The sequence below is a fragment of the Sphingobacterium sp. SYP-B4668 genome (genome assembly GCF_027627455.1).
In the GTDB taxonomy this organism is placed as follows: Bacteria; Bacteroidota; Bacteroidia; order Sphingobacteriales; family Sphingobacteriaceae; genus Sphingobacterium.
Window position 1 is genome coordinate 5,075,088 of sequence record NZ_CP115483.1, and the last position, 57,671, is coordinate 5,132,758.

The window sequence follows — 57,671 nt, forward strand, 5'->3', positions numbered from 1 at the left end:
CCAAGTTCACAGAGTTGACGGGCAAATTGCTGGAAACAAAGATCAGCAGCATCTCTTCCGTCCAATTCAACCACTCCAAAGCAGACAGCATCTTGCGCGAAGCGGATTTGATTGCGTACGATGATGCGCTCAAGTCTGCTCAAAAGCTAGCCAACAGAGCAGAGGTCAAAATCGGTAAGTTGCTCTATATCGCCAATGACGGAAGTGCATTCAACGCATCTGCAGGTTATCAACCCGGAGTACAGCTAGAGACTTTCAATAAGGCATACGGTGGCGCGGGGTTTAAAATCGCTCCCGAAGTGCTCGAATTTACACGGAATATCCACGCCGAATTTGAGATTGACTAAAATTCCGACTTCCTCAATCCAACTTTCCAAGATATACAGCATCTGACAGCTCGTCCCTAAAGTTGTCTACGAAACCGATATAGACATGTACCCCCTGATTTCGGTGGGCAAGTAAGGCAGACTGTACCTGATAATGGCCGGTATTTGCAGGTACAATTGCAGCCTTTACATCGGCTTGCGTCTCCACCTCGACTAATACCACGTTGAGCTTGATCCAATCGTTCCAATGATCTGCTATAGGCGTCCAAGTAATGTGTAAGACCTCCCCTACTACTTCCATTTGCGCATTTTCAGGCATAAACAATTTCCCTCTAAAAGGTTTGAATAATTCGGGGCGCACATAAGGCTCCTGGTTTTCATCAAGAGCAATACATTCTTTCCGGACATGGGACTGAGCCAAATTAGCCGCATTTTTTGTAGGATGATCGACAAGTAGGTTCTTATATCCGTACTTGACGATCGGGAATAGATATCGTAGAAAATTATTGGTCACTTTTGTAATCTTACGATTCAATAGCTCTGCTGCACTAGGAGAAGAAGTACGAGGCCTACGGCGTCCACGCACGATATTTTGGCCATTTAATACATAGGCATATACACTACCGAATTTGCCCCGAAGAGGGCCGTTGGGCCCATCATTTAGAATTGCCATAGCTTCATTAATAGGTTTTTGATTAAATACAAGTCAACACTTAGTTATTAACAACTTTTACGTTAAGATGTTTTTAAATTAGTTTTAACATAGTCTTTGTATAGCTATTGGCTATGGTAAGGCTATGTTAAGGCTATGGTAACCCTAGGTTAAGGCTAATTTAATATCTAATTTGGTCACAATTTAATACCCATTTAGCTTTCCGAAATTCTGTCCTTGTATCAGCATAGCAGATATGCAAGAACAGGAGTGTAAAAAGCAGTTACAATTCCTCCCTGCGAAAGAGAAACTTCATGCATCTACATCATCACTTAAGCTATTAACAAGATTTATAGGCACAGTTTACCCCTCTAGACCGTCTTATACAGAAGTACGTAAGGGCGGATGTTTCCCAGATAATTGAAAAATACAGTTGCCAAAACAACTTACAACCTGTGGTTATAGGAATTATCAATAAAAGAAAAATATGTCACCATTTTTAAAAAGACGGAAATGTAAATTGCAATTAAAAAAGATATGAAAAGAACGACAATCTGCTTGGCAGCCCTGTTGGGCCTGACATTCGTTGCGTGCAAGAAGGACAACGAAAAACAACCTGAGCAAACTCAAAAAATAGATATGATTTCCATTAAGGGAATCGACTATCCCAAAGATTCCATTCTGGCAGAATTCGCAAAGGGATTAGGATGGGATACTTCAACATTTTACTTTGATCAAACCCATGAAGTCTTCATACTAAAAGGCTACGACGGGTCCCTTCTCCCTGAAAAATACCTAATACTTAAGGACAAATAAACAAACTTATAAGAATGGAAAGAATAATATTATTAGTTGTTTCAATCTTCTGGTTGAACTCACTATTTGCCCAAACAACTCACCATGAGGCAGTAACGGGCACTGCTGCATTGTATCAAAGTGGAACGTTAACCCATGATGTTCCAGGAAGCCCCATTCCAAGAGGATATTATATTTTGTTAGACGATGGTAAGGATAAAATTCTAGATGCGAGCATTGGAATTGTTAGAACGACGGCCGCAATCAATAAGCAATTGGAATTCCAAGTATTTATCAATTTCATTGATGATAACGGAATTATTCAGGCTAGTTCTGATATAAAAACATTTACCGAGTCGGATTTCAGCGCACCTAATGGGACTAGCACTAGTTCGGGACTAAAGACATCCTATTTAAGAATTTCCAACACTATTAACCGAGCAGGGCGTCTAGTTGTTACCTATCGTGTCCGCAACTCAGCGGGAACTTGGTCAGATGACTTTTACAACGAAGCAGATGCCATTCAGGTCGTTGTTAAGAAGGTAACACAATTTTCCGGTCCAGACAAAATCTGCACGGAAGGAACGTATACCATCATCAATCCAGGGACAGTTACTATTGAAAATGCGACTAATATCGCTACTTTGACCAAAATCAATGACAATACATATAAGATAACCCGAATAGGCGGAACCTCCAATTACGGTGTGGTTACATTAAAATCTGTAATTAACGGAATCACTTATTCTAAATCCATTACGATTGGTGAACGATATTACATCAATGGATATGACGCAATAGGATATGATGGTCTTACTTACTCTTTTTATGTAGTATCAGGCCAGCACGGCACAACATACTCTTGGAATATATCCGGACTACCAGTAGATGCTACTATTGAAGATGCCGACCAACCACTCGTCAAAATCAAAATGCCAATATGGCGACGAGGTAATCCTACTGGAGGCACCATTATTATGAACCTCTCCATAAACGGTCCATGTGGTACATATGGGGTAAGCAAACAAATCACTTACGGAACTGTTAGTGGCGGTGGTGGTGGAGGCGGTGGTGGAGGCGGGCCTATTATTAAACAACCTGACCTACCGTAATTTAAATAAAAATGGCATAGTGGCTCTTATTTAGAAGAGATGCCCTAATAAGTGCATCTCTTTTTTAATGTTGAGTTCAGCAACTTATTTTGTCATGACACATAAAATATTCAAACCCAACTTTATCTAGCTAACAAAAAAAGGGCTGTTCCAATTTTAGCAAGAACAGCCCTTCCTTATATATCAACGTTATTGCGGATTATTTGGAAGTATATCCGGATTAGAGTCAACTTCAGCTTGGGGAATCATAAACAAAAATCTACTATCACCTACAGGAATATCGAACTTACCATAGGTTGGATGATTTGATCCAGCATAATTTCTCACCACACCTTTGCTTAACCGCTTCAAATCAAACCAAGCAAAACCTTCACCCCACAGTTCAATTCTCTTCTGCGTAATTATCTCCTCAATCAATGCTGCTCCAGTCTTTGTTGATTTAACATACTGAGGATCCCGCTTACTTGTGATTTCAAATAGTACATCTCTAGCACCGCTCTCATTGTTAGATTTAGCTAATGCCTCAGCTTCGATATAATACAACAAAGAAGACCTTAGATATATGTAGTCACCCTGCGTTCTATCGCTTGTCATATCCCTAAACTTCAAACTGATATAAGGTCCATACTCTGTACCACTAAATACTCCACCCTCGCTACCCAAAAAAGCGGACTTTCGGTAATCTGTTGATGACATCGCATCGTACAATCTTCTATCTATGGATATATTTCCTCCCTCAGCATAGCCGGTATTTGTATTATCAAAAATAGAAAAGAAACTTGCAACAAAAGTCGTTAACTCAGCATTGATATCAGCACCCCACATCGTCTCAGCTTGATTCATATCATAGAAACCATTCTTCCAATCTGCTTCACTAAGAAGAGTATAAGATTGCCTAGCAGCGTTAGCCTGCTCTGCAGCTTCCGGATACTTTCCCATTTCCAAGTAAACATCAGCCAGAAAAGCCTGAGCAACACTCTGATCAACCATCTCTTTACTAGGTCTAGTATATCCTTCCAAAGCAGCAACAGCTTCAACTAAATCTTTCTCGATTTGAGCATATACCTCACCAACTGTACTTCTATTTGGTAATGCCGTATCTGCATTAATAGGAATGGATAAATCTGATGTATGTCCAACAAATGTAGGTCCAAAAATACGTGCTAGCATGAAGTGAAAATACCCTCTAAGTGCTAAAGCCTGTCCTCTAATACCTCTTAACTCTGCATCATCAGTATTAGCATCTACGCTATTAATGATTGTATTTACATTTTTTATCTGAGTGTAGTAAGTAAACCAAGGGAAATGTGTTCTAGAATTTGTAGATACTCTACCAGTATAATTATAGTTGAACCCCCCCCAATTCAGGTTTTCCATTATGACGTCATTACCCATCAAATCGATGACCGACAAGACGCCTTTGTGTCCATAGTCTTCATGCCCCGCATATCCAGTCGTTGTAGCAGACCGTAATGTCGCAAAAACACCTCGCAAAGTGCCTAAAGTAGCTGCTGATGAAGATCCCAACTGATCCGGATTGATCGTCGACTGCGGGTCGACGGTTAGGTAGTCTTTACTACAAGAAGAAAATAAAGCCCCTGCAAGTAGTATATATATAATATTTTTCTTATTCATTTCTTTAAAATTTTACTGTTAAACCTAGAGAAACACTTCTTAATAAAGAATAACTATTAAGGGTTTGACCGTTGTTAAGTTCCCCTCCAAGTTGCATCATCCTTGGATCCATACCTTGACGTTTTGACCACATAAACAAGTTATTTCCAATAACACTTAATCGAGCATTTTTAATTCCCATCTTATCAAATGTATTGTTAGATAAGTCGTACGACACTCCAAAATTTTCCAAGCTTAGATAGCTTGCAGAAACCAAGTATAAATCAGAATTACTAAATTGAGTGTTATCCACACTTGATAGTATTGGAAGAGATGCATTCTTGTTCTCAGGGGTCCAAGTATTATAAATATCTTTATGATAATTAGCACCACTACTTCCCATTCCAGTACCTTCTCCGAACAGTCCCTGATACACATTATCATATACATATCCTCCTATTTGGTATGCAAAACCAACATTAAAGGACAGCTTTTTATAGCGTAAATCAAGTCCAAACCCACCATACAAATCTGGGTGAGCAGTTTTCTCGCTTAAGTACTGAGTAGCTGCGGAATGCGTTCCGGTGGTAGTTTTTGCGCCGATTGACTTCCCGGTAATAGGGTCAACTTCCCCTTGATTCCATTTACCAAACCCAGTTTCAGCATCAACTCCAGCAAATTCTCTAAGGTAATAGGTGTAAGCACTTTCTCCTTCAACAAAACGGAATACTGTCCCAGAGACAAAAGGCTGAGGTAGTCTTGTAATCTTATTTTTGTAGTGAGTTGCATTGGCCCATAGGTTTAAATTCAAATCCTCGGTGCGGACAACATCCCCATTGATAGCTATCTCGACACCAGTATTCTTCATATCACCGATATTTTGGGATTTGGCAGGGATTCCCAAAGAAGGTCTCTGTGGAAAATTATACAACATATCTGAAACAGCTCGTGTAAAGAACTCAAAATCTACATTTAACCTATTTGCAAAAAGACCCAATTCAAAGCCCGTATTGAAATTACGAGAGACTTCCCATTTCAAATCCTTTGTACCTGTATACACTTGCTTGATTGAAGGATTACCTTCTGCGTCAGCAGTAATTTCAAATTGGTCAACATAAGGGTAATAATTTCTACTAAATCCAAAATGAGACCTATGATCCATTGTTACATAAGACGGATAATACAAATTGTCATTCCCCTGCTCACCATAACTAATTTTCAACTTCAAATTAGAAATGCTATTGATATCCTTCAAAAATTCTTCATTCGAGACAACCCATGCTCCACCTAAACCATAAAAGTTACCCCATCTATTGTCAGGATGAAAAACTGAAGAACCATCTCTTCTGTAAGACGCATTCAAGTAATATTTGTTTGAATAACTATAGTTTAATTTAGATAAATATCCTTCTACTTTATAAAGATCATTGTATCCATTCAGCGCACTAAATTTACTTGCATTAGACAAGAAATCCTCATTAGGGATGACAATCATCGTCTTACTTCCAGACAAAAGCTTATTTGAATAATCAGAAGTCTCATGACCTATCATTACGTTTAACTTATGCTCTCCAAAGGTTTTATCAAAACTTAACAATTGCTGATTTGTCAATGTTTGCTCCATTGTTATAGCATTTGTAATAGAACCTCCGTATGGAGCAGAATCTCCCCCTTCTTCGTTTGAATAGCGGAATCTATTACCACCCAAATAGTCATAACCTAAATTATAGGTAAAATTGAAATACTTCAAGAAATCAAAGGAAGCATAAGCTCTTAGCCCCAAGTTTGTATTGTTGTTGGTTTGCTTATCCAATAACGTAGAGGCATAAGGATTCATATTTGTAATATATGGTCGAGTAGACGCACTTCCATCTGGATTGATGGTTTCACCCTTTCCCCAATCGTACAATTCTCGCCCTGATGCATTATACATTTTCTCTCCTTTTGCATTACGGGCGAAAATTGGATAAATAGGAGCCATATTCCTAGACCAAGAGAACAAATTGGAATAAGTTGCTGAACCTTTTCCAGCTTGAGGATCCTTAGCTTTAGTACTTGCAAAATTCACATTCGTACCCAACTTAACAAATTCATATGGTCTAAACTCGAGATTTGCGCGGCTTGAAATTCGGTCAAAGCCAGAATTAACAACGTAGCCCTCATCTTTCAGATATCCCCCGGATAAAAAAGCAGAAATCTTATCAGTAGCATATGACATATTCAAAGAATGTTCGTGTCGAATACTATTATCAAACAGATAATCATTCCAATCATCGTGATAGAGCAAAGATGCATCTGGATTTATTTTCCCAGTCAATGGGTCTATAATTTTATTGTTCGCAACATTGAAAATATTATATCCTAAATCCTGCACAAGACTATTAGTGGCTATTGACCTAGCATCCGCGTCAGTTTCATCTTCGACTAAGGCGCCTAATCTTAACCTCTGCCATCTTAACTCGTAGTATTCCTTTGGATCAGTTATATAGTTATAATCTTTTATTGCTCTAGAATTCACGCCAACTCTAGTATCAAAATTAATATCAACTTTACCCGTTTGCTTACCTTTTTTAGTTGTTATAATAATAACACCATTTGCTCCGCGGCTTCCATAAAGGGCATTGGCAGATGCATCCTTTAAGAAAGACATCTCCTCTATATCTTGAGATGAGATTGCCGCAACATCACCATTATATGGCACACCATCGATAACATACAATGGATCGTTAGAAGACGATATAGAGCCCAAGCCTCTAAACCTAACCGTAGCAGCAGCACCTGGTTGTCCAGACGTAGAACGTATTTGGACACCACCAACTTTTCCCGCTAACGACTGGATAACATTCGCCGTCTGAACCTGTTCCAAATCTTTGGATTTTAAAGTCGAAATCGATCCTGCAATCGACTCCTTTGTTTGCGTCCCATATGCAGTAACTACAACCTCCTCCAAAGACGTCTCATCGCTGGCCAACTGAACATTCACTGTAGAACGATCACCAACAGCCACCGTTTGGCGTTGGTATCCTACATACGAGAATACTAACGTAGCGTTGCCCGCTACATTAATGGAATAATTTCCGGAACCATCGGTCTGTGTGGCTGAAGTAGTTCCCTGAACTGCCACAGATACACCTTGTACAGGTGTACCGTCAGAAGCTGAGGTCACTTTACCAGTCACCTGACGATTCTGTGCATACGTCACCCCAACCAAGAGTGTACACACCAGAAAAAAACTGAGTAATTTTTGTTTCATATGTTTATGTTTATTAATAAAAGTGCCTCCCGAAAGAGACGTGAGTAAGCAACGAAATAGTTTACGAAAAAACGGTTTCAGAACTGCAAGTAGTAATAACTGGTATTGGCAAGTAGCATATAACAACATTTTGTTAAAAAATGTTAAAACAAAAATAATAGTTAATCCAAAAAAAACAAACGATTGCATAAAAAACCATTGCACGTTTATGTATGAAAAATGTTAAAAAATAGATAATTATACATTAAAACAACAATGCGCGCATAACAAATATTTTTTATTATCAATATTTTACAGCTTCAATTGTAACAAAGAATTCAAAAAGGTTTCCATAGTCATGGACCTGCTTTTGCTCAATTATGCATGTATCAATTGCTAATTTGACATTACAATAAAGAGTTTATAAACAAATCCTAAAAGATAAGCTCTTATTTAAACAATAATTCTAAAAATTTACAGCCAAAAGCAAAATCTGTGCGATGTATATCGGCGACCACAACTATTTGCATAGCCAACTACAAAAATGAAACTATAATTATCTACGAATAACACCACAGAAGCTATCTCGCAATGCCACCACACGACACAAAAATCAATCTAGATAGTCCCAAAAAAAACGGTTATCTCTTTCGAGACAACCGTTCCTATTGCTACAATTTGTATTATTTAACTAATCTATCTTGTTCCACCGGCCCACCAAACATTTTCAGAATAGACGTAAGTACCATTTCCATAAGCTGCTTCAACGTTAGGGTTGGTTGTGGTTTCAGAATTACCATAAGGCAAACGTAACGGGAATTTATTTGGATTCTTCAATTCGACCAAATTTTCACCTAAGCCTTTCCATCTGCGAATATCATTGTACATCTCAGTAGATTCTCCCGAAGCGCCAAAGAAAGCAAGATATTTTTGAATTACAATCTCCTTTAAAGGGTTTGCTTGGAACAACGGTTTAACTTCGTCAGCAAAATATGCGTCAATATCGGTTTGGGCTATCGCTGCGGAAGTTTCCGTTAGCCCACCATTTGCATTGACTGTAGGAGCATCGAATGCTGCTTTAACAGACTTTTCCGAGTTGACAATAGCTGCAGCAATTGCGGCTTTTAACACTGGCTCTATCTGTGCGGTTGACCTGCCCAATCGTTGCATCGCTTCTGCTTTCAAGAACTGCAATTCATGGTAACTCAACAACTGTGTAGATGCAGTTTGTGAGTACACGAAAGTAGATGTCAAATAACTATACTGTATTTGATCATTCTCGCCATTGGGAGCCAAAGCATCATAAGATGCTGCACCCACATTCATGTCATCTATCTGCGTCCAATCTGCATCTGTAAAATTTCTATTGCGACGTGGATCATTTCTTTCAATCATCTTGTCTGCAATGCTTTTACTTGCGGCTAAGCCATCTCTTGACCATTGAAAGTCAAATAAAGGGTTCAGATTCTGTGCATCGTACACATTGAATGCAGCTTCTTCTGAAGCCCCAGCAAACGACTTATCAACGAAGGCAACGACATCTTCCAAGGCTTTTGTCTTGTTGGCCGTAACTTTTAATAAACGCATGGTATACCTTGCCTTGAGACCATAAGCGAATTTAATCCATTTTGCATTATTGCCCGAAAACAACAGGTCATGCGTTGCGTAACCACCTGTTACATGCGTATCTCCTTTGGGTATGTTCTCGATAGCAGCATCTAACAACTCAATGATTTGAGTATAGATGACTTCTTGCTTATCAAGATTAGGTGTCTTATTGCCAAATGGATTGAAAGCCTCCGAGAAAGGCACGTCACCAAACATATCTGTCAACAATGCCGTGTTGTAAGCTACTAATATCTGTCCCACACCTAATGTCGAGTAATTACCGGCTTGTGAACCTCCGTCTGAACATTTGGCAACAATAATACGTGCATTTTTTACTACATTATAAATACTGTTCCAGCTGTTATTAAATGTAGTTGCTGACTGCGGCTCACCTTCACGATGCTCCGCATTCCACAATTGATTATGTGTACCTACTTCATGCTCTACGTATGTTGAAAGATAAGTATTTAAATCTCCTCCAACTCCCCTTACGGCTGTTTCTGTGATAACATCCGCTAAGATGAACTTAGCTTCGACATCCGTCGGGTTATTGGGATTTTTGTTGATTTCATCCATCCTGTCTTCCGAGCAAGATGAAAGTGCAATTGGTGTAGCAATTAGCCCCAATGCTAAAAGTTTGACTATACTATATTTGAATTTCATTATTTTAGAATTTAATGTTTACTCCTAAACCATAGCTAGAAGTTCCTGGAAGTGAAAATCTCTCGAAAGCTCCAGACATATTGGTATTCCCTTGGGAAACTTCAGGGTCAAAACCTTTCAACTCTGACCATAAGATAATGTTACGCGCAAAAGCATTGACATCAACTGCAAATCTAGCAGTCGAGTACACAGGGTAGCCAATAGCCACTTCTCTTAATTTTACAAAGGAAGTGCCAAATACCGAAGATTCCGAAATGCTGTTCTTTCTGTTGAAGTAATCATAAGCGTTGGCCGGGTTAATCAAGATATCGTTCTTTTCGTACACGCCAGGGGAAACTTCCTTCACGGCTTCTTCTTCAAACAAGAAAGGAGCACCACTTCTAAAGTCGGCTGATTTTTGAGTAACACCGTAGAAATCTAAAATCCCAGCAGTTCCGGACAACATCTGTCCCCCACTCTTCCAATCGAATACGGCAGATAATCTGACTTTCTTATATTCCAGTTTGGTATTGAAGCCCAAAAGAAAATCAGGTGATACAGAACCTATTACCTGCTGCTTACCTGCCTGTGGCAAGCCTTTAGCATCGACAACGATTTGTCCAGCATCATTTCTCAAATAAGAAGTACCGTATATAACCGGGAATTTTTGATCGATACCTGCACGCACTTGGGGTTCTACGAAACCACCTAAAAAGATACTTTGTACACCTTCTGCCAGCTCGTCCACATAGTTATCAATTTTGGTAAAATTGAAAGCCATGTCCCAACGGAAATCACCCTCGCGGAACGGAGAAATATTCAATGTCACTTCATGTGAGTTGGTATGTACCTTTCCTCCATTGGTAACCAAGCTATTGTATCCGCTTGACCCTCCTAACGGTACTTCGAAAATTTGATCTTTCACATTTTGGCGGGAAAAGGTATAACTCAAATCAAAAAGGCCTCTATAGAATGTCAGGTCTGTACCGAATTCGTAAGCTTTAGTATTTTGCGGCTTTAATGCTGGATCATATAAAATCTCGTAAGGTGTAAAAGCCACTGTAGAATTGATTGGATAAATAATAGGGGTACCAGAGGAGAATCCACCACTATATGTTGGTGTAGCATAATAAGATTCGTAGTAATTTCCAGCCTGGCCCACCTCAGCATAAGATGCACGCAACTTACCAAAAGTCAGGACGTCACTCTTAAGTCCTTCCAATTCCGTAAAAATAAAGGAACCAGAAACAGATGGGTAAAAGAACGAGCGGTTGTTACGAGGCATGTTAGACACCATATCATTCCGCCCAGTCACGTTCAAATAGAACATATTTTTGTATGCCAAATTTAAGTTTCCAAATACGCCAAAAGTACGCTTATCTCTCAATGTCTGCTCCCCAGAGTATGTAGAGGCATTATTCATATGGTTCCAGCCGGAGAAGTTGAAATTACCTCCATATACATAGTCTCTTCTCTGACTTCTATCTACGATTTCATTACCTACTAAGGCGTCTAAAGTCCATGTGTCATTGATATCCCATTTGTAAGCGGCAGTTGCCAAAGAATTCAATTCTGTAACCGAAAAGTGATAATTTTCGACCTGTCCTCGTGTGACACCAGCCTTACCATACCCCCAAAGGTCTGTATAATTGGAAGTATAGGAATCAACACCTAGTTGGTATTTCAAGGTCAACTTCTGGTTTTCGGCTAATTGAGTCACAAATTGAGCAAAACCATTTCCGAAGAAACGCTGTGTAGCTTCAGTAAATTGATTATGTTCTGTTGCCCAATATGGATTGTCAAAACCACCACCCCTGTAGTTATTCTGCGAATAAGGATTATCTTTTATATGATTTGGAATGCCCTTAAGGTCATACGATGCTGGAGCACCATAGATGGTTGCAATAAGACCGTTATTGGCACCCGTTTGTTTTGAGATTTTAGAATTGACATAATTTCCTGAAAACCCTGTAGACCATTTATCTGAAAGATTAAGTTGAGTGGCCAATTTGGCATTGTAGCGATCTAAACCAGTAGAGGGGACAATACCATTCGCATTGGTAGCACCTAAAGACATCGCGTAATGTCCTTTTTCGAAACCTTGCATAATATTTAAGGAATTGTTGTAGGTCGTCCCTATGTCAAAGAAATCTTTCGCATTGTTATAAGCTTGCGGGGTAGCCCAAGGGTCCAATCCTGCTGCAGCACGTTGAGGTACATAGAACTTTCCAGGTTGCTTACCAAATTTTTGTGTATAGGCATTATCTGTATTTCCCCCGTAAGTAGCATCATCAGCCAATTCCAAAATTTTAGGTCCCCATGAACCAGAAGCTGTAGGATTGTGTATCATCGCCCCGTCAGCTTTTCTTATTTCGCCCTGTGCATAAGTTGTTTGAAAATTTGGCAATACAGAAACTTTATCAAAAGATACGTTAGAATTGAAACTTATTTGTGCACGACCTTTTCCAGCACCTTTTCCACTTTTTGTGGTAATAATGATTGCACCATTTGAGGCGCGCATACCATAAAGAGCAGATGCGGCCTGTCCTTTTAGGATATTAATGCTTTCGATATCATTAGGATCTATATCCAATCCTCTAGAGGAGTAGTCTGAACCCGAAACAGAATTTAATGTTGAGACGTCGGAAGTCGATGTAATAGGCATTCCGTCGATTACATAAAGAGGCGTATTATCTTCCGTAAAAGAACGAGAACCGCGAATGGTTATTTTTGCGGATGCTCCGGGCATTCCTGAAGAAGGAGTAACTTGGACTCCCGACACTTTACCTTGGATTGCTGTTGCTAGGTTACTGTTTGCCGCTTGCGTCAACATTTCGCCTTTAACCTCTTGTGTAGAGGTCGCTAGCGCACGCTTTTCTCTTGAGATGCCCATGGCCGTCACGACGACCTCTTCCAAAGAAGTTTCATCACTAGCTAATTGTACATTAATAGCGGTGCGGTTTGCAACAGAGACCGTTTGGCGTTGATATCCCACATAGGAGAATACAAGCGTTGCATTGGACGCTACACTAATTGAATAATTTCCTGAACCATCTGTCTGTGTAGCTGAGGTAGTTCCTTGAACTGCAATTGAAGCTCCCTGTATCGGGGATCCATCTACAGCTGAAGTAACTTTGCCACTCACTTGAAGGTCTTGCGCATACGTAGCTCCAACCAAGAGCGTATACACTAGAAAAAAACTGAGTAATTTTTGTTTCATGTGTTTATGTTTATTAATAATATGCCTCATAAGAGAGACGTGAGTAAACGCACTTAGTTACGTTAAAAAAATACCCTTTTTCTGATTGGATTAAAATAGATGGCATGCAAAAATTCAATTAAAGCATTTGCAAGACAAATTCTTTATGAATATTTATGCTGTTTCGAACACAGTTGGAGTTAAATCTTTAATACTCGTACCCGCGGATATCACCAACAAAATAATATTGCGCACAGAAAAGTTAATTTTTGTTAAAACGCTGTGCAAATATAGAAATGAGAGGTTGCTATTGCAAGTATTTTAACACTTCTGTTTCAAAATTTCATTTTTCATATATTTATGGTTTAAAAAATGAAATTCATATAAAGAATATTATTTCGAATAAATACATGAAAACAGAATTTAATATAAAAAACATACACACATTCAAAACATACATCTAAAAATATTTTTCAAAGAATGTATTAAATAAATGAAAAACAATACGTTTCGACTGATATTGCATAGGCAATTTCAGTTAATCGACTACAAACTAACCATTTAACTACAAAACATCAAATTACAGAAAATTATAAAAAAATAAAGCGAGCTGTCCTTTGGGACAGCTCGCTTTATGAATAGAAAATCGATATCAACTAATACTCAAGCACTTTCACTTCCGTACGGCGATTAGCTTGGTGCTCCTGTATCGTACAGGACACCCCATCAGCACAATGGTTGACAAGCTTGGTCTCGCCATAGCCTTTGGCTACGATGCGGTCACGTGCTATACCACGACTAATGATATATTCAACGGCTGATTCGGCACGCCTTTGTGAAAGGGTCATATTATATTTATTGGAGCCGCGGCTGTCGGTATGGCTCGACAATTCAATTTTTAGGGTTGGATTGTCACGCATAGTTGCAACCAACTGATTCAAGATAGGCCGCGCATCTGCACGAATATCATATTTATCGAAGTTATAATAGATATTTTCCAAGACAAAGGTTGCCCCCTTTTCAAAAATAGGTTCCAATCGCAATGTCAGGCTAATAGTGGTATCCTTGGTCGGGTAGATGGCAGCAATATTAACCGAATCGCCATGGAACTTCACCTTCTCTCCGACAACCCGATAGTCCAACCCTGCTTCTATAGGAAAGGTAAACGCTCCTTTGACATCGCTCAACCTTCTGGATACAGTCTGACCATTGCCATCCAATAGACTTAGTTGTACATCTTCCAATAATGCATCTGTTTTCTTATTATAGGTAAGACCGTTCAATAGAATCGTAATCTTCGGCTTTGCGAAGGAGAATGAGTAGATATCATCAAGCCCCTTTCCGCCAATACGATCAGACGACAGGTACCCGTAACGAGCATCTTTACCATCGGCCATGATGATATAACCAAAATCATCGGACGCTGAATTGACGGGAAAACGCAAGTTGGTCCGGTTCTTAAAAAACGCCTTGCTTCCATCTGCGCTGAAAATATCTAAACCGCCCATTCCTGCAAAACCGTTGCTGGAATAATAGAGTTTATTTCCGGCAACAGAGGGGAACATTTCATCTCCCGAGGAATTGATTTCTGCTCCTGCATTCTGTGGCGCCCCCCAAGTACCATCGACATTGCGTTCGCTATACCAGATGTCCACCCCACCTTTTCCTCCTGGCATATCGGATGCAAAATACAACACTTGCTCATCGTCGCTCAAAGCCGCGTGACCTACAGAATAACGCTTAACATCATTATACGGGAAAGCACTTTCTTTCCATCCATCGCCATCTTTGGTATAAATCATCAATTCCAGATTGTGCTTTTTAAAAGTATACCTACCCGATTTATTCTTCTCGGTATCTTTTCCTGGATAGGTACGTGTAATATATAAGATGTCCTCATTCTTGTTAGCTATCACAGGACCGACGTGATAGGTACTTTCATTAAAGATATCTTGAAGGACATTGGGATATTGCAAAGTAAGACCATCTGTTTCCTTGGTGCTGGAATATATACGCAAGAACGTCCGACCTGTCATTCCAGAGACGTCACCATTCCAATTATCCGGTTCGCCTGTATACAACACGCTTCCTTGTAGCGGAAATGTACCGAATTGACTGTAACGGGTATTAATCAAGTCTTCATTCTTTAACTTGTGAACCGTCGGATTGGCCATCCACACCACTGCAGAGTCTGCTCCTTGAATGGCAAGGCGCACATCATCTGGTTTTCCAGTACGCTGTGCATACGCCTCAAATTGTTTCTTAGCTTCAGCATATTTACCCATTTTCTTGAGTACGTCAGCATAATTTAGCTGAGCCTGATCGCTGAATTCGCCACTATTGATGACTCTAGAATACCAGTTCTCCGCCAAGGAGTAGTCATTGATACGATAGTAACACTCTGCCAAACGCTCCATATCCTGAGGCTTCGGTTTCTTTCTGTCGACCAGCTTCTGGTAAACACCCGCAGCAGTATGGTATTCAAACTGTTGATACAGCTTATCGGCTGTTGTTCTCAAGCTGACCTGCTCTTGCGCCATTACAGAAACAGAGCTACCGATCAGCAAAAGCCCTGTGAAGATTAGTCTATATATATTGTACACACCCATGTTTGTATTGTTATCTTGTTAGTAGATGTTCGTATTTAGATATGCGTAGTGCGAACTGCGATGTCTTTTATCCTTATTTCTAAAACTCTTTGTTCCTTAATTAGATGTTAGCATTTAGATATGCGTAGTGCGAACTGCAATGTCTTTTATCTCTATTCGTTGATCCTTTCTTATTCCTTTATCACTCGTCAAGCCATCACTGATGACTAGTTCATTAACCTGTTCACTTTTTCTTCTCGATTAAAAGAACCTTGGACTTAAGTACTGGCTAGCAGCACGACGTCCAAAGGTAAATCCAAGCGTAATCTCGTGTGAACCATTCTGCAACCCACTCATTTTGTTGATCATGGCATCGTACGAATAACCAATACGTAGTCTCTCTGTAGCATAGAACTGCGCAATACCAGTGATAGCATTTGATGCGCTCAACTTATCGACGGTACGGTCTTGGTATTCTCTATTAAAAATCTTGGCTCTAGTTCGGTAACCAGCGCCGACCCAAAACTTGCCATTGAACACAAACATGGCATTAACATCTAATGAAGTCGGCCCCTTAAAATCTTCTTTTATCAACATACTAGGGCGTAGATGCACCCCTCTATCCAATTCAAACAATGCTCCAGCGATAAAATATCCACTGATGGTCCGATAGAGATTTTCGGTCGTATTCTGGTTGAAGCGATAATCCGACCCCGAATTGGTCCCGTTAAAAAGATCTTGGACGGATACACCGGCATACCATTTAGGATTGTAGTAATACACCCCTAAGCGAATGTCCGGAGCCCAATCCGATATCTTACCATTCGGAATGACTTGATCGCCATAATCATTGGGATCGAGCCTGTTTCCGTCAAGACTGTACTGGGACACACCGCCGGCAATACCCAAACTCAGGCGTTGGGTATCTTCAGCATCCAACTGTAACCTAAATGCATAGTTTGCATAGATAGAAGTTGCAGACTGAGCGCCAAGCTTATCGGCAGTCACATTCAGCCCCACACCGTGTCTTTTGGCAACAGGATCCAACACACCATCAAGTGATGCCGTTCCTGTTTTAGGAGCGCCATCCCACCCAGTCCATTGACTCCGTAAGCCAACTTGGGCGAACCACTCTTCTTTGTACCCTGCATAAGCTGGATTGACACTCATCGAGTTGAATATATACTGTGTAAACTGGATGCTCTGTTGAGCTCCAACTTTCGCTAGCCCCAATAATCCAATGACCAGTGCGGTCGCATATTTTCCGTATCTCATCTTGTATATGATCTATTTTTAGCGTCTGCTTTATGTATGGTCAAAAGAACCTTCTGCCTGTCTTCACCTTTACGATGGGTGACATTTGACGAAGGTCTTTTGACCTATTTCAAGTTAATGGCTCTGCTTTATATCCTACTTAGTTTCTCTTAATCAAAACATCACCTTTGTAGAGCGTCGTTTGACTGCCTTTGATTGCCTCTATGATATAGAAGTAAGTTCCAGCATTCAAGCCATCGCCAGCCCATGAGTTATCATAATCTGTGCTGCGATATACTTCGTTGCCCCATCTATTCACAATGGTAATATTGATTCGGTCGTAATTCTCATGACCAATGATTACAAACTTATCGTTAAACCCATCGCCATTTGGTGTGAATACATTCGGAATATGAAGTTTACGACCTGTAATATTGACCGTTACCTTCGCCGTATCTGACAGACCATTCTCGTCTGTAATACTATATTCGAATACATCTTGACCAACGAATCCCGGATCCGGTGTATAGGTGACCGTACCGTCTACATTGACGACTACAGTACCGTGTATTGGTTGCGTGACAATCGTCACCTTGCTACGATCGATTGCGCTCGAGCCCGCATTGTCGTTAACTAAGATATCAAACCTATTCTTTCCGTCTGTGTAATTGTCTTCATAAGGTAGTTCATACGTATCATCATTGGCAATAGGCCCAGTGAAACTAAATTTAGTCATCCATGTACCTTCCTTGGTACGTACAGCATAACTCTCGATATCTGCCCGGGTATGGACCCCTGCCGCTCCGAGTTTAGTCACATCTCCTATCCAGTTGCCACTACCTGAGTATTGCATCACCTCGGCATTCTTATCTACGAACATCTTACCGTTGGTAATCGACTGGTGGATAAGCGTGTAATCCGATAACATGTCTTTATCAGCGAAGATATGCCATACACGGTCCATTCCAATCTCTTTGTCGTCAAGCTGTACAAATGCACCTGCGGCTTCATAATCCACTACACTGACATACAATCTGGTCTCCCCTTGAGGAGTTAAGATAGCCGGTGTGTAGCTAGTCTCGCTGATCCCTACTGGGAACAGGAACTGCTCACCAGCTTTCAAACTCTTGATCAACAAGCTTTTCGGAACATTACCAGTGACAACATAGCCTTTAATATTTTGATTAGGCCCGGCTATACTTCCTGCATTTAAGAGTGTGGCGTCGGGACCAAGTACCAGCTCAAAGCCATTGAGCAAAATATCTCCTCCTTGTACGTTGAAATCAATATTGGACGCTACCTTAAGCGCTGCTATCCCATCTGCATTTTCTTTTAAATCATATCCTGGATCGGTGATATCTGCCAATTTGATATTGCTGGCATTGTCGATGACGATATTTACACCGATGAACGCACCGTTGTTACCATCTATGATGGTCGGCTGATTTCCCCAACCTTCATAATATGGATTAGCTCCTGGATCTTTTAATATCAGTTTTCCAGAACCTGTAATCTTGGCTGTCGGTGCAATCCAGATACTCTTGCTATAGACATACAAATCGCCATTGATTTGCCAATCTGTATTAGGCCCTAGGAATAGCTTTTCGGAATAGATGACATCCGAGGTACCTTCGGCAAGAATCATCTGACCATTGTCCGAAAACAGGCTTCCCTTACCGTCTTGAGCAGAGACTCTTGTTCCTACTGCTACCAGTAGGAACAAGAATATCGCTTTTATAATTATCTTAATATTCATAGATCAAAATTGAATAATATACGCTTTATACACAACTCGCTATACCCGAATTATTGGCGAGCCTTACTCGGTAGCATAGGGTTGGTGATCACTCGACAATCCTTTACTTGAATTAGTATTTCGTTTGATATTGCCGGACATTTTCCGTTATCCACTTTTAGTCGCACTTTAAGTCCATTAATGGTTTTCGGTGCATGTGAAATATTCAGTTTATTATTTGTCACACTGATATGATTCGAAAATGTCGAATTACTCAAAGTTTGCCAGCTATTGGGAGCGGTACTTGTTGAATACTCCCAGATATAACTTGTTGCTCCTGTCGCATTGATTGTGACCTCCTTATCGTTATTTTCACAGAGGCTCATATTAGGAACTGCTGTATCTACAGTTGGTAACTCGCTTATCACAACTGTAAAATCGACCTTCGGACCGAAACAAATTTGTCCTCCTTGGTTTTTTCCTTCGGCAACTTTATAGGAATAGGTTCCTACAGCCGTTGGCTTAGGTGCTTCTGATAACTGTTGTGTTCCATCTGAATTGAAGTAGTAAAGATTGTAGCCATTTGTTTGTCCCTCTTGTGACAGGTTTACATCCAGCACTACTTCTTCCCCAAAACAAAACTCAACATTCTTGGTAACTGGAGAAGTTGTCACTTTTTCCAAACTTGTTTGCAATTTCAAATAGCATCCCGGATCCATGCCGGGCACTACAGCATAATATGTCAATTTCTCACCACTGGTTGTCGATACTGGAAAATTCCCCGTTATCAATCCTGTAGTGCTATTGTAAGAAGCGGGCACTTGGTTAAAGAATTTGGTCCCTAAAGGGTATTGATTAACGATTTCATCTCTAGCAAAAGCATTCCCTGCAAGTTCGCAAAATGCTTTAAACTGTCGCATTCCATTTTCGACCGGAGGATTACATCCTTCAATATAATCTGCGCTAATACTAATTGTTGAGGTAAAATCATCATATACTGGACCTGCGCACACGCCATTACCATAGTCTCTCACCAAATCTGAAGATACAGCTGTACCAGATGTTGCTCCAGTCCCGGATATCTTGCCATTAATCTTGACTTCTAGACCACATGGACCGCTAGCGCTAGTTAAAAGTACGCAGTTATCAGATACCTTAAAACGATATTTGAGAAATCCTTGTAGAATGGACTTGCTATCATCTTTTGGTAAAATGCCTATATCCCAAACCAGCTTACCTCCAGGAGTGGTTGCAGAAGTTGCACCTGAAGGCGCTCCTGCAGGAGGAACCCATGTAACCGTGGTATTTTCAGGAATCCTTATGCTATTATTCGACCCTCTAGTAATATCTGCACTTATAAAATGTAAGTTATGAGGAATCGGGATTTCAATCTTGGTATTATTGACCGCTTCCTCACCTTTATTATAGACATCCAATTTGAATTCAAAGTTCTGCCCAGGAGTAATGGTACCTCCATTTGTAGGTGCTACACCAAAGCCTGGAGAAGGTTTATTTTCACCAATAACTTCTGGCACATAGGCATCTACAGCAAAGACGATACTGAAAATAGTATAAAGATCCCCACTTGTTCCATACCTAAACCGTGTGGAGGTTTGGTTGTTGTTAATTAATACATTCCCACTATTGGGCAAATCAAACATACTGATATCCATCCCCGTATTATTTGTCAAATTCGGGTTTCTATCGTTATTACCAGTGAATATTGAGGAATTAAAAAAGTTTCCCGTAGTGTTGGCCGCATGACTCAATCTGGTATAGTCATTAGACGTTCGCTCCCGCATTTCAATGTAATCACCTGTTGTACCAACATCTCCCTCACCTGCCATTAGCCCCATCTTTACATTTACAGCTCCATTTTGAGCTGCTCTAAATCCCGAAATATCTAGGGTCTGCGTGTTACCATTTGCAGAAATATAGGAGTAACCATCAAAGACAGTTATATCTCTCCATTTCATGGAAGAGTTTTTATAGACTATAACCATGCCCCATCCTCCAAAATATCCCGTCTGGTTAGACCCCTCAGATAAGGCCATATCAGCCACCCAATATTTACCAACACCATTGGTCCTAACATAATCCGTAACATCTGCATACCCCACATAAATATATGCATTTCCCGAACCTTGATAGGCAATTTGACTCCCAGCATCTACTTCAAAATATTGATTGCCTTCTTTTTTGAACTTGACCTTATTCTTATAGTAATTTTTGTTGTTATAGGTTATATAGTCCCTATTAGTACCACTATTTTCAGCTCTACCTGTCCAATACAAACCCGCATATAATATCTCCGAACAATCAGAATTCCCGCCTCCCAACTTAAGCTCAGACATGGACGAATTATATGTGGAATTGTCGTTGTCCTTATCTACAACAACCATTGAATTACTGTTGTTATTTCGATCAGCTCTATAGCTTCCTAATGTTAAGTTAGTATTCCCCAACATCACGAAATCACCTTGAATATTGTAGGTTGACACACCCTTATAGGGTGCTGGTGCTTTTTGTGACGTGCGAGGAGCGAATGAAACAACACTTTGTCCAAAGAGTTGAAGACTCAAAGTCATAAAGAGTATAACGACCCAATACTTTATGTACATACTATCCTTCATGACCATCTTCATTATCAATTTTTTCCAACAAAAAGTTTACATCCTTTAACTTTTCGACCAACTTTAAGCTAGTTAGTTGATTCAATATCGACGGCCTTGAATTTTCCTCTTCAAATTGCACAACTAAATATTCTAAAGAGTTAAAAAACTTTAACTCTTCGCTCTTTAAATCGAATATTTCGCTTTTTTTTATCCGAAGGACCAAAATTTTGGTATTCCTATAGTCATTGGCGTATGTATCCGATAGTAAAAAGTCGAACTGCCCCTTACCTGTTATTTCTACATTTTCAATCTTCTTATCCGTATTCCAAAGATAAACAGGCTTATCAGCCTCATCGAAAAGTAGTTTTGGCGGGCTTCCGTACATCAGAAACTCTAACTTTTCCTTCGCATCTCCTTGGAGTGTTTCCAACTCTTCACTTACAGTTTTAATAGAGGCTTCTTGCGCCTGTGCTTTGAATCCAAAACACAGTGCAAAAAACAATACGATACATATAATACTTTTCATGGTTAGTTGTCCTCCTTAACAGCAAAAACAATATTCATAAATGTACCGGCAGTGATATCGACATTTGCATTTACTTTATAAGTCAATTCTCCCGTATCAGAAACACTTACACTGTCAAATACTGTAGTGTCGAAATAAGTTATATAATAATGTAGTTGATTAGATGGTAGTACAGGAAGTGCTGGAGCACCGCTACTTTTGACAGTGGTATTGAACTGGGCTGTATATCTGGCATAAAGGTCTAGCTTACCGGCTCTAGTACTATTTGCAAATGACTCTCCTGGCAATAAAGTAATTTGATTCTCAGCAAGTGGAATTACAATTGAAGGCATATAAAAGAACTTCGGCATTGCTGCTTTCAATGCTTTAACTACGTTATCACTTCCAACAGCAAGCAAATGCTGGGTAACTCCCGCTGTCGCATCAGTAGCCTGTACCTTTTTCTTATCCAATCCGGACACGACAAACTGACTTCCTAATGTGGCAATCTCTAATTTTTGTCCATCCTGAGTAATTATCGTTTCTTTTAATAACTTACCTCCCAACTGAACATTATTAGCGATAGCACCTAAACCATTATCCGCAGTAATTTCAGTAGCTATATCAGATTGAGGAACCCATTTAGGATTACCGTTTTCATCCGTTACTAAAACCTGGTCATTACCTGCTTTTGCAATGTCAATAGGGGCTATAGTACCGTCTTTAATTTGTGATGTTGTAATAGACTCCGCTTTTACACGTAAACTCGTTTCGACTAAAACGGATTTAACACCACCACTAGCAACCTCAATTGTTGCAGCGGCTCCATCAGCTGCCGTCAAATCTTTTCCTTGTGCTTTAATAAGATTAGCTAAATTAAGTACATTACTGTCTCCATCTTCGTCAACATAAGTCAATGTACCTGCATTATTATCAATAGACACACTAGTCAACGTCTCCAGGTTCTTCACCAGTGCGGTAAGGTTCAACTGCGTGATGTTGCCGTCCTCGTCCTTGTAGTCGATATTGGTGTTGTCGGCATTGAGCGCGATAGTGGTCAACGTCTCCAGGTTGGATACGTCGATAGTGGTAGAGTTCCCCTGCTCGTCCTTGTACGTGAACGTACCGTCAGCATTCTCGACAACGGTGGTCAACGTCTCCAGGTTCTTCACCAGTGCGGTAAGGTTCAACTGCGTGATGTTGCCGTCCTCGTCCTTGTAGTCGATATTGGTGTTGTCGGCGTTGAGCGCGATAGTGGTCAACGTCTCCAGGTTGGATACGTCGATAGTGGTAGAGTTCCCCTGCTCGTCCTTGTACGTGAACGTACCGTCAGCATTCTCGACAACGGTGGTCAACGTCTCCAGGTTCTTCACCAGTGCGGTAAGGTTCAACTGCGTGATGTTGCCGTCCTCGTCCTTGTAGTCGATATTGGTGTTGTCGGCGTTGAGCGCGATAGTGGTCAACGTCTCCAGGTTGGATACGTCGATAGTGGTAGAGTTCCCCTGCTCGTCCTTGTACGTGAACGTACCGTCAGCATTCTCGACAACGGTGGTCAACGTCTCCAGGTTCTTCACCAGTGCGGTAAGGTTCAACTGCGTGGTGTTGCCGTCCTCGTCCTTGTAGTCGATATTGGTGTTGTCGGCATTGAGCGCGATAGTGGTCAACGTCTCCAGGTTGGATACGTCGATAGTGGTAGAGTTCCCCTGCTCGTCCTTGTACGTGAACGTACCGTCAGCATTCTCGACAACGGTGGTCAACGTCTCCAGGTTCTTCACCAGTGCGGTAAGGTTCAACTGCGTGATGTTGCCGTCCTCGTCCTTGTAGTCGATATTGGTGTTGTCGGCGTTGAGCGCGATAGTGGTCAACGTCTCCAGGTTGGATACGTCGATAGTGGTAGAGTTCCCCTGCTCGTCCTTGTACGTGAACGTACCGTCAGCATTCTCGACAACGGTGGTCAACGTCTCCAGGTTCTTCACCAGTGCGGTAAGGTTCAACTGCGTGATGTTGCCGTCCTCGTCCTTGTAGTCGATATTGGTGTTGTCGGCGTTGAGCGCGATAGTGGTCAACGTCTCCAGGTTGGATACGTCGATAGTGGTAGAGTTCCCCTGCTCGTCCTTGTACGTGAACGTACCGTCAGCATTCTCGACAACGGTGGTCAACGTCTCCAGGTTCTTCACCAGTGCGGTAAGGTTCAACTGCGTGGTGTTGCCGTCCTCGTCCTTGTAGTCGATATTGGTGTTGTCGGCATTGAGCGCGATAGTGGTCAACGTCTCCAGGTTGGATACGTCGATAGTGGTAGAGTTCCCCTGCTCGTCCTTGTACGTGAACGTACCGTCAGCATTCTCGACAACGGTGGTCAACGTCTCCAGGTTCTTCACCAGTGCGGTAAGGTTCAACTGCGTGATGTTGCCGTCCTCGTCCTTGTAGTCGATATTGGTGTTGTCGGCATTGAGCGCGATAGTGGTCAACGTCTCCAGGTTGGATACGTCGATAGTGGTAGAGTTCCCCTGCTCGTCCTTGTACGTGAACGTACCGTCAGCATTCTCGACAACGGTGGTCAACGTCTCCAGGTTCTTCACCAGTGCGGTAAGGTTCAACTGCGTGATGTTGCCGTCCTCGTCCTTGTAGTCGATATTGGTGTTGTCGGCGTTGAGCGCGATAGTGGTCAACGTCTCCAGGTTGGATACGTCGATAGTGGTAGAGTTCCCCTGCTCGTCCTTGTACGTGAACGTACCGTCAGCATTCTCGACAACGGTGGTCAACGTCTCCAGGTTCTTCACCAGTGCGGTAAGGTTCAACTGCGTGATGTTGCCGTCCTCGTCCTTGTAGTCGATATTGGTGTTGTCGGCATTGAGCGCGATAGTGGTCAACGTCTCCAGGTTGGATACGTCGATAGTGGTAGAGTTCCCCTGCTCGTCCTTGTACGTGAACGTACCGTCAGCATTCTCGACAACGGTGGTCAACGTCTCCAGGTTCTTCACCAGTGCGGTAAGGTTCAACTGCGTGATGTTGCCGTCCTCGTCCTTGTAGTCGATATTGGTGTTGTCGGCGTTGAGCGCGATAGTGGTCAACGTCTCCAGGTTGGATACGTCGATAGTGGTAGAGTTCCCCTGCTCGTCCTTGTACGTGAACGTACCGTCAGCATTCTCGACAACGGTGGTCAACGTCTCCAGGTTCTTCACCAGTGCGGTAAGGTTCAACTGCGTGGTGTTGCCGTCCTCGTCCTTGTAGTCGATATTGGTGTTGTCGGCGTTGAGCGCGATAGTGGTCAACGTCTCCAGGTTGGATACGTCGATAGTGGTAGAGTTCCCCTGCTCGTCCTTGTACGTGAACGTACCGTCAGCATTCTCGACAACGGTGGTCAACGTCTCCAGGTTCTTCACCAGTGCGGTAAGGTTCAACTGCGTGGTGTTGCCGTCCTCGTCCTTGTAGTCGATATTGGTGTTGTCGGCATTGAGCGCGATAGTGGTCAACGTCTCCAGGTTGGATACGTCGATAGTGGTAGAGTTCCCCTGCTCGTCCTTGTACGTGAACGTACCGTCAGCATTCTCGACAACGGTGGTCAACGTCTCCAGGTTCTTCACCAGTGCGGTAAGGTTCAACTGCGTGGTGTTGCCGTCCTCGTCCTTGTAGTCGATATTGGTGTTGTCGGCATTGAGCGCGATAGTGGTCAACGTCTCCAGGTTGGATACGTCGATAGTGGTAGAGTTCCCCTGCTCGTCCTTGTACGTGAACGTACCGTCAGCATTCTCGACAACGGTGGTCAACGTCTCCAGGTTCTTCACCAGTGCGGTAAGGTTCAACTGCGTGATGTTGCCGTCCTCGTCCTTGTAGTCGATATTGGTGTTGTCGGCGTTGAGCGCGATAGTGGTCAACGTCTCCAGGTTGGATACGTCGATAGTGGTAGAGTTCCCCTGCTCGTCCTTGTACGTGAACGTACCGTCAGCATTCTCGACAACGGTGGTCAACGTCTCCAGGTTCTTCACCAGTGCGGTAAGGTTCAACTGCGTGATGTTGCCGTCCTCGTCCTTGTAGTCGATATTGGTGTTGTCGGCGTTGAGCGCGATAGTGGTCAACGTCTCCAGGTTGGATACGTCGATAGTGGTAGAGTTCCCCTGCTCGTCCTTGTACGTGAACGTACCGTCAGCATTCTCGACAACGGTGGTCAACGTCTCCAGGTTCTTCACCAGTGCGGTAAGGTTCAACTGCGTGATGTTGCCGTCCTCGTCCTTGTAGTCGATATTGGTGTTGTCGGCATTGAGCGCGATAGTGGTCAACGTCTCCAGGTTGGATACGTCGATAGTGGTAGAGTTCCCCTGCTCGTCCTTGTACGTGAACGTACCGTCAGCATTCTCGACAACGGTGGTCAACGTCTCCAGGTTCTTCACCAGTGCGGTAAGGTTCAACTGCGTGATGTTGCCGTCCTCGTCCTTGTAGTCGATATTGGTGTTGTCGGCGTTGAGCGCGATAGTGGTCAACGTCTCCAGGTTGGATACGTCGATAGTGGTAGAGTTCCCCTGCTCGTCCTTGTACGTGAACGTACCGTCAGCATTCTCGACAACGGTGGTCAACGTCTCCAGGTTCTTCACCAGTGCGGTAAGGTTCAACTGCGTGGTGTTGCCGTCCTCGTCCTTGTAGTCGATATTGGTGTTGTCGGCATTGAGCGCGATAGTGGTCAACGTCTCCAGGTTGGATACGTCGATAGTGGTAGAGTTCCCCTGCTCGTCCTTGTACGTGAACGTACCGTCAGCATTCTCGACAACGGTGGTCAACGTCTCCAGGTTCTTCACCAGTGCGGTAAGGTTCAACTGCGTGGTGTTGCCGTCCTCGTCCTTGTAGTCGATATTGGTGTTGTCGGCGTTGAGCGCGATAGTGGTCAACGTCTCCAAAGCATTTATATCATTCTTGACATCAATAACCGTTGCAATATTCTTCTCATTTGTATAGGTATATGTACCATCTCCATTGTTAACCAAGGTAGTAACGGTTTCGTTTGCCTGAACAATACTCTCGATGGTCGCCCATTCCAACTGTCCGGATGCGTTGGTGACCAGCATGGAGTTGGCAGCGCCTTCCTTGATGCTGACCTTGTATGGATCTGCAGCGGTACCCGTACCCGTAACGGTGATGAAATCACTGCCCGAGATATTGGAGACATTGTTCGCCAGATGCGTGATGTAATCCTCGATGGTATTGAACGTATCGCCGTTCACCGTAACCGGACCCTCGTTCACGATGGTCTCGAAGTTCTCCACGACAGAAGCCGGGATATCGATAACGGTGACCGTATTGTCCTCAGAGGTGTACGTGTACTTGCCGTCGGTACCTTTTACCAAAGTGGTAACGGTCTCGTTGTCTTTTACGATGCTCTCGATGGTCGCCCATTCCAATTGACCGGATGCGTTCGTGACCAGCATGGAGTTGGCAGCGCCTTCCTTGATGCTGACCTTGTATGGGTCTGCAGTGGTACCCGTGCCCGTAACGGTGATGAAATCACTGCCCGAGATATTGGAAACATTGTTCGCCAGATGGGTGATGTAATCCTCGATGGTGTTGAACGTATCGCCATTGATGGTAACCGGACCCTCGTTCACGATGGTCTCGAAGTTCTCCACCACAGAGGCAGGAACGTCGATCAACGTCTTGGTGCCATTCTCGGAAGTGTATTCGTATTTACCTCCGCCCAAAGGGACCAAAGTAGTCAACGTTTCGTTGGCTTTCACAATACTTTCGATGGTCGCCCATTCCAATTGGCCGTCCTTGTTGGTAATCAGAAGCGAGTTGGCCGCGCCTTCCTTGATGCTGACCTTGTAAGGATCGGCTGTAGTACCTGTACCGCTAACGGTGATGAAATCACTGCCCGAAATATTGGAGACATTGTTCGCCAGATGGGTGATGTAATCCTCGATAGTATTGAACGTATCGCCATTGATGGTAACAGGACCTTCGTTCACGATAGTCTCGAAGTTCTCCACAACAGAGGCAGGAACGTCGATCAACGTTTTGGTGCCATTCTCGGAAGTGTATTCGTATTTACCTCCGCCCAAAGGGACCAAAGTAGTCAACGTTTCGTTGGCTTTCACAATACTCTCGATGGTCGCCCATTCCAATTGACCGGCCGCGTTCGTGACCAGCATGGAGTTGGCAGCGCCTTCCTTGATAGATATCTTGTAAGGATCGGCCGTGGTACCTGTACCGCTAACGGTGATGAAATCACTGCCCGAGATATTGGAAACATTGTTCGCCAGATGGGTGATATAATCTTCAATAGTATTGAACGTATCGCCATTGATGGTAACAGGACCTTCGTTCACGATGGTCTCGAAGTTCTCCACGACAGAGGCAGGAACGTCGATCAACGTCTTGGTGCCATTCTCGGAAGTGTATTCGTATTTACCTCCGCCAAGGGCAACCAAAGTGGTAACGGTTTCGTTTGCCTGAACGATTTCTTTAATCGTGATTTCTTTAGTTTCGCCAGTCTCTGTTATGTAAGTGAATTTATCACCGTCGTAATATACATTACCACCGACGTTCTTGATTAGATTAATGATTGCGTTCTTGACGTTTTCTTCCTTGACAATGGTCTCGAAGTTTTGAATAACATCAGCGGGTACGTTGATAATCGTCTTCGTGCCATTCTCAGAAGTATATTCATATTTGCCTTCTCCAAGAGAAACCAGAGTAGTAATCGTCTCATTTGCCTGAACGATTTCTTTAATCGTAATCTCTTTGGTTTCGCCAGTCTCTGTTATGTAAGTGAATTTATCACCGTCGTAATATACATTACCACCGACGTTCTTGATTAGATTAATGATTGCGTTCTTGACGTTCTCTTCCTTGACAATGGTCTCGAAGTTTTGAATAACATCAGCGGGTACGTTGATAATCGTCTTCGTGCCATTCTCAGAAGTATATTCATATTTGCCTTCTCCAAGAGAAACCAGAGTAGTAATCGTCTCATTTTTCTTGACAACTTCTGTCAAATTAATCGTAATAGGGTTGCCACTGGCATCCACGAACGAAATTTCGTAAGTAGTAGGGTTATAGGAAATATTTGTCGCACCAGTCGAACTACCTGCTGCAATCCATTTTTTACCATCATTGTAATATATACCCGGAACTACATCGTTAGAAGCTGCCGTATTATACACCATCATACCCGCAATATGTTTATTGCCTTGAAGTGGTGCTGGATTGGTAGTGGAAACTAACTCTACTCTCGAGAATAAAAGTCCTTTGAATTTACTCTCCAATTCAATCATCGCATCCTTGTTGGGAAGATTTGACTCTCCAACAGTAGTTCCATCACTGATCTTCTGTTGTGCGTAAGCTGTTCCGGCTGCAAAAAGAGAAGACAAGAACAATAATGAAAGACGTTTTTTCATATACTGAATATTTTACTTGATACTGGTTTCTTTGAAAAAAGTTAATAATCTGATAGAATGAGTAGATTTTCAACGATCTACAAATAATTTCCTAACAAAGGTATCAAAGCAGTGATTTTTATTTTTTTATAGTTCAGTAGTTGTAGAATTTATACTACAAAAAGGGAGGGTACACACAAAAACAGGGGTAAAAAACAGATTTTTTGTAGTGGTTACGCTACAATTGTATGTTAAAAGCCTTAACATTTCCAAGATTCGAACAATATACGGACACAAATTTCGTTTTGGCAAATAATTTACAAAAATCATGATCAAACAAACACCTTAACAACAAAAAAGTTAATGGAAAGGAAATTTCTATGAGTAAAAATGAGGCTTATAAAAAATATAACTCAACCTTTGTCCCACAGAAGATATGTGAAAACAGAAATTAACAAAGAATATCAGGAAAATTTTGAAAGATAATATTAAGCCCAACGGAGCTCTACTACAAGAGCTCCACCACCACAGGACAATGATCGGAATGCATAGCATCTGAAAGATGATAAGCCTGAGCAATTCTATTTTCAAGCGGCTTAGATACCATATTGTAGTCAATACGCCATCCTAGATTTCTAGAGCGTGCCCCCGCTCGGTAACTCCACCAAGAATAATGATGCGGATCTGTATTCAGATGTCTAAAAGAATCTATATAACCAGAATTTATAAAGTTTTCCATCCACTCTCGCTCCTCAGGTAAGAAACCGGATGAATTGGCATTGGATTTTGGATTGTGGATATCTATAGCTCTATGGCAAATATTATAATCTCCACACACAATCAAATTAGGATTAGTTTTTAGAAGCTCATCACTGTAGCGCTGAAAATCTGCTAAAAATTGATATTTAAATGTCTGACGAACGTCACCTGTGGTTCCGGAAGGGAAGTAAGTACTCATCACCGAAACGTCCTCAAAATCAGCACGAATCACCCTTCCTTCAAAATCGTACAACTCATGACCACACCCATACTCCACATGTTTAGGTGAAATCCTTGTGAAAATTGCCGTACCACTATAACCCTTTTTCTGTGCAGGATACCAGTAGTGTTCATACCCCATCTCTTCCATCAATACAATTTCAGGTATCAAATCCGGAGTCGCTTTAATCTCTTGGAGACAGACCACATCTGCATTGGTGTCTTTCAACCACTCCAACCACCCTTTTCTTAGCGCCGCACGGAGCCCATTCACATTATAGGTAACGATTTTCATTATAATAATCTGTTTTTCATCTGCAATGAAGTGATTATGAAAGTATCTGTACACAGATACAAAAGGCCTTTCATAATGATTTCATTATAATAATCTGTTTTTCATCTGCAATGAAGTAATCTTGAGAATATTTAGAGGACGGTAATCCCAAAGTTCGGAACGTATCGAGCCCACCACAGCACTAATAATGTGGTGATGAGAAAATATCAAAAAACCGAGTGATAAAATCGTTCTTAGCTTCTAATCCTTGCTGTTCTCTCTCCAAGTTGAGCGCCTCTCTTCGGGTTAACTGCTTCATATACATTTTTACATCCTCGATAGGTCGGTCTTGTTTATCCGTTTTGACCTGTGCTATTTCATCTACCACCTCAATACCGCTTAGCAATTCACCAAAAACGGTATAATTTCCGTCTAAATGTGGAGTTCCCCCGACCGTTGTGTACATCTTACGTTGAGCCTCTGAAAACTTTCGACCCTTCATCTTAAATTGTTCAAGGCTATCTAACGCTTCATTAGTAAAAACTCGCCCCTCAACCAAATAGAACTGCGACCCTGAAGATGCTTTGGCAGGATTATTATCCCGCGCCGCGCCAATAGTGCCTTTTTTATGGAACAATGTATCTTGGATTTCAGCATTAACGGTATAGCTGGGCCCTCCCTCACCCAGTGCCTGCCCTTGAACGGCATGCTTGGAGTCAGGATCTCCTCCTTGTACCATAAAATGATTGATGACCCGATGAAACAAAAGGCTATCATAATACCCTTCACGCACGAGCTTGACAAAATTGTCACGATGCTGAGGTGTAGCATTGTACAATTTTAATAGACAGGAGCCCTTATCAGTGGTAATCGTAATGTATTTAAATACAGGTGTCTTGGCCAAAACCGACACGCTTAAAAGCACAGCACAGCACAGCAGCGTTATTCGTTTCATCATGAATTTTGTTTTAGATAACTTCCATTTCCTGGAAATAATCCACGATTAAGGATTTAATAATCAATTCTTGCTCTAGCAATGTATAGTTCGGAATAGGTTTGATTAACTCCCAATGTGGCCAACCGTCTTGATCGGTTCCTTTGAGTTCATAAAATCCCATTGCACTAAATAGTTTGCAAGTAGCAATGTGCATCAATTCTTCTTTCTCTCTTTTAGAAAATTGTTGCGCACCTTTTCCCAACTCTTGAACACCTATTAAAAACAGCATGACCTTGATATCCGGCATCTCCATATCAAAATTTTCGGCGATTTTTACTTGCAGTTCTGTCCAACTTTTATTTACCTGCCTAGCGTTCATAAGTTCAAAAGTAAAAAATAAAACGTAAAATAATTCATTAACGCAACTCTTCAATCAATTCCAAACAGCGCTTCTCCACCATCTTATATACTGGATCGAATAATTTGGCGTCGAAATAAGGATCTGGCACAAACGAACCCGGAATAAAAAGGGTGACTTTTTCTCGTTGTACGTCTGTCGTAGCCTGTGCAATCACATCCTTGTAGTTCTGCTCATCCATTACAAATATACGGTCATAGTATTCGAAAAAATCAGTATGGAAGTGCTGAGCACGTTGCTGACTGATATCCACTCCATATTTGGATGCTACTGTAATAGAACGATGATCAGGAGCATGACCAATATGCCAATCTCCTGTTCCTGCTGAATCAATTTCCCAATCAAGGCTATGCTTTTGAGCTAGATGTTGAAGTATACCATGAGCCAAGGGCGACCTACAGATATTCCCCAAGCAAACCATTAAAATTTTCATTGTGTTACAATTCTTTTTATTAACATATAGGTACCTACTTTAGGTACGACATTTTCTATGCTATCAGTCGGATACTCAGTCCATTTTTCTGATGAGCAACATCCTCTTTGCTGGCTTTCCACACGACAAAGCTTACATATTTCGTAAATAGCCGTACTAGATGCAAAGCCAATGCCGCTAAAAATACAATAAAGTATGTTATCTTAATGTAATTTATAAATTATGCCATTTTTCGCTAAATTTACATTTTTTATTCATGAGGTCCTTCCAAACGACACTATGCTAAAACACTTCTTTAAATTTTTCTTACTGTTAGCGATTTTCATCTCTAACGATGCACAAGCACAATTTACAATTGTAGAAGATTTTAGAAATCAACCCTCCAGCAATATTATAAAAGGTGACAATGCGATATTTACGTCAGGCAACATCGATCCTGTGGGAGCCGGTTGGCTCAGACTGACACCTGCTGCTACCAAAAATTCGAATGGCTCCTATAGTATTTTAAAAAATCAGAAAGGATATGTGTATATCAACAAATCCTTTCCCTCTTCCCTTGGTCTTTTAGTAGATTTTGAATACAAAGCTTGGCGAGAAGCTGAAGAAAGCTACAAAGGAGGGGACGGCTTTTCCGTATTTCTCTTTGATGCATCCACTCCTTCTTTTTCTTTAGGAGGCTACGGAGGTTCGCTTGGCTACGCCGCCTTCCAAGCCAATAGCACCACCTACACCTATGGTCTCTCAGGCGGATATCTGGGAATAGGCTTTGATGCTTACGGCAATTTTGCAAAGGGTAATGAAGGCAGAAAAGGTGGGCTACGCTACAATGGGACGACCTACACAGGTGATTATGTAGCGTCAAACGGAGATGATGGGTTGGGAGGTCGCGTACCTCAGTCTATTATCATGAGGGGAAAGACAACCAATAACCAATCTACTACCACAGCATTCCTTGCCGGCAAGCGCCTAACTTCATTTGCTATTGACTATCCAAGCACAACGAATACAAGACCGACTGATAATAGCTACTACAGAAGGGTGCAGCTCAAATTGCAACCCATCAAAGAAGGCAGCAATGCTGGCAAATACAACTTGGAAATCTTTGTTAAAACCAGTCCTACCGGAAACTTCGTCCGAGAAGTACAGTATATCACTACCGAAGTGCCCCCGGCGTTGATGAAAATAGGATTTGCTGCTTCAACTGGTGGTGCTGTCAACAATCATGAAATCCGAAACTTGGTCATCACAACACCTGGCAACCTACGCGTGACGAAAACAGCAAACGTAGATTATTTGAAAACCTCTACTGGCAACAATATTGTAACCTATTACATCGATGTCAACAATGATACACCAGCTTCACTCAGCAACATACTCTTTGAAGATAAATTGACAGATGCGCAGGGAGTACTTATCCCAGCAGGCACCTTTCAAATCAATCAGGTGACCACTTCCGGTTTTTCCAACAATCCTACCCTCTCGCACAATGGGTACAATACCCTGAATGGCAACCTCGCTCTTCAAGCAAACAGTACAGGTAGGATTACAGTAAGAGGTACTCTGCTAAAAGTGACCAATGGCAACTATCTCAAAAATACAGCAACGGTCGCTAACAACGATATAACGGATGAGGATTTGGACAACAACACATCTGTTGTGACACTACCCGTCTTTAACGAAGGAATCGACGTCACCATAGAGGGAACAACCAATACCAATTGCATAGATTTAACGAATGGCAATGTCTACACCATACAGGCTAAAAATGTGGGGAGTGACCCCTTCACCTTGACAGCTGCATCCCCATTTCCTACGACAAGGCTACACGTACAAGTCCCCATCCCTGCCAATGGTACTTTCGCCGCTATTAGCAATATAGGTTGGGAATTGGCGGCGGATTCTGTAAAAAATGGTATCCGTTACAAAAATTATTTTAGCACCAACGCAACGACACTTCAGGCCGGAGCGTATTACGGCTCTAACCCTATCACCTATGCAATAAAATTACCAAGTAACTATAGCAGTCCTACTTATACAAACAGTCCGAAAGTGGCACTGCTCACTAGACAGAATGCCGGCAGTACATCCACCGTCAAAGAAAGCAACAACAGCACTGCGGCCAGTAACAACATCATACATATCGTCACGACGATAACCCCGGATGCTCCAGAATTAGCAGAACAGAATTTTATCTATTGCCACAACAGTGTAGCGACACCACTATCGGCGACTACAAGCAATGGCAATACGCTCCAATGGTACCAAGATATCAATAGCGTCCCTTCTAATACAGCTATTACTCCGAGCACTGATGTCATCGGCACGCGGACCTATTATGTTTCCCAAAGCAATAGCAATGGATGCGAAAGCCCTAAAGTACCCATCAAAGTGACCGTAATGGCACAACCAAGCGGTGGTGAAATCACCACAGCAAAAACACGGCTATGCATTAATCAAGCCCCCACCAGCATAGAGTCAAAACTAGCCGAAAACAACCCACAATTTCAATACTCTTGGGAGGTATCAACTGACGGGGGGAACACCTGGAATAATATCAACGCCACTTCAGTCAACTATCAACCACCGGTACTCACGAAGTCTGCCCAATATAGACGGATAACCACCAACACCGTATCAATAGATGGAAAAACTCATTCCTGTATGGCAACTTCAAATATCATTTCCTATACAGTAGTGGTGTGTGGAGCAATCACGAACCCTATGCTACGGTCCCGTGCAAAATAGTACTATCAAAAAAAGGGCTGTCATTTCTTGACAGCCCTTTTACTTTTCATCGCAGAGCGATTAGAATTCTATTGGGACATTTAGCATCACGGTGCTGCCTTTTTCTGGCACGCCTTTGATACGAATCATATTACGATCTATATTTTCTAACGCAGATTCTATGTCATCTACATTGTTCACAGGCTTGCCATTTATCTCTGTGATGACAAGACCTTTCTCGACACCAAAGTATTCGAAAAGACCTCCTCTATTGACTTGGGTTACCACAACACCTGAATTAACGCCTAAATCTTTCTTGCGAGCGGCCGAAGCTGGGACAAAACCTGCTCCTAGCTTATTATATATCTCGGTCGCACTTTGGCTTGCTTTTGAGCCTGCAACCTTAGATTCCTCTTCGCCTTTCAAAGTGACACTGACATTACGTTCCTTGCCAGCTGATTTCACGGTCAAGTTGACTTTATCGCCTGGGCGTAAACGTGCCACACGCTCTTGAAGGTCAGAAGATGAGTAGATGGTCTTTCCTTCGATTTTGGTAATCAAATCTCCCGCTTTGATACCGGCCTCTTTTGCCGCACCGTTGGGCACTACATCTTGTACATACAGTCCATTCAAATCATCAATTCCTTTTTCTTTTGCCAAAGCCGCATTTACTTCAGTAAACGTAACACCGATCAATCCTCTTTTTACCGACCCAAATTTCACAAAATCATCCATGATTTTTTTCATCAGGTTGACAGGGATAGCAAAGCCGTATCCTGCATACACACCTGTAGGTGATGCAATGGCAGAATTGATACCAATTAACTCGCCACGTGCATTTACCAACGCTCCACCACTATTTCCTCTGTTGATGACCGCATCCGTTTGGATAAAGGATTCAATAGCTGTATTGATAATCGGCTCCTGAGACTGTCCGTATCCACGTGGATTCCCTTGCTGATTTTGCGATTCACCCAAGATACCAATTTGACGACCTTTCGCACTCACGATACCTGCAGTCACAGTCGATTGCAGACTCAATGGATATCCAACGGCTAGTACCCACTCTCCTATCTGTACGTCATCAGAATTACCTAATTTTACAATAGGAAGTTTCGTTGCATTAACTTTCAATAGCGCCAAGTCCGTATTAGCGTCACGTCCGATAACTTTTGCCTCAAACGTACGCTTATCCGTTAACTGTACTTCAATTTTATCTGCATCCTCCACGACATGGTTATTGGTGACAATATATCCATCATCCGAGATGATAACACCCGAACCTGATGCTTGCTGTGGGCCTCTTGGCTGAGCACGACGTCCCTGCGGCATCCCGAAGAATTCCTCAAACATATCAAATGGTGATCCCGAGTCGCCACCCCTAGAAGCCTTACTATTATATGTTGTACGAATGTGAACAACACCTGGTGATACTGCAGCCGCAGCTTGGGTAAAATCAGGATTACCTGTTGATGCCATTACCTCGCCTGTAGCATTGTTTGCATAATACACTTTTTGCCTCTCTTCGAAAGACATGTTTTCATAACGTTGGTTTTCGAAAAGTTTATAACCTCCAATTGCAATGGCTCCCCCAAATGCAGCGGTCATTAATGTTAAACCAATTTTTTTCATATTATTTTTCATCCTCTCTATTTGTTTTTGTTGATCTATTGTCTATTTTAAATTAAATCAATGAGATCGCTCTACTAAGTTTAATGGTGATAAAGCTTTATCACTTTTTGGTAATTTCTCCTATTGGGTTCACCCCGATATCGAAACCACGCTATCTTAAAAGCACCTCATCAGTTGTTAATTCTAAAAATTACAATAATGGTCAATTTTAAATTGTATATTCAAATGTAATACCAATAGTCAGCTGTTATGAACTCATGTCAGTTAAAAAATGTTAAGTATTGGGTTTATAAAGGCTATTTTAACAAGATTTAACGAATTCGCAAAACTTTGTAACAAGAATATTAAATTTGCATTATATTTTCAGCCCAATGTCAGAACAAATGAAATTTTCCAAATATCAAGGAGCAGGTAACGATTTTATTCTTATCGACAATCGAAAAGGTGCTTTTGACGCTCAAAATGAGGCTTTAGTGAAAAAGTTATGCGATAGAAAATTCGGAATCGGAGCCGACGGTTTGATGCTGCTTCAAGATACGAAAAATTTCGATTTTGAAATGGTTTACTTTAATGCTGATGGACGGGAAGGGAGTATGTGCGGCAATGGAGGGCGTTGTATTGTAGCCTTTGCTAGGGATTTAGGCATAATTTCCAAAAAAACTGACTTTTTGGCAGTAGATGGTCCACATCATGCTGACATAGAAAACGAACAAGTTAACCTTCAAATGATTGATGTCGATCACATTAGTAAAGATGGCGCTGCTTACGTTCTCCACACCGGATCACCCCACTATGTCCAACTGGTAGACCATCTTGCTGAGATGGATGTTTACAAGGATGGTCATACCATTCGCAACAATAATACCTATAGGGAAGCAGGTATCAATGTCAATTTTGTGGAAAAAGAAGATAATGGATACTTTGTCAGGACATTCGAACGGGGCGTCGAGGACGAAACATTGGCCTGTGGTACGGGAGCAACAGCCGCTGCAATTGCTATGGCTATAGAAGAAGAAAGAGAGGGTGAGGTCGAAATTCCGATTCGCGTATTGGGAGGGCAACTTTATATAAGCTTTTTAAAACATGGCAATAGCTTCAAGAATGTCCACCTAAAAGGTCCCGCTAACTATGTCTTTAACGGCGTAATCTGACCCAAAACCAAAATATTATCTATATAATAAATAGATATTTCCAAAAACACTCGGAAAGACCACAATAATCACTATATTAGAAACCTTTTTTAGTGATGAAAGGCCTATACATGCAGAAGACAAAAGATAAGCTAGCATACAAACTTGTATATTCTCTCGGGGAGCATCCATATCTGGGCTACCTAATAGAACCGCATATTGTATTCTTAAATGCCAATGGTAGTTATTCGCTCAAGTACAAGCGCGTCTTCAGCAATACAAGTGATGAATTTGAAGATGCCTTGGATGATACTGACCATAAGCTTATCAAATTACTGGATGAGACGGAGCAGACCCACGTCATCAAACGCTATCACAAAAAAGCAGTACGACCTGTTGATTTCTTTACGAAGATATTTGACAAGAAATTCTATGACTATATCCGCCCAAAACTAGACAACAAAATGTTGAAGGCACTTGAGCTTATCGGCGAACGCCCCTTATTCTTGATGAGTAAAGACGGATACCCTGCAGAACAACCCATTCATATCGCTCCTTACACAGCCTCCGTTCTCTTTCATTTTCGCAGAAATGAAGAGGAAACCCGCTACTTTCCAACCATCAAGTACGAAGGTAATAGGATTGAGTTTATGTTTAAAGATGCCCAAGTGGTCATCAATGAACAAGCTTGGCTATTATTGGGGGATACCTTATATCATTTTGACCAACCCGTAGAAGGGAAAAAATTAAGCCCATTTCTCAATAAAAGATACATTTCGGTAGCCAGGCCTACCGAGCGGAAATATTTCGAAACATTCGTCTGCGGATTGATTGAAAAATACCATGTCTATGCTGAAGGATTTGAAATCAAGACCTATCAGCATGAGGCAACACCTATTCTTAAATTGGTACATCTAGAGAGCCGATCGCAACTCCAACTGCTGTTTCAATATGGCCCATACCTCTTCGAGTCAGCTGGTGAGCATCGCATCACTGTACGCATGACATATGAAGAAGCCAACGATTTATATACGTTTCATCGAATCCGGAGGTCCCTGCCGTGGGAAGAAAAACAGCTCGCAAGATTGGAGGAATTCGGCTTGGAGAAGGTAGACAAATTGTTCAGCAATCTCGTGCCTGACGGTAAGCACGGGGGCGAAGCTAGCACATTAGAATGGATTTCAAAACATCAAGAACAACTTGTTAATGCTGGATTTCAGATTATCCAAGAAACATCATCCAAACGTTATTTCATTGGCAAAACCGTACTGGACATAGCCGTAGAAGAAGACAACGATTGGTTTGATATAAAAGCCATCGCTCGATTTGGACCTTACGAGATTCCTTTTATCCAGCTCCGCAATAATATCCTCAACAATATAAAAGAATTTGTCCTGCCCAATGGGGAGGTCGCTATCATTCCTGACGAATGGTTTGCCCAGTACCAGCATTTGTTTCATTTTTCCACACACAAGAATGAGCTAAAGCTCAACAAGGTACATATTGGTTTGCTAAATGACATCAGTGAACATACGGCGCTTACCTTCAGCCGTAAGCTTGAAAAGCTAGCTGATTTTGAAGAGATTGAAGATGTGGCTGAACCTAAAGCCTTTAAAGGCCAACTTCGCCATTATCAAAAAGCGGGTTACAATTGGTTTCATTTTCTACAATATTACCGTTTCGGCGGAGTGCTAGCAGATGACATGGGGCTTGGGAAAACAGTGCAGACGTTAGCGCTATTACAAAAACAAAAAGAAGACCTCCAGGGCTCAGATCAGGCACACACGTCCTTATTGGTGCTGCCCACGTCCCTCATCTATAACTGGCAAAAAGAGGCTTCTCGGTTTGCCCCTAAGCTTCGCCTATTGTTGCATACAGGGACCAACCGGGTCAAAGACAGCTTCTCGTTAAGTCATTTTGACCTCGTAATCACCACTTATGGTATTGTGCGTAGTGACGAACAGATGCTCGCAGGCTTCTATTTTAACTATATTATTTTGGATGAGAGCCAAAATATCAAAAACCCAACTTCCAAATCTTTCAAAGCGATTAAAAGCTTAAAAAGTAAGCACAAGCTCGCCCTTAGTGGTACACCGGTAGAAAACTCGGTATCTGACCTTTGGGCACAAATGCATTTTTCCAACCCCGGGCTTTTGGGTTCCTTCACCTATTTCCAAAAGGAATTTGTACAGCCTATTGAGAAAAAGAAAGATGAAGATCGCGCAAAAAAATTACAAACCATTGTCAAACCCTTTATTCTTAGACGGACGAAAGACCAGGTCGCCACGGAACTACCACCCAAAACCGAACAGATAATCTATTGTGAGATGACGGAAAATCAATCCGAATCTTACGAGAAAATAAAGTCAGAATATCGAAATGCACTTCTTAACGGTAGTTCTGAAGAAAAGGCCAAGAGTTCACAAATCACCTTGCTACAGGGTTTGACTAAGTTACGCCAGTTGGCCAATCATCCGAAGATGATCGACGAGGAATTCGTGGGACATTCTGGAAAATTCGACCTTGTATTAGAGACATTGGAATCTGTGCTTCCTGTTGGGAACAAAGTACTCATCTTCTCACAATTCGTGAAGCAATTGAGTATATTTAGGACCTATTTTGACGAGAAGAAGATTCCATATGCCTATCTGGATGGCTCTACAAAGAATCGCTCGGAAGCCGTAGCCGAATTCCAAAAGAACAAGGATACGAAGCTCTTCCTTATTTCTATAAAGGCTGGAGGGGTCGGTCTCAATCTTATCGAAGCTGACTATGTCTTTATTCTAGATCCTTGGTGGAATCCGGCGGTGGAACAACAAGCCGTAGACCGTTCGCACCGCATCGGTCAGACACGTAGCGTCTTCATCTATAAATTCATAACCAAAGATACCGTAGAAGAAAAAATATTGGCTATGCAAAATCGTAAACGAGGGATTGCACAGAGTCTAATCACCACGGAGGAAAGTTTCATCAAATCACTATCCCAAGACGATTTGCGAGAGTTACTCGGGTAAGTACACGACTTCTACTTTCCCACTCCTCGCTTATCAATAAAGGTAGTGGGCTTTCGGTTCAAGGGATTGAAAACTATCTTATGAAGATCTTCAAATCGTTCGACAATGATTCGTGGGGCTACACGTAGTTTTGCTCGAAAATGATCCTTGATTGTATTGAGAAAATCTTCGCTTACATCTTTTGTCGCTATTCGAATATTAATCTCGTCGGTTCCGATTTCATTATCGATGATTTCAATCAAATGCAATTCTAATTCAGGAAATGACGCTAAGAGGTCGTGCATCGCCGGAGGGTAGAGCGTGGTTCCCTTGTATTTAATCATATGCTGCTTGCGACCTTCAACCGGTCCTATTCGATAGGTAGACCTTCCACAGGAACATGTAGATACATGCTTACGGACCATATCTCCCGTTTTGAATCGTAGTAAAGGCAATGCTTCTACCCCTAATGTCGTAACGACCAGCTCACCTACTTGCCCATCTGGCACTGGATTACCGTCTTGACCTACGATTTCGGTAATAATCAGGTCGGGCTGTACATGCCCACCTTGAAATGCAACACATTCGGTAAATGCCGCTCCCATCTCTGTGGAGGCATATGTCGAAAAGAGTTCGATATCCCATTTTTCTTTTATACGACGGGTGAGGATCGCATCTTCTAATGTCCCAGTACGTAAAGATTCTCCTATACAAATGGCGGCTCTTACACTGCTATTCCGATAATCAATACCATTCTTCTCGGCGTATTCAATCAACTTGAGCAGAAAGGACGGCACTACAATTAGATATTTGGGATTATATTTCACTATCGAATCCCACTGCAGTTCGGGTATACCTGAGCCTACCCTAATGATACTCGCGCCTAATTTTCGAACACCTAGAAAATATGCCAGTCCAGCCATGAAGCGTCTGTCCATAGTGGTCATCAACTGTATGATATCTCCAGGTTGTACGCCTGCGCATTGAAACGATTTCATTTCATTATGGGCAAGCCGATCCAGATCCCCATCTGTCAGCCCAAAGGTTACGGGATCGCCTAGGGTACCTGATGTAGTGGTATAGTCTACTACCTTTGTCAGCGGTACACACAAAAACGCATCATTGCACCGCTGCAAGTCATCCTTGCTGGTAAACGGAATGCGCTCCAGGTCGTGGAGGGATTGGATATCTCCTACCTCTATCTGATTGTCTTTGAACAGCTTCTGATAAAATGGCGAGTGTTGTTGGAGATATAACAATTGTCCCTGCAAAAGATCTTCTTGATACCTCTGGATGGCTGTTAATGAATCGAATTCTATTGTTGGTTTCATTTCTTTTTCTTCGGTTGCTAATGGCGATTTATTATTGTAAATCAACACCCATTATTAAGTATCGCTTGATCTAATCTTACGCTCCACCTTCTCGAGTAGGTGTTCAACTTTACGCTTTGCTGGAAGGGTCGTAATCTCTTTTGAAAGTGCTGTTTCCAACGCTTTCTTCGCACGAATATAATCTTTACGACTGTAATCATATTGCCCCTTTTGATAATACACGCTCCACAATTCGGGATTTAATCGCTGGTAAGCTTCCCATTCTATCTCTGAAATCTCGCTTCCACTATCCATCCAATTCTCTATTTTCCGACTCTGTTCTTTGAATAGTTCAAAGTTCACGAGCATTTGTGTACTCCATGTAGTGTCTGCTACAATTGTCGCTGAAGATAACAACTGAGAGGTATAGGTCAACGAATCTTGTCCAAAAATATCCGTCAGATCGTAGGCCGTAAATGCTCCCAATTGATAAGGTTGAGTGGAGACCCAAAATCTCCGCTTTTGCGGTTGGAATACGACCGCATGATGTGCCCATAATTGGTTCAAAGCTTTCTCATTTCCCAATCCTATATCTTGGCCTTCTTTGCCTTTTGTGTCCCTCAACAGCCCCACGACCTGCTCTGGAGTCAACTTCCCAGAATTGGATACGAAGTCATTGATTTTATCGTATCGATATTGCGAATGGCTTTCCTGAATATGCAACTGGTTGCGTTTATCCTGTGCATACTCCTCACTTTGGAAATGATTCGTACAGATTAGATAATCTGCATTGTCCACTTCATAAACACCAAATTTTTTAGGCGATATCTCGATGACAATCGCCCTATTGTCCGCCGCACTTCCAATCATCAGCGATTCTGAGACGAACACCTGCTTATCTTTAGCGATGGCAATAGCTTCTTCTAGATTAGTGGCATACTGCAAAATCTCCCTTGCGACAATAGAAATAGGCGCTCTCGCCACCAATGGTATGGTAGATTTACCTGCATTCATCGTGACCGTCAATCCTTCCAGATTCATCCCTGAGAGTACGCCCATCATACCAGGCCAAGAGACCGAAGCAAAGGGAATTCCATGTTCGGGCCGGATGAATGAGATCAATTTGTTCTTGGCGAATTCGTCCCCCACATAAAAATCAAAATTGCGTCCCAAGAGTAGTCCTCCATCTGCTGAGTTGTCACCCCATACAGCCAATGAGGAACAGCCTACAACCGCTAGGTCTTGCATAGAATGCCCAATATCATGTGCTCCATGGAGATAGAGTGCGCGTCGATATTGATCCGCTAGAAAATCATACTTGGGGTCACTATAGCGGGATAAGGCATATATCTCTTTCTTATACTCTTCGGGTATGTAGTGGGGCAGCTTTCGATTATACCACCTCATAAAGTGCATCAACCACCTTTGCTTAAACTTTGAAGGAACAAATTCTTCTAATTTATCAAAGAAAATCTGATCTTGCTGACGATACAAATCTTCTGTAAGTGCACCAATCTTGCTACCGATCTCAAAAGGAGGGCCTGATACATACAATTCCCAATTTGCATATTTATTCTTAATTAGAAAATCATTCCCAATTGCTCTGAGGGTGTCTATCTGGACGGCAAAGGAGTATGGCTGATCTTGCTGCGAAAATACACTTAGATCGGGGAGATCCCGCTTATGCCTAACACTGCAGGACGACAGCAGTAAACAGGACATCAATAGCCATATCGAGACTTTAAACATGATTCCCAATTTTACGAATGAGATAATCTGCTCCCAGCATTTCGGAACAGGTAATTGCGGCTCCAATCGTCACCCCCAAGATGCCATGCATGTTGACCCCCTGACCTGTGAAAAATAGGTTTTCAATCTTGGATTTTGGCGCAATGAAATGCTTGAGCGGATGGTTAGAATCCTTTACATGTCCGTATAGATTACCACGTGTGACGCCGATATAATCGCGATAAGACAACGGTGTAGAAGCATAGGCGTATCGAATGGCCTCTCTTATTCCAGGATATTGTTCCTCTACCTTATCGATAAAACAATCTATCTTCTCCTGCTTAAATTGTTGATAAGCATCATCCCGATCTCCGCCTTTCAAGACTGTATTATAGGTATTCTCCCATTGCTTGACCTCTTCATAATCCATAAAGGTAATACATGTCATGCTATCCGCATACATTTGATCTTCGACAGAAACACCCATCGACAGCATATAATTTGCCGGCCAGGATTTGCTTGCATGACTATCCGTACTCCAGACCTGGTCATAGGTATCCGAGTAATATAGATTATTGTTGCGATAGGGAATTACATCCTTTTTCAACACCAAAAAGATACTAAATGAAGACGTGGTGACCTGCAATTGTTGTACGCGACTGTAGTATGCCTTCCGAAAATGTTCCCGCCCAATCATTTGCAAAGTCGTCTTGGGATCTATATTTGAGATAAATCGCTTCCCTTGGATACGGAACCCGTCCTTGGATACAACGCTCACAATTTTATTGTCTACAATTTCAAAATCGACTATTTCGGTTTTACGAAAAGCCTCTCCTCCTGATTTTCGAAGTTCTCTTAATAACAACTTCGTAATCTGACTTCCGCCATTTATACATCGATAGGCCGACTGTATATAAGAATTGACGGAAAGCGCATGTACGTAAAAAGGTGTTTTGTCACCATCTCCAGCATACAACAAGCTAGTACCAGCCAATACAGCTCTTAATTTAACATTTGAGGTCAACTGCTCAAAATAGCACTTGGCATTTACGCCTAGGATATTTACATCATAGTGATGATCCGTCGAAATATGGTAGAGGGGAAACATGGCGCAGGTATCCTGAAGGTCCTTGACATACCGTCGCAGCGCAATCTCCTCTTCGGGAAAGTGGGGAATTAGTTGCTCGACAAAATTATCATATCCCTGTGCATGAGGATATACGGTTTTATCCATGCCAAAAGTGACGATATCGTATCCATCCATATCCATCCGCTTCAATCTCAGTTCGTCCACTATCCCTAAATAATCAAAATAACGGTATAGGTTCTGCCCCTTTTCAAGCCCACCAAGATAGTGAACACCTGTATCAAATATTGTCTTATTGCGAGAGAATGTCTGCAAATTACCTCCAAATTGGTTGTTCTTCTCTAATACACAGACAGACAGTCCCTCCTTGGCCAAAATAATAGAAGAGGCTAGGCCTCCCAGCCCACTTCCAACAATGACGATATCGTAAATCTTGTTATCCAATGACGTTCGCTTTATTAAAAACAGCAATTACACCCGCTGAGTGTTCCTCTACATACCCCGCTTTTGGAAGTAAAAATCTAATTCCCTGATTTTGGAATATTACAATTTTACTAAACCGCACCATTTTTTCCAATTCTATTGCATCAGGCAAAAGAGGCTTGGATATCAATAGTGTGCTCGCCTGCTCTCCTAAAGAATCTGTGAAGTGCAAATGACGGTGTATCTTCAAATAGTTTAATTTGGCTACCTGCCGCTTTTGTTCACTGGCTATATAGCTATATATTTTTCGACCGGATTGCTGCAAGAGAAGCAGGTAATCCAATTCTCCATGATCAGCAGCCCAATGTACGATAGTCTCATCTGCCGCAAAAACATTATTTAAAGCATAATACTCCTTCGAATACTGGGTTAGATTCCTTTTGACCTGTTGATAGATTTCTTCCTCTTTATATAAATAACTCAATAACAGTTTCTTTCTAAAATAGTCTTCATTTTCCAGAGTTGTTCGGAGTTCCTGGAATTCCTGTCGAAAAATTTGCGTAATGCGCTTGGTGCGAATACTATATTGGTCGCCAATGCTCGTATCGTCATATGCAATACGCTTTCCAATGCGGACGGAAATTGTTCCATCATACACGACAAAATCACCTTTGGGCATTACCTCTGAATTCCCATGGATATACATGGGTACAATATCCACTTGCAGACGTTCTGCCAAAAAGAATGCGCCTTTATGGAATCTTTTGACCGTATTATCATACGAACGTGTCCCTTCAGGAAAGACCATCAGCGAGTAACCCATTGCTATCTTTTCCTTCAGCACGTCTATACTATCTTCCACTCCGTCCATGACGGGATAAAATCCGGCTGCCCGCACCACCTTTCCGAATACAGGCGAATTCCACACCCATTTGTTGACCAAAAAGATAATACGCCAAGCATACTGTCCAATCGTCAATGTGTCCAAAAAGGAGGTATGGTTGGCAACAATAACGGCCGGTCTATCAAAAGTCTCCTGATAGGGATTGAAGAATTTATTTTTGACAAATGGATTGAGATGTAGCACCGACCACATGTATTTTGCCATCAACTTAGAAAATAGGTCTTGTCTACGTTGCTTCGAGATAGGAAGCCCTTTCAGCACTACCCGACCGATAAGGGACGAGAACAGAGTAGCAAACCCGTAGTAGATAAAAAATAAAATACTGAAAATGAATAACCGTAGCGTAATAGGAGAAAGCCCCTTCCTCGCCCGGTTAGTAATGAACGACCGGAACAAAATCGGATAGAAGACAAAGGTCACAATTACGGCGGCAAATACTCCGACTAGGGATACCGTCGAAATGGAAATCAAAGCCGGATGCTTTGCGAATACCAATGCCCCTATCGCCAAGATAGTAGTCAATACTGCCAGCAATATGGAGGTCCGATATGCGGGCAATCCATCTTCTCCATCCGTATACTCCTTTTGAAGTGCGCTTGTCATGAAAATGCTAAAGTCTACCCCGTGACCGAATACTAATGTACATACGATGGCACTAAAGATGTTGAACTCCAGACCAAATATCCCCATCAAACCAGCCGTCACAAGCGCTGTCAAGCCAATCGGGATGGCGCTCAGTAAGACGAGTTCGATACGACGGAAGAAGAGCCATAGAATAATCAGAATAGCTATAAACGAATAATTAATCAGGTTGTTGAAATCTGCATTCAACTGTCCTAGAAATGTCTCGCTCAAATTCTTCCGATCCACCACTATGGTATAAGGTTCCTGCTCTATGCGTATAACAAATGCATCCCTTTGCTTTTCCTCCATTTTCACCAAAGCAGCTATTGTGAACAAGCCATCTTGGTGAGACACAAATTCCTTTACGCCCATCGCATCTACCAACTGATAATCAGCAAAAGACAGTAAGCGGTCTGGTTTCTTTTCGACCATTTCATAGAACGACTGATGCGCATTAGTCTTAAAACCATAGTGTTGTCCAGCGGCTATCAGTTCTCGCTTGACGGCATCAAATCTATTGACCTGCCAAAAGTGTGTCCAATTACTATATTTTAATTTTTGTGTTGCTGATGACATCACCAATTCCCCCACACCTGAATAATTCACAATTGCTCCCGTAGCCTTCTGCTCCTTCAGCACTGTTGTCAATGCGCTGTGGCGATCCATCGCCTCATCGAAACTGGTTCCATATGACACGACATACACTGATTTCTCTGCCGATGCGGCGAGTGTATCCAATTTCAGCTCGGCTTGCTTAAGTGCTTTTGGAAAATAATTGAGCGAAGATAAATCGTTATTGAACTGCACCTTGTCGAAAGTAAAACAGCTCGCTACAATCAGAATCAAGCATGCCCCGATGAGGACCTTACTTTTATCAAAAGGAAATCGAGCCAATCTATCTATCCAGGAAGAGCGCTCCAATTCCTGCTTTGGTTTATACAGATGCGGTATGATAACCAGCGAAAAAATAGCGGAGAAGAATATATTGATAGATGCAAAAATTCCAAGATCGACCAAAGCTTCAGATTTTACAAAGAGCAGGCACAAAAATACCACAGCATTGGTGGCACTACTCATAATCAAAGGCTTCGTTATTTCTTTAAATAGGCTTTCGATCGACGTTTGCCGTTTATAATGGGTTAATATATGCAGGGCATAGTCAATTGTGATGCCGATAAGCACAGCTCCAATACTTAATGATATGGCCGATATTGTTGGTTTGAGCAACGCTAGACACGCAATGGCAAAAACACTCGAAAAAATAGTCGGAATAAAAATAAGAACCGGAACGAGTAGTCGCCTGTAAAAAACAATCAGGAGTACCATGAGTACCGACATCGAAATCAATACCGTAGTGACGATGTCACTTTTGATCTGTTTGGCATTCGCCACCGCTACTAATGAAGCTCCGAAGTACGAAATATCGGTCTTTCCTTGGAACGTAGTATTCAAGCTATCCCGGATTTGCTCGAGACCTTTTACAAACAATGTATTGTGGGCAGTCTCAGCACCACTGTATTTGGGACTGATAAATAGAACAATCGCACTCGAATCAGATGAGGTGATATAATCGTTTAGAAGTATAAAATAATCGCCAACATGTTGTTTTTGCAGTTTCTGCAAAGCTATCCAAGTCAATCCCAATGGGTCTTGCTGAATAAAACGTCCCGTGACCATCCCACTGGGTGAGATTAAATTGTTAAAATTAGCCGCTACCTGACTCTTGATACTATCTGGCCATAAGCGCCGATGAATGAAACTATAGTCAGCCGAATCCAAAAATAGGGGTAAATGCTGGTAGACAAAATCAATTGTCTGCTCGACATCCTCTTGTCCTACCCGACCTTGCACAGATGTGTAATAGTTGCTAAGAGTGGATAGGGAATCTAGGAAAGCATCTGCGATATCGGACAACTCAGTTGTCTGTTCGGGTGCTCTATTTTCAATAATAACCGCAATCTTATCTGAAAAATTGAGTTGCTTCAAGACCTTAGAGGTCATATCGCTACGTTCACTCTTGGGGATAATACGGGTAATATCCTCTTCAAATTGAATCTTGGAAGCCACGATTCCAGTTCCTAGCAAAAAAGCTAGCGCCACACCGATAGACACCAGTTTATGCTGATCTACAAACTTATATATGCCGTAAAACAGACGATGCATTATTCAGATAAATTAATTTTTCGACTGCATATCGAGAATAAAACAAAACTGGCGACACCGAACAATGATGCAGCCCCCAAAGCTAACGTAAAGCTACCGACCACATATTGTACCGCATGCTCCTTTAATCCCTGCCAATTGAGTTCAAAGGCATAAAAAGGATCAAACCCGTCGCCCAACAAGAGGGCCCCTGTCTGTAAAGACCCATATACAATTACAGGAATAAAAGGTGGAATACTGATATTAGAAAACAAGAATGCCAATCCCTTATTCAACCGAAAAGCGATTGCCAGGGTAATTACAATCGCTGTTTGAAATCCCCAAAATGGGGCAATTCCCATAAACACGCCCAATGCTATGGAGAAAGATTTAGTAAGTGGAGAATCCGTGGTCCCCCAAACATCTTCTCTTAAAAAGGTTCTAAAACTTTTTTTTTTAAAGTTGAGAAAGAAATCTCTCGGCTTGATCCACAGTAAGGTAATGCAGACCAACACGGTATTCAGGATGCTGATTCGCACAAAATCCTTAAAGGGCCTAAAATGTGAAACCCGTTCCTCCGGATCATAAAGCACCTCAATGGGTACATTCTTCACCTCAATACCTTTCCATGCGGCACGGACAATGACTTCAATCTCAAATTCAAACTTATCGGTGTATAACCTGGAGGGCAATGCTGCCAATGGATAAGCTCTAAAGCCGGATTGTGTATCAGTCAGTTTAATTCCTGTCTCAAACCAAAACCAGAAATTCGAAAACCGATTCCCAAAACTGCTGTTCTTTGGGACTGATTCATGTGTCATATTGCGACTTCCAATCAGAAGAACGGGGTGCTGACGTCCTTGAATCTCAGATATAAATGCTGGAATGTCCTTCGCAAAGTGTTGACCATCCGAGTCTATGGTAATAGCATAATCATACCCCAGTGCCTTGGCCTGTGCAAATCCTACTCGTAGCGCATTTCCTTTTCCCTTGTTCGTAGGGAGATGAAGTTGCTTAATCTGTGGATACTGTTGGAGTATAAAAGGAGTAGTATCCGTGGACCCATCGTTGATTACGATAATGGGTAGCGAGTACGCAAGCACTTCGTCCAATACACGGGCAAGTGTCCGTTCATTATTATATGTTGGTACAATAATACAGATATCCTGCTCACATTTATCCGTCAAATGACTACTGAACTCCCCCATACCTCTAATTTAGTTTCTTCTTCTCGACTTCGCTAAATACCTTAGATTGATTTGCATAATCTTTTATCAAGCTTTTCAATCCTGAGGACTGCTTACTGTATAACGCTATAATTTCAGATTTATCATTAGCGATTTCGGACTTATATTTTAATACTTTAGGACTATGCTCCTGCATAGCTAAGCGTATCAACCGGATTTCCACATTGGATGGATTCGAATCAATAAGCGTGGCTAATGTCTTTGCTCCTTCCGTAAAAAGCTTTTTTTTCTTCTCCTTGCCTTGTTCATAGCGTGCTTTAACCATCTTTGAAGAGGCCTGATACCCCTGTATGGTGGCATTTGACTTATTATAATCCTGAAGGGACGCGTAGAATTCATCTGCCGCAGTCTTAGAAGCTGCAGACTTCTTAAAATTCTCGCGAATAGTAGTCAGCTCAGTACCTGATTGACTAAAAATGAAAAAAAAACAAACAAGCAACACCTTCATACTATATGCATTTAAAATTCAAAGATAACTTCAATGCTACTGTCTCACCAAAACGGCTTGTATTCTTAACTTGGTACCCTATATCTGCATCTCCTTTGATATCGATGTCCAAAATCAATTCTGGATTTATTTCTGGATTGATGATTGCCATGAACTTCACATTGGAAGATTGTTCCATAAACAACGTCTGCTCAACAATTTGTTCAACAATCTCCTTTATGATTTGCATCATACACACTCCGGGCGTGACCGGATTATCCGGAAAATGGCCCTTGAAGATATCGTTATCCTTATTTAAACGAATCTTTGCAACGTGCTTTTGCGCATCTATCTGTGTCAACGAATCAAGTCTATAAAAATCAGTCAATAACATGGTAATCGCAATTTAAGTTTCAAAGATACAATGTTTGGATACAATCCCTATAAAATTATCGGTATCCATATATTAAGTTTTCTGCAAAACTCATTACAGGACGGTCTTTGTCAAACTAATCTTCAGCCGAATGGTTTTATGTGTAATGTCAATTTGATCCGCAGTCTTTCCATTGGATGTCTCAAATTCGTAAACGACCTGCTCTTTCCGCTTAGAGGCCTTCACAATTTTTGATAAAAATCCAGACTCCTTATCCATAAAGTAATAGGTATTTGACTTTTCCTTGACTTGATAGGCATCTTGGGTTACCAACGCATGGTGTACGACAGCATGTTGATGGGGAGATAATAAAGTCTTAAAATCTTCGTGCAACATGTTCAGCACCATTTTCCGATCGAGCTCCTCCATGACGTAATTAATCTTGAATACATGATTTCCGATGGTCAGGTCTACGAGCGTATTTCCAAAATCAGTTGTGAGGACCATCCGGTGTGTCACACTATCCATGCGTTTGACGATAAACAGCCCAGACAGCTCCCTTCCATAGATCTCCACATGGGCGCGATAGATATAATCAGTTTCTAAGGTCGAAAAATACGGATTGACAATCTCACGTTCAGTGGGTTCTTGTGAAATCACATCAGCAAGCTGATAAGATCGACAAGAGGTCAAGGTGAAGAGTAAACCACTAATTATTAAACACCGAATCGTCAACTTTTCCATTTACTACTCTATTCTTGAACACCAACCGTGTAAAATCATCTGTAGGCTCGACTAATTTAACCTCATTGACTTGGTGATTGCTGTCAAAATATAAGACAATCTGCTTCATATATTTTTTCAGTTCCTTAGATTTGGGAACAAATTTAGCCAGATGCTGTGTGCCCACCTTAAAATAGCTGATATCAAACGCGGCACTGTTAAACATATTCCCGCTTACGCTGCCGATGATCATTTCATTCATCTGTTCAAACTTCCGGTTTGCCCCGAGATCGATATTGCTCTTTTTTCCTTGATTGTCCACATACATCTTATTATTCTTGAAGATGGTACTATATGAGACAGGCTTCACATACCTCCACGCTAACATATTGGGTGATTTGAGATACATTTTCCCAGTGGATTCAATAGGTTTGGACATAAAAGACACATGCTTATACTGGACAAAGTCCGAAGAAAGGGTCTTGATTGATTTTGATTCATTCAACACAGCCTGCTTAAAAGCAGCCATTTCATTCGCACTCATTGCTTTCTCCTGCCCAACTACTGCAAAAGCGAAGAGTAACGCGAAGGCTGTGATTGCTATTTTAATCTTCATATCCTTTAACATTTAAAAGATTGTCCACCGTCAACAACTGGAACTTACGGTGATGCAAAAATTTCAGTAATTCATTCAATACAGACACGGTCAAGGCAGAGGTATCATGCATCAGCACAATATCACCTGGCCTCAAGCGGGATGTAATCCGCTTGTATACACGAATAGGGTCTCCTATCACCGTGTCCAACGAGCGGATGCTCCATCCAATCGTATCCATCGCCATATCTTTGACTACCAAAGCAATGGAAGGATTAGTCACGCCAAAAGGGGGGCGAAATAATTTGGGCCGTTGACCTATCTTATCCGCCAGACAGTCATTTGTCATCTTCAACTCGTGTTGCAGTTGTTCGACCGAAAAAAAACCTGTTTTATTGGAATGAGTAAAGGTGTGGTTGCCTATCAAATGTCCCTCTTGGACAATTCTCTTGGTCAACTCAGGATAGGCCTCTACCTGCTTTCCTATACAAAAAAAGGTAGCCTTCGCATCATATTTCTTCAAGAGATCGAGCACTTCGGCAGTATAGGGGGTAGGACCATCGTCAAAGGTTAATGCAATAATGGGTGCTGTAACATCCTTCATTTTGTATCGCACTGTAGTGAAATAACTTAGTCGAATATCGAACACTCCCCATACCGTAAGCCCCACAAATACAAGCAGACAAATCACGAGCCACCATATCGGGTAGGCATACCGATAGCAAAGCAGTCCCGTAACGACCAAGCTAAAGCCAAAAGCCAACCTAATATACCGATGCTTTAACATGAAGATAGTAGGGTAAGACTATGATCTCGACCAAAAGATTGATTATAGATCAAGATGTACTGTATAGTTGGCCGTACTACGTTATTGTCCGTCATGTCTGATGGGATATGCTGTGATTTTAATATCTGGGCAGCCATCTGTAAAGCGAAAGCAGATGCTACATCATACGCGGCAGTATATTTTTTAAACTTAATATGCGTACTTTCAGCCAGCAAATCTGCCATCTTTCCATCATAAGCATCTGAAGAAGTTTCAGAATCCTGCCCATGCAAGAATACATCAATATCGGAGACCTGGAGGTTATTTCTATTTAAGAACATGGCTACAAAATCAGCCAATTCTTCGGATTCGATTGTATTTTGAATAGCGATGTCACATACCTGCGCATAGCTCGTGGGCGTGCGTTCGTCAGAGAGGACAAAAAATGTTGCTCCTTCACCATATCGTACCCCAAATGAGTCAGAACTATGTTTCTTGACACGACCAATAAGCTGCAACAAACGCAATGTATAATCTGCAATTTCATCCACCCCTCCGACCAGAGTGTGTCTATACTCTCCGCTCTCCAATGCCATTGACGCATCCAAAAGAGCCGATTCAAAGGACGAAACACCATTAACATAAGTCAAGTTAGGGCCATAACATTTGAGCCGAAGTCCAATCTGTGCGGCTACCGTATTGTGCGTGGACTGAATAAAAGATGTAGGGGTCAAAAACTCTTCCTTATTATCCAAGATTGTTTTGAGGAATTTTTCGGAATCTTCCAGGCATCCCATTCCTGTCCCTACTAGAATTGCATCTGGGTTAGCAATACCAGCCTCATCTAGTGCTTCCTGAGCTGCGTAGATACCCATCTTGACTCCTTTGGCCATCCTACGAATCATTGCTGGGATAATTAATTCTTTGTAAGATGGATGGTTTACATAATTGACTATATCTTCAAGTGGTCTACATTGTTCCAACAAATGGCCTTCTGCCTGTGCCGATACAGCTCCTATTCCATTGATGTAGATACCCACATCCTGTCGAATGGGTTTGTCCTTGTCATCTTCATGCGCGGCAAGTTTGCCATCTGAGGGAGACAATGTTTCGGTCTTCGGAATGCATCTCGAAAAAATTAACGTAGAGCAATTGCCTCCAAATCCAAAAGAATTGGACAGTACGTGGTCAATCTTTTTGTACCTAAGATTAATCTGCGGTAGCAGGTCCAACTCTTCCATAGGGGTACTCCAATTCAAATTCGGAAATACCACTCCATGCTGTAGCGCCAATACACTATATACCGCTTCAATTGCAGCAGCAGCAGCCAACGTATGCCCCGTGTAAGCCTTCGTGGAACTAAAATCTGGGACTTGCTCGCCAAACACCCGCTTCAGTGCCCGTCCTTCAGACAAATCGTTGTTAGGAGTCGCTGTGCCATGTGCATTGATGTAATCAAAACTTTGATGGTCTATACCGGCTACCTCTAAAGCCTTTTGCATGGCCATATATGCTCCATCCCCATACTCAGAGGAAGCGGTCTGGTGATAGGCGTCATTCGTATTGGCATATCCGCTGACATAGCCCAATATTCGATGTTCGTCAATCTTATCACCATCCTCCAATACTAAATATGCGGCTGCCTCTCCGAGATTGAGCCCGTTACGATGCTGATCGAATGGGGTATTGTAAGTATCGCTTAAGATCATCAAAGTCTTAAATCCATTGATGGTAAATTTAGACAATGCATCTGTGCCTCCGACAATAACACGATCCAGGCGTCCTGATTTAATCATTCGCGCCCCTAATAGAATGGCATTGGCAGCAGATGAGCAGGCGGTACTGAGTGTCGTGACATACCCCTTCAAGCCTAGGTAATCGGCAATCTTTAGTGAGGAGTCTCCGGCATCATGACTTAGGATATATTTTTGAACCTCAGGGTTGTCAAAATATTCGTAGAAATACTGCTCTGTGGCATCCATCCCGCCTACACTTGTAGCCGAAATAAAGCCCGTACGGCCATCCCCTAAATCATTCAGGCCTGCGTCTATGACGGCCTGTTTTGCGGCCAAGGCTCCCAATAAAGAGGTTCGTGTAAACGAATGGTCTGCAGGTAATCCCAAGAGTGCAACCAATTCCTGATTGGTCAACTTAATCTCACCCACCTTGATTTCATCCCGATGGATAGTATCTATATTTTCAATCGTCGAGATACCTTTCAGTCCACTGGTCAACGCAGCAAAGTTTTCCTCTACCGTCATACCGATAGCGGATACTATTCCCATACCCGTTATAGCAACACGCTTCCCCATGTAGTTGTATTTATTTTGTACGGTGTTCAGCAATATAGCTAGCCATAGTCTCAACTGATTTGAAGATATTCCTTCCTTCTTTGGGATCGCTCAACTTGATTCCATAATCTTTGTCCATCAATACGATAAGCTCTAGTGCGTCTATAGAATCCAATCCTAGTCCATCTCCAAATAAGGGATCGTGGTCATTGATATCTGCAGGCGTAATTTCTTCTAAATTCAAGACTTCAATAATTTTATTCTTCAATTCACTTTTTAATGCTTCCATCTTATGTTATTGTATTACAATTTTTCTTATTTCGTTAATATGGTGTTCTAAACTCGTTCCCTGCCCTACAAGATAAAATACAGCACTGTAATCATCTTGCAGATATTCTACCCAAGCGCACAAGACTTTCTTGCACTTTCCACTTTGGAGCAAATATTCTGCGTAATTATACAGCAAATCTGCATCAAAAGTATCGCTTACAAAAAAGCAGCTTTCTGTCTGAAACTGATGGCGTATACTGACCTCACCCAAACAGATATTTGCCAAGGTGTATACAAAGACTGCTGGACTGGGAAAATATCCATCGGGAGAGCTGATACTTTCCTGATGCCGAATGTCGGTATCTAGGCTCCCCGATTTATTCATAAACAATAGGGCGACGTCTTTATCCTCGAATTCAGCAGTTCCCAGCAAGACTTCCGCTCCTAAAAATGCTAATTTACTCAAAGCATCCATTTTATGGAATTTAGGATAGCTAATTTCCATAAATTGATAGGCGCGTCTTGCAAAATCAGCAAACCCAGTGTCCTCGGCTTCAAATACCTTGTCGCCATCCAAGTAAATCTGTCCATTTGCCAAAGACCCCCAGTGTAATATTGCATGAGGACTATACATGATGGCCCACCTTTCTCAATACCATAGCCGCATTGCTTCCGCCAAAGCCTGATGCCGTCTTTATACCGATGGTTAAAGGCTTTGTTAATAGTTCCTGCGGCAGCGTCATGCTCCCGCTCACGCCTATGGTATGTAATCCCTTAGTTGGTAGTACGATATTATCAGATAGACTCTTGACCAACATAATCAGTTCTAAGAGTCCTGAACACCCCAAGGTATGTCCAAAATAACCTTTCAGACTATTGACAGCCACTTTTGACAAGCCCATTCTATCAATAGCTATAGACTCCATCTCATCATTATAGATGGTTGCAGTACCATGCGCTGAGATACAGTCTACTTCACTAGCGGCTATTCCAGCTTCGCCCAGCGCTCCCTTAATGCTCCGATAAAGGCCTTCTCCTGTACGAGATGGTCCTGATATATGATTTGCATCGTTGATACTCGCGTCTCCTAAAATGGCTATATTTCCAGTATTTAAAGAAAGAGAAAGGGCGGCGGTGGCCTCGCCCAATGTGACGCCATCTCTATCTATGTCATAAGGACGACAGGGCCGGCTACTCATTGCTTGGAAGGAATTAAACCCGGATACGACAAACTCAGTGACCTCATCTCCAGCGACGACATACACTTCATCATATCGCCCCATCAGCATCATCCGACGCCCTATCATAACCGCGAGTAGCCCGGATATACATGCATTACTGACGATAATAGGAGTGGTCTCTAGTCCAAAATATTGAGCAATACGGTGCGAAGAGTTCGATAGCTGCGCGCCTACTACGTCTCCCCGTTGCAGCGCTTCTATATTTCCTTTCGTAGTTGAGATGACCAAGCCAGTCCTACTGGAAATCTTCTTCCCTTCCAAAATAGGAGCAAGTGCCAATATCATCATCTTTTCCAATCTGGAAAAAGACATTCCAAGGGTCGGCAACGCTTCAAAGCATGGATTAATATCATCGTTAGAGATAGTAGCAGCATAAAAGTCTGAGAAATTACCCATACGCTGTACACGACCAATTCCAGAGGCTCCCGCTAATAAGGCCTGCCAAGACTTCTCTATATCCAGTCCTAGCGGAGTGATACAATTTACCTTGTCGATATACACACTCCTCATGGTGTCAACAATCCTTTTTTCTGTTTCCATTCTTCTATAAACGGAGGTGTATTGAGTACCAAATTGCCGTCTTTGTCCAGAAAGACCTGAACAGTCTCCCCAGTGCATACGACTTCTCCAAGTGTATTGAAGATTTTATATCTAAATACCATTTTAGCGGCAAGCGCATCGACATAAGTGGTTTCAATACGTGCCACATCTCCATATTTTAAAGCAAGCTTGTGCTCGCAAACCGACTTGACAATGGGTG

37 protein-coding genes (2 of these 37 cut by a window edge) are annotated in these 57,671 nt (G+C 42.0%); 6 read left to right on the forward strand and 31 right to left on the reverse strand.

From position 1 onward, the window contains the following. Positions 1–347, forward strand: partial view of an SIMPL domain-containing protein gene (locus OQ289_RS20680; protein WP_270088625.1) — the final stretch only. 376 nt of this gene lie to the left of the window's left edge; the window shows 347 of its 723 coding nt (coding positions 377–723); its start codon lies off the left edge, out of view; the stop codon is at positions 345–347. Between the two features lie 13 nt (positions 348–360). Here the strand turns inward: OQ289_RS20680 and OQ289_RS20685 are convergent, their stop codons facing one another. Beyond that, entirely contained in the window at positions 361–999 is a 639-nt protein-coding gene (locus OQ289_RS20685) for a hypothetical protein (RefSeq protein WP_270088626.1), read from the reverse strand. Between the two features lie 516 nt (positions 1,000–1,515). Here OQ289_RS20685 and OQ289_RS20690 point away from each other — a divergent pair. Further along, positions 1,516–1,794: a hypothetical protein gene (locus OQ289_RS20690; RefSeq protein ID WP_270088627.1), complete on the forward strand. Its 279-nt coding sequence runs from the start codon at positions 1,516–1,518 to the stop codon at positions 1,792–1,794. Between the two features lie 14 nt (positions 1,795–1,808). Beyond that, positions 1,809–2,885 carry a hypothetical protein gene (locus tag OQ289_RS20695; RefSeq protein ID WP_270088628.1) on the forward strand — a complete coding sequence of 359 codons (1,077 nt, stop codon included), beginning with the start codon at positions 1,809–1,811 and terminating at the stop codon, positions 2,883–2,885. A 189-nt stretch (positions 2,886–3,074) separates the two neighbouring features. On the opposite strand, the gene OQ289_RS20700 is transcribed toward OQ289_RS20695, so the two are convergent. From OQ289_RS20700 to OQ289_RS20765, 14 genes are all read right to left on the reverse strand, one after another. Next, on the reverse strand, positions 3,075–4,520 hold the full coding sequence (locus OQ289_RS20700; RefSeq protein WP_270088629.1) for a RagB/SusD family nutrient uptake outer membrane protein: 1,446 nt from the start codon (positions 4,518–4,520) through the stop codon (positions 3,075–3,077). 4 nt (positions 4,521–4,524) lie between these two features. Then, entirely contained in the window at positions 4,525–7,752 is a 3,228-nt protein-coding gene (locus tag OQ289_RS20705; RefSeq protein WP_270088630.1) for a SusC/RagA family TonB-linked outer membrane protein, read from the reverse strand. Between the two features lie 675 nt (positions 7,753–8,427). After that, complete coding sequence (locus OQ289_RS20710; protein WP_270088631.1) at positions 8,428–10,002, reverse strand: SusD/RagB family nutrient-binding outer membrane lipoprotein; 1,575 nt, start codon at positions 10,000–10,002, stop codon at positions 8,428–8,430. Between the two features lie 4 nt (positions 10,003–10,006). After that, positions 10,007–13,201 carry a SusC/RagA family TonB-linked outer membrane protein gene (locus OQ289_RS20715; protein ID WP_270088632.1) on the reverse strand — a complete coding sequence of 1,065 codons (3,195 nt, stop codon included), beginning with the start codon at positions 13,199–13,201 and terminating at the stop codon, positions 10,007–10,009. Between the two features lie 635 nt (positions 13,202–13,836). Next, the gene (locus OQ289_RS20720; RefSeq protein ID WP_270088633.1) at positions 13,837–15,789 is read right to left on the reverse strand and encodes an OmpA family protein; all 1,953 of its coding nucleotides are present in this window, start codon (positions 15,787–15,789) and stop codon (positions 13,837–13,839) included. 240 nt (positions 15,790–16,029) lie between these two features. Continuing rightward, positions 16,030–17,043, reverse strand: coding sequence for a PorP/SprF family type IX secretion system membrane protein (locus tag OQ289_RS20725; RefSeq protein WP_270088634.1), 1,014 nt, complete (start codon positions 17,041–17,043; stop codon positions 16,030–16,032). A gap of 139 nt (positions 17,044–17,182) precedes the next feature. Continuing rightward, the gene (locus OQ289_RS20730) at positions 17,183–18,778 is read right to left on the reverse strand and encodes a gliding motility-associated C-terminal domain-containing protein (RefSeq protein WP_270088635.1); all 1,596 of its coding nucleotides are present in this window, start codon (positions 18,776–18,778) and stop codon (positions 17,183–17,185) included. A gap of 50 nt (positions 18,779–18,828) precedes the next feature. Next, positions 18,829–21,390, reverse strand: coding sequence for a hypothetical protein (locus tag OQ289_RS20735; protein WP_270088636.1), 2,562 nt, complete (start codon positions 21,388–21,390; stop codon positions 18,829–18,831). Continuing rightward, positions 21,380–21,898, reverse strand: a complete 519-nt coding sequence (locus OQ289_RS20740; RefSeq protein ID WP_270088637.1) for a hypothetical protein — start codon at positions 21,896–21,898, stop codon at positions 21,380–21,382. Before OQ289_RS20740 ends, OQ289_RS20735 begins: the two co-directional genes overlap by 11 nt. Before the next feature lie 2 nt (positions 21,899–21,900). Next, positions 21,901–29,262, reverse strand: a complete 7,362-nt coding sequence (locus OQ289_RS20745; RefSeq protein ID WP_270088638.1) for a hypothetical protein — start codon at positions 29,260–29,262, stop codon at positions 21,901–21,903. Positions 29,263–29,749: 487 nt separating this feature from the next. Beyond that, on the reverse strand, positions 29,750–30,514 hold the full coding sequence (locus tag OQ289_RS20750; protein WP_270088639.1) for an exodeoxyribonuclease III: 765 nt from the start codon (positions 30,512–30,514) through the stop codon (positions 29,750–29,752). 181 nt (positions 30,515–30,695) lie between these two features. After that, positions 30,696–31,451 carry a peptidylprolyl isomerase gene (locus OQ289_RS20755; RefSeq protein WP_270088640.1) on the reverse strand — a complete coding sequence of 252 codons (756 nt, stop codon included), beginning with the start codon at positions 31,449–31,451 and terminating at the stop codon, positions 30,696–30,698. Between the two features lie 10 nt (positions 31,452–31,461). Next, positions 31,462–31,809 (reverse strand): hypothetical protein, encoded by a 348-nt coding sequence (locus tag OQ289_RS20760; RefSeq protein ID WP_033565577.1) that lies wholly within the window; start codon positions 31,807–31,809, stop codon positions 31,462–31,464. A 37-nt stretch (positions 31,810–31,846) separates the two neighbouring features. After that, the gene (locus OQ289_RS20765) at positions 31,847–32,281 is read right to left on the reverse strand and encodes a low molecular weight protein-tyrosine-phosphatase (RefSeq protein WP_270088641.1); all 435 of its coding nucleotides are present in this window, start codon (positions 32,279–32,281) and stop codon (positions 31,847–31,849) included. A gap of 279 nt (positions 32,282–32,560) precedes the next feature. Here OQ289_RS20765 and OQ289_RS20770 point away from each other — a divergent pair, with 279 nt between their 5' ends. Then, the gene (locus OQ289_RS20770; protein ID WP_270088642.1) at positions 32,561–35,026 is read left to right on the forward strand and encodes an Ig-like domain-containing protein; all 2,466 of its coding nucleotides are present in this window, start codon (positions 32,561–32,563) and stop codon (positions 35,024–35,026) included. A gap of 60 nt (positions 35,027–35,086) precedes the next feature. Here the strand turns inward: OQ289_RS20770 and OQ289_RS20775 are convergent, their stop codons facing one another. Continuing rightward, positions 35,087–36,649, reverse strand: a complete 1,563-nt coding sequence (locus OQ289_RS20775) for a Do family serine endopeptidase (protein WP_270088643.1) — start codon at positions 36,647–36,649, stop codon at positions 35,087–35,089. Positions 36,650–37,008: 359 nt separating this feature from the next. Between OQ289_RS20775 and dapF the strand changes: the two genes are divergently transcribed. Then, a complete protein-coding gene (dapF, locus tag OQ289_RS20780) occupies positions 37,009–37,788 on the forward strand; it encodes a diaminopimelate epimerase (protein WP_270088644.1) in 780 nt (259 codons plus the stop codon). A gap of 110 nt (positions 37,789–37,898) precedes the next feature. After that, positions 37,899–40,781, forward strand: a complete 2,883-nt coding sequence (locus tag OQ289_RS20785) for a DEAD/DEAH box helicase (protein WP_270088645.1) — start codon at positions 37,899–37,901, stop codon at positions 40,779–40,781. Between the two features lie 11 nt (positions 40,782–40,792). Here OQ289_RS20785 and OQ289_RS20790 read toward each other — a convergent pair whose 3' ends face one another. From OQ289_RS20790 to OQ289_RS20860, 15 genes are all read right to left on the reverse strand, one after another. Beyond that, the gene (locus OQ289_RS20790; RefSeq protein WP_270088646.1) at positions 40,793–42,091 is read right to left on the reverse strand and encodes a phenylacetate--CoA ligase family protein; all 1,299 of its coding nucleotides are present in this window, start codon (positions 42,089–42,091) and stop codon (positions 40,793–40,795) included. 54 nt (positions 42,092–42,145) lie between these two features. Further along, positions 42,146–43,819: a C45 family autoproteolytic acyltransferase/hydolase gene (locus tag OQ289_RS20795; RefSeq protein ID WP_270088647.1), complete on the reverse strand. Its 1,674-nt coding sequence runs from the start codon at positions 43,817–43,819 to the stop codon at positions 42,146–42,148. Continuing rightward, positions 43,812–45,329 carry a phytoene desaturase family protein gene (locus OQ289_RS20800; RefSeq protein ID WP_270088648.1) on the reverse strand — a complete coding sequence of 506 codons (1,518 nt, stop codon included), beginning with the start codon at positions 45,327–45,329 and terminating at the stop codon, positions 43,812–43,814. Before OQ289_RS20800 ends, OQ289_RS20795 begins: the two co-directional genes overlap by 8 nt. Beyond that, positions 45,322–48,999 carry a 1-acyl-sn-glycerol-3-phosphate acyltransferase gene (locus OQ289_RS20805; RefSeq protein WP_270088649.1) on the reverse strand — a complete coding sequence of 1,226 codons (3,678 nt, stop codon included), beginning with the start codon at positions 48,997–48,999 and terminating at the stop codon, positions 45,322–45,324. Before OQ289_RS20805 ends, OQ289_RS20800 begins: the two co-directional genes overlap by 8 nt. Beyond that, the gene (locus OQ289_RS20810; RefSeq protein WP_270088650.1) at positions 48,999–50,186 is read right to left on the reverse strand and encodes a DUF2062 domain-containing protein; all 1,188 of its coding nucleotides are present in this window, start codon (positions 50,184–50,186) and stop codon (positions 48,999–49,001) included. The genes OQ289_RS20805 and OQ289_RS20810 overlap by 1 nt, the downstream gene beginning before the upstream one ends. Positions 50,187–50,190: 4 nt before the next feature. Continuing rightward, positions 50,191–50,673 (reverse strand): hypothetical protein, encoded by a 483-nt coding sequence (locus tag OQ289_RS20815; RefSeq protein ID WP_270088651.1) that lies wholly within the window; start codon positions 50,671–50,673, stop codon positions 50,191–50,193. A 1-nt stretch (position 50,674) separates the two neighbouring features. Then, positions 50,675–51,046, reverse strand: coding sequence for a hypothetical protein (locus tag OQ289_RS20820; RefSeq protein WP_270088652.1), 372 nt, complete (start codon positions 51,044–51,046; stop codon positions 50,675–50,677). A gap of 93 nt (positions 51,047–51,139) precedes the next feature. Next, on the reverse strand, positions 51,140–51,769 hold the full coding sequence (locus tag OQ289_RS20825; RefSeq protein ID WP_270088653.1) for a hypothetical protein: 630 nt from the start codon (positions 51,767–51,769) through the stop codon (positions 51,140–51,142). Then, positions 51,735–52,364 carry a LolA family protein gene (locus tag OQ289_RS20830; RefSeq protein ID WP_270088654.1) on the reverse strand — a complete coding sequence of 210 codons (630 nt, stop codon included), beginning with the start codon at positions 52,362–52,364 and terminating at the stop codon, positions 51,735–51,737. Before OQ289_RS20830 ends, OQ289_RS20825 begins: the two co-directional genes overlap by 35 nt. Beyond that, positions 52,354–53,130, reverse strand: a complete 777-nt coding sequence (locus OQ289_RS20835) for a polysaccharide deacetylase family protein (protein WP_270088655.1) — start codon at positions 53,128–53,130, stop codon at positions 52,354–52,356. Before OQ289_RS20835 ends, OQ289_RS20830 begins: the two co-directional genes overlap by 11 nt. Beyond that, on the reverse strand, positions 53,124–55,421 hold the full coding sequence (locus OQ289_RS20840) for a beta-ketoacyl-[acyl-carrier-protein] synthase family protein (RefSeq protein WP_270088656.1): 2,298 nt from the start codon (positions 55,419–55,421) through the stop codon (positions 53,124–53,126). The genes OQ289_RS20835 and OQ289_RS20840 overlap by 7 nt, the downstream gene beginning before the upstream one ends. 10 nt (positions 55,422–55,431) lie before the next feature. Beyond that, positions 55,432–55,689: a phosphopantetheine-binding protein gene (locus tag OQ289_RS20845; protein ID WP_033565591.1), complete on the reverse strand. Its 258-nt coding sequence runs from the start codon at positions 55,687–55,689 to the stop codon at positions 55,432–55,434. Between the two features lie 6 nt (positions 55,690–55,695). Then, positions 55,696–56,304 carry a hypothetical protein gene (locus OQ289_RS20850; protein WP_270088657.1) on the reverse strand — a complete coding sequence of 203 codons (609 nt, stop codon included), beginning with the start codon at positions 56,302–56,304 and terminating at the stop codon, positions 55,696–55,698. Next, the gene (locus OQ289_RS20855; protein ID WP_270088658.1) at positions 56,297–57,451 is read right to left on the reverse strand and encodes a beta-ketoacyl synthase N-terminal-like domain-containing protein; all 1,155 of its coding nucleotides are present in this window, start codon (positions 57,449–57,451) and stop codon (positions 56,297–56,299) included. Before OQ289_RS20855 ends, OQ289_RS20850 begins: the two co-directional genes overlap by 8 nt. Next, positions 57,418–57,671, reverse strand: the 3' portion of a protein-coding gene (locus OQ289_RS20860; protein ID WP_270088659.1) for an acyl-CoA thioesterase. It continues 199 nt past the right edge of the window; the window shows 254 of its 453 coding nt (coding positions 200–453); its start codon lies off the right edge, out of view; its stop codon occupies positions 57,418–57,420. The genes OQ289_RS20855 and OQ289_RS20860 overlap by 34 nt, the downstream gene beginning before the upstream one ends.

What these genes read in the sequence shown, in the direction of transcription:
- OQ289_RS20685 (WP_270088626.1), bottom strand. Translation starts at nt 999, where the DNA reads ATGGCAATTCTAAATGATGGGCCCAACGGCCCTCTTCGGGGCAAATTC.
- OQ289_RS20690 (WP_270088627.1), top strand. Translation starts at nt 1,516, where the DNA reads ATGAAAAGAACGACAATCTGCTTGGCAGCCCTGTTGGGCCTGACATTC.
- OQ289_RS20695 (WP_270088628.1), top strand. Translation starts at nt 1,809, where the DNA reads ATGGAAAGAATAATATTATTAGTTGTTTCAATCTTCTGGTTGAACTCA.
- OQ289_RS20700 (WP_270088629.1), bottom strand. Translation starts at nt 4,520, where the DNA reads ATGAATAAGAAAAATATTATATATATACTACTTGCAGGGGCTTTATTT.
- OQ289_RS20705 (WP_270088630.1), bottom strand. Translation starts at nt 7,752, where the DNA reads ATGAAACAAAAATTACTCAGTTTTTTTCTGGTGTGTACACTCTTGGTT.
- OQ289_RS20710 (WP_270088631.1), bottom strand. Translation starts at nt 10,002, where the DNA reads ATGAAATTCAAATATAGTATAGTCAAACTTTTAGCATTGGGGCTAATT.
- OQ289_RS20715 (WP_270088632.1), bottom strand. Translation starts at nt 13,201, where the DNA reads ATGAAACAAAAATTACTCAGTTTTTTTCTAGTGTATACGCTCTTGGTT.
- OQ289_RS20720 (WP_270088633.1), bottom strand. Translation starts at nt 15,789, where the DNA reads ATGGGTGTGTACAATATATATAGACTAATCTTCACAGGGCTTTTGCTG.
- OQ289_RS20725 (WP_270088634.1), bottom strand. Translation starts at nt 17,043, where the DNA reads ATGAGATACGGAAAATATGCGACCGCACTGGTCATTGGATTATTGGGG.
- OQ289_RS20730 (WP_270088635.1), bottom strand. Translation starts at nt 18,778, where the DNA reads ATGAATATTAAGATAATTATAAAAGCGATATTCTTGTTCCTACTGGTA.
- OQ289_RS20735 (WP_270088636.1), bottom strand. Translation starts at nt 21,390, where the DNA reads ATGAAGGATAGTATGTACATAAAGTATTGGGTCGTTATACTCTTTATG.
- OQ289_RS20740 (WP_270088637.1), bottom strand. Translation starts at nt 21,898, where the DNA reads ATGAAAAGTATTATATGTATCGTATTGTTTTTTGCACTGTGTTTTGGA.
- OQ289_RS20745 (WP_270088638.1), bottom strand. Translation starts at nt 29,262, where the DNA reads ATGAAAAAACGTCTTTCATTATTGTTCTTGTCTTCTCTTTTTGCAGCC.
- OQ289_RS20750 (WP_270088639.1), bottom strand. Translation starts at nt 30,514, where the DNA reads ATGAAAATCGTTACCTATAATGTGAATGGGCTCCGTGCGGCGCTAAGA.
- OQ289_RS20755 (WP_270088640.1), bottom strand. Translation starts at nt 31,451, where the DNA reads ATGATGAAACGAATAACGCTGCTGTGCTGTGCTGTGCTTTTAAGCGTG.
- OQ289_RS20760 (WP_033565577.1), bottom strand. Translation starts at nt 31,809, where the DNA reads ATGAACGCTAGGCAGGTAAATAAAAGTTGGACAGAACTGCAAGTAAAA.
- OQ289_RS20765 (WP_270088641.1), bottom strand. Translation starts at nt 32,281, where the DNA reads ATGAAAATTTTAATGGTTTGCTTGGGGAATATCTGTAGGTCGCCCTTG.
- OQ289_RS20770 (WP_270088642.1), top strand. Translation starts at nt 32,561, where the DNA reads ATGCTAAAACACTTCTTTAAATTTTTCTTACTGTTAGCGATTTTCATC.
- OQ289_RS20775 (WP_270088643.1), bottom strand. Translation starts at nt 36,649, where the DNA reads ATGAAAAATAATATGAAAAAAATTGGTTTAACATTAATGACCGCTGCA.
- dapF (WP_270088644.1), top strand. Translation starts at nt 37,009, where the DNA reads ATGTCAGAACAAATGAAATTTTCCAAATATCAAGGAGCAGGTAACGAT.
- OQ289_RS20785 (WP_270088645.1), top strand. Translation starts at nt 37,899, where the DNA reads ATGCAGAAGACAAAAGATAAGCTAGCATACAAACTTGTATATTCTCTC.
- OQ289_RS20790 (WP_270088646.1), bottom strand. Translation starts at nt 42,091, where the DNA reads ATGAAACCAACAATAGAATTCGATTCATTAACAGCCATCCAGAGGTAT.
- OQ289_RS20795 (WP_270088647.1), bottom strand. Translation starts at nt 43,819, where the DNA reads ATGTTTAAAGTCTCGATATGGCTATTGATGTCCTGTTTACTGCTGTCG.
- OQ289_RS20805 (WP_270088649.1), bottom strand. Translation starts at nt 48,999, where the DNA reads ATGCATCGTCTGTTTTACGGCATATATAAGTTTGTAGATCAGCATAAA.
- OQ289_RS20810 (WP_270088650.1), bottom strand. Translation starts at nt 50,186, where the DNA reads ATGGGGGAGTTCAGTAGTCATTTGACGGATAAATGTGAGCAGGATATC.
- OQ289_RS20815 (WP_270088651.1), bottom strand. Translation starts at nt 50,673, where the DNA reads ATGAAGGTGTTGCTTGTTTGTTTTTTTTTCATTTTTAGTCAATCAGGT.
- OQ289_RS20820 (WP_270088652.1), bottom strand. Translation starts at nt 51,046, where the DNA reads ATGTTATTGACTGATTTTTATAGACTTGATTCGTTGACACAGATAGAT.
- OQ289_RS20825 (WP_270088653.1), bottom strand. Translation starts at nt 51,769, where the DNA reads ATGGAAAAGTTGACGATTCGGTGTTTAATAATTAGTGGTTTACTCTTC.
- OQ289_RS20830 (WP_270088654.1), bottom strand. Translation starts at nt 52,364, where the DNA reads ATGAAGATTAAAATAGCAATCACAGCCTTCGCGTTACTCTTCGCTTTT.
- OQ289_RS20835 (WP_270088655.1), bottom strand. Translation starts at nt 53,130, where the DNA reads ATGTTAAAGCATCGGTATATTAGGTTGGCTTTTGGCTTTAGCTTGGTC.
- OQ289_RS20840 (WP_270088656.1), bottom strand. Translation starts at nt 55,421, where the DNA reads ATGGGGAAGCGTGTTGCTATAACGGGTATGGGAATAGTATCCGCTATC.
- OQ289_RS20845 (WP_033565591.1), bottom strand. Translation starts at nt 55,689, where the DNA reads ATGGAAGCATTAAAAAGTGAATTGAAGAATAAAATTATTGAAGTCTTG.
- OQ289_RS20850 (WP_270088657.1), bottom strand. Translation starts at nt 56,304, where the DNA reads ATGTATAGTCCTCATGCAATATTACACTGGGGGTCTTTGGCAAATGGA.
- OQ289_RS20855 (WP_270088658.1), bottom strand. Translation starts at nt 57,451, where the DNA reads ATGGAAACAGAAAAAAGGATTGTTGACACCATGAGGAGTGTGTATATC.